This window comes from Microbispora sp. H10836 (genome assembly GCF_012999525.1).
GTDB lineage: Bacteria > Actinomycetota > Actinomycetes > Streptosporangiales > Streptosporangiaceae > Microbispora.
Genome location: NZ_JABBWU010000015.1, coordinates 169,954 through 227,029, shown reverse-complemented (window position 1 = coordinate 227,029; position 57,076 = coordinate 169,954). Strand labels below are relative to the sequence as shown.

The window sequence follows — 57,076 nt, the reverse complement described above, 5'->3', positions numbered from 1 at the left end:
GGTGCAGCCCGACCTCGGCACCACCATGGTGCTGATGGCGACGACCGGTGCGATCATCGTCTTCTCCGGGATACGCAAGCGCTGGGTCGTGGCCGGGGTGCTGCTCACGGGCCTCGGGGCGGTGGCCGTGTGGTCGCTGGGGCTGCTCAAGCCGTACCAGGTGGCCCGGTTCACCGCGCTCATCGACCCGTCCAGCGACCCGCGCGGCGTGGGGTACAACAGCACCCAGGCGCTGGTGGCGATCGGGTCGGGCGAGGTGTTCGGCAAGGGCCTGTTCCACGGCGGCCAGACCACGGGACGGTTCGTGCCCGAGCAGCACACCGACTTCATCTTCACCGTCGCGGGCGAGGAACTCGGTTTCGTCGGGTCGGTCACCGTGGTCGCCCTGCTCGGCGTGGTGCTGCTGCGCGGCGCGCGGATCGCCCGGATGTGCGGCGACCGGTTCAGCGCGCTCGTCTCGGCCGGCATCGTCGCGTGGCTGGCCTTCCAGACGCTCGTCAACGTGGGCATGACGATCGGCATCATGCCGATCACCGGTGTGCCGCTGCCGTTCGTCTCCTACGGCGGCACCGCGACGTTCGCGAACATGACGGCGATCGCCATCCTGCAGGCGATCCATCTGAGATCGCGACCGGTCTGACGTTCTCCGCGTTCTCCGCGTTCCCCGTGTTGCCCGCATGAGAGCCGTCCGCAGGGTGCCGGATCCCCGCTCTCACTGGTGCCCGCACCGCGCGGCGAACACCATGGGAACGGAACAGGTTCGGGGGCTGAACGAACCCTTACGGAGGAACGGTGACTCCGGACGACGAGGCGCGGGAACGCCAGCGCGCCCTAGACCTGCTGCGCACGGCCTTCCCCGACTACCGGATCGTGTACGGCGGCGGGAGGTGGGCCGCCGCGGCCGCGGGCGACCCGCCGACGGTGTGGTTCGCCGAGACGCCGGCGAGCCTGTGCGGCCAGCTCTTCACGGCCCAGCTGCGCAGCGGCGGCACCATCACTCCTCTCCGCTCGGTGGAGAGGGGCTCGCAGTGCGCGAGGTGACCGGTTCGTGACATGTACGGCGTTAGCGTGCGGGTGTCACCACTGGGAGAGCCGATGACGACACCCTCACGCGGCGGGGACCGGTCCGCCATCCAGATCGCCGGCGGCATCCGCGAGCGCACCCTCGCCGCTCTCGGGGAGCCGCCGACGACCGCGGTCTTCCATCAGATCGCCGACGAGATCCACCTGTGCTGCCCGCGGCTGGCCCGTTTCAAGTGCCTGCGGCTGGCGTACGGGTGGACGGTGGAGGAGGCGATCGAGCGCTTCCACGCGATGTGCGACCGCGAGCAGATCAAGCGCAGGGGACTGAGCGAGCGGTCCTGGCGGGAGTGGGAGGCCGGGGCGCGGCCCGACCGCGACTACACCGACCTGCTGTGCCGCCTGTTCGAGACGGGCCCGGTGCAGCTCGGGTTCGCCAAGGACTACACGCCGCCGGAGATGCGCGGCCCCGAGTCCTGGCGGCGGCGTACCGCGCCCGACCTGATCAGCGCCGCCGCCCGGGAGGCGAGCGAGCACGCCGAGCGGGTGGAGACGAGCGAGATCGGCGACAGCGCGCTCGAACGGCTGCGCACGCAGGTGATCTGGTTGTCCCGCCGGTACGTCTGGGAGGCGCCGCTGCCGCTGTTCGTGGAGATGCGGGCGCTGCAGGAGCAGACCCGCAGGGCGCTGGAGCGGCGCGTCCACCCGGCCCAGGCCGGCGAGCTGTTCTTCCTGGCCGGGACGTTGTGCGGGCTGATGGCCAACGCGAGCATGGACATGGGCCGCCGGGTGCCCGCCGACGACCTCGCCCGCGCGGCGTGGACGTACGGCAGGATCGCCGGGCACCGGTCCCTCATGGGCTGGGCCCGCGGCATGCAGGCGTCGGTCGCGCTGTGGGACCGGCGGTACGAGGACGCGGCGGGCTACGCCGAGGACGGCCTCACCCACCTGCACCGGGGCCAGGGCGGCGCGCGGCTGCACATGCTGCGGGCGCGGGCGGGCGCGATGCTCGGCCGGACCCGAGAGGCGGAGGACGACCTGCTCAAGGCGGCGGACGCCCGCGAGGCGGGCACCGGGGACGAGCTGCACGACGGGTTCGCCGGGGAGTTCGCCTTCCGGCCCGCCAAGCAGGCCTACTACACGGCGGTCACGCACCTGCACCTCGGACAGGCGGGCCGGGCGATCGAGCAGGCCCGCGCCGCGCTCGGCCTGTACGCCCGGGAGGACCGCCAGAACCGGTCGTACGGCTGCGAGGCGATGGCCGGGGCGCACCTGGCCGTCGCGCACCTGATGGAGGACGACCCCGGTGGGGCCGAGCAGGCCCTGACGCCGCTGCTGGCCCTGCCGCCGGAGCGCAGGATCGACAGCCTGGCCGAGACTCTGCAGTCCACGGTGCTGACCTGCACGCCGATGGTGCGGGGAGAGCTCGCCGAGCGGCTGGAGGCGTTCTGCGCGACCGGCCTGCCCCAGTCGGCCGCCCGGGCGCTGCCCGAGGCGCCGTCCGAGGCGCCGTCCGAGGCACTGGGCGGCGAGGAGGATCCGCGATGAGTGTCTCCACCGTCGCAGGCACCCCGCCCGCGCTCGCGGAGGCGTGCCGTCGGGCCGGACTCAGCGCCGACGGCGCACGGTTGCTGCGCAGCTTCGCCAACGTGGTCTACCACCTGCCGGGCGAGGGGGTCGTCGTCCGCCTGGCGGAGGCCGGCACCCCCGGCAAGTACGACCGGCTGGTCACCTCGCTCAAGGTCACGCGCTGGCTGCACGAGCAGGGTTTCCCCGTCACGCTGCCGCTCGACGTGCGCCAGCCGCTGGCCGTCGAGGGCTGCCTGGCGACCTTCTGGCACTACGAGGACGGCGCGGACGACGGCGACCCGGTTCCGCTCGGCCGGCTGCTGCGGTGGCTGCACTCCCTGCCGCCGGTCCCGTTCGCGCTGCCGACCTATGATCCCTTCGGCCGCGTACGGCGGGCCGTACGGGCGAGCCTCGTGCTGGACGGCGAGGAGCGCGAGTGGCTGCTGGACCGGTGCGCGGCGCTGGAGGAGGCCTACTACGAGCGCGTCGAGTTCGCCCTGCCGTACGGGCTGGTGCACGGCGACGCGCACCGGGGCAACCTGATCCGCACCGCGGGCCGGATCCTGCTGTGCGACTGGGACTCGGTCAGCGCCGGGCCGCGCGAGGTCGACCTGGTGCCCACCCTGCAGGGCACCAGGTTCGGCCTGTCCGACGCCCAGCGGGACGGTTTCGCCCGCGCGTACGGATGCGACGTCAGGGACTGGCCGGGCTATCCGGTGCTGCGCGACATCCGGGAGCTCCAGACGCTGACGGCCGTGCTGCGCATCGGGCACCGCGACGACCGCGCGCACGCGGAGCTGCGCCACCGGCTGGCCTCGCTGCGCGCGGGCGACGACCGGATCTGGCACCCCTTCTGAGGCCGGAAGATCCGCAGGGGACACTCCCGGGAGCCGATACCCTGGAGGCATGTCTGTCGAGTCGTTGTTTCCCCGCCTGGAGCCGCTGCTGCCCAAGGTGCAGAAGCCGATCCAGTACGTCGGGGGCGAGCTGAACTCGACGGTCAAGGACTGGGACGAGGCGGCCGTCCGGTGGGCCCTGATGTACCCGGACGCCTACGAGGTCGGCCTGCCCAACCAGGGGGTGCAGATCCTCTACGAGATCCTCAACGAGCTGCCCGAGACGCTGGCGGAGCGCACCTACGCGGTGTGGCCCGACCTCGAGGCGCTCATGCGGTCCGAGGGCGTCCCGCAGTTCACCGTGGACGGCCACCGGCCGGTTCGCGCGTTCGACGTCCTCGGGGTGTCGTTCGCCACCGAGCTCGGTTACACGAACCTCCTCACCGCGCTCGACCTCGCGGGGATCCCGCTGGAGGCGGTGGACCGCACCGACGAGGACCCGATCGTGCTGGCGGGCGGCCACGCCGCGTTCAACCCGGAGCCCATCGCCGACTTCCTCGACGCCGCCGTGCTCGGCGACGGCGAGCAGATCGCCATCGCGATCTCCGAGGTGTTGCGCGAGTGGAAGGCCGAGGGCTCGCCCGGCGGCCGTGACGAACTGCTGCTGCGCCTCGCCTCCACGGGCGGGGTGTACGTCCCGAAGTTCTATGACGTCGAGTACCACCCGGACGGCCGCATCAAGCGCGTCGTCCCCAACCGCGACGGCGTGCCGACGCGCGTGTTCAAGCACACGGTCATGGACCTCGACGAGTGGCCGTACCCGAAGAAACCGCTGGTCCCGCTCGCCGAGACCGTGCACGAGCGGTTCAGCGTCGAGATCTTCCGGGGCTGCACCCGGGGCTGCCGCTTCTGCCAGGCGGGGATGATCACCCGTCCGGTCCGGGAGCGGTCGATCACCACGATCGGCGACATGGTCGAGGCGGGGATCAGGGAGTCCGGCTTCAGCGAGGTCGGGCTGCTGTCGCTGTCCAGCGCCGACCACTCCGAGATCGCCGACGTCACCAGGGGTCTCGCCGACCGCTACGAGGGCAGCCAGGTCGGCCTGTCCCTGCCGTCCACCCGGGTCGACGCGTTCAACATCGACCTGGCGAACGAGCTGTCCCGCAACGGCCGCCGTTCCGGGCTCACGTTCGCGCCGGAGGGCGGGTCCGAGCGGATGCGCAAGGTGATCAACAAGATGGTCACCGAGGAGGACCTGATCCGCACGGTCACCACCGCCTACTCCAACGGGTGGCGGCAGGTGAAGCTCTACTTCATGTGCGGGCTCCCGACGGAGGAGGACGAGGACGTCCTCGGCATCGCCGACCTGGCCAAGAAGGTCATCAAGGCGGGCCGTGACGCGACGGGTTCGCGTGATATCCGCTGCACGGTCTCCATCGGCGGGTTCGTGCCCAAGCCGCACACGCCGTTCCAGTGGGCCGCCCAGTGCGACCACGAGACGGTGGACCGCCGGCTGCGCGCGCTGCGCGACGCCCTGCGCTCCGACAAGGAGTACGGCAGGGCCATCGGCTACCGCTACCACGACGGCAAGCCGTCGATCGTGGAGGGGCTGCTGTCGCGGGGCGACCGCCGGGTGGGCAGGGTCATCCGCGCCGTCTGGGAGGACGGCGGCCGGTTCGACGGCTGGAGCGAGCACTTCTCGTTCGAGCGGTGGATGGCGGCGGCGGACCGTGCCCTCGCCGACGAGCCTGTCGACGTGGACTGGTACACGACCCGCGAGCGGGACGAGCACGAGGTGCTGCCCTGGGACCACCTCGACGCCGGTCTCGACCGCGAGTGGCTCTGGCAGGACTGGCAGGACGCGCTGGGCGACGTGGAGGTCGAGGACTGCCGCTGGACGCCCTGCTACGACTGCGGCGTCTGCCCCACGATGGGGACGGAGATCCAGATCGGCCCCACGGGCAGAAAACTGCTGCCACTCACCGTGATCTGACGCTCACGGCCTATCCTGAAAGACGATCGACCGACACCGGAAGGACGACGGAACTCTGAAACCCGTTCCCGACGGGCCCGCGCCCGAACCCACGGTGCAGCGACTGCGTGTGCGCTACGCCAAGCGGGGCCGCCTGCGCTTCACCAGCCACCGCGACATCTCCCGCGCCGTCGAAAGGGCGGTGCGGCGAGCCGGCATCCCGGTGGCCTACAGCGCGGGCTTCAGCCCCCACCCGAAGATCTCCTACGCCGGCGCCGCCCCCACCGGAGTGGCGAGCGAGGCCGAGTACCTCGAGATCGGGGTGAACCGGCCGTGTGACCCGCGGCGGGTTCACGACGACCTCGACGCCTCGCTACCGCCGGGACTGGACGTGCTCGACGTGGTGGAGGCGCGGGACGGGAACCTGGCCGACCGGCTGGAGGGCTCGATGTGGGAGCTGCGGCTCCCCGGGGCCGATCCGGGCGAGGCCGAGCGGGCGGTGAAGGAGTTCCTGGCGGCCGGCCGGGTGGAGGTCGAGCGCCTGACCAAGAAGGGAATGCGGCGATTCGACGCCCGCCAGGCGGTGCGTTCGCTCGCCGTAGTGGAGGGGCCGGGAATTACGGCAGGTCAGGAGACCGTTCAACCGTGTGTCATACTTCGTATGGTTGTTCGGCACGAAACACCTGCCGTCCGGCCCGATGACGTGCTCATGGGTCTGCGTCTCGTGGCAGGCTTCGCGCCGCCGTCACCCGCAGCGGTGACCAGGCTGGCGCAGGGGCCGCTCGACGCGACCGGTGAGCCCGCCGACCCGTTCGCCTTCGACCGGGCAGGCGGAGACCGATAAGACTTGCCGCCGAGGCGCCGACAGGAAGCCCGGCGGACCGCGAGAGACGAGAGCCTTCGCGCGGCGCGGCAACGTGCCCGGAGGCTGACGGGAGAGCGCCCGCATGCTCGACAACGAGCCCACTGACGGGGCTGTGAGCCTTGACGGTGATACGACAACAGAAGAACGCGGCCAGGCCGGGGGAGACGCGGTTTCCTCCGGTCCGTCCGGCGTGTCCGCGACGCCGCGCCGCCGGTCGGCGAGCCGGCCGGCCGGGCCCCCGCCCGAGCCGGACGACCTGCCGCCGCCGGTGACCACGGTGGTCGCCGCCGACGTCCCGGTGACCGCCGAGCCCGCCGACGAGACCTCCGCGCCGCCCGCGCAGGAGGAGCCGGTCGCGCAGGAGGAGCCGGTCGCGAAGGAGCGGCCCAAGCGGGTCACCCGCCGCCGCACCAAGACCGCCGAGGCACAGGTCACGGAGACACAGGTCACGGAGACACAGGTCACCGAGACGGCCGCCGAGACACCGGCCGCCGAGACGGCCGTTCCGGAGGCGGCGACCGGGGACGACGAGCCGGCCGCGCCGGCCCGGCGTCGCCGCAGCCGCAAGAGGACCGAGGAGACCGAGCCGTCCCCGCAGCCGGAGCAGGCGGAGAAGACGGCGCAGGCCGAGGACACGCCACAGGCCGAGGAACCCGCCGCCCCCCGGCGGCGCCGCCGCGCCCGCGCGGAAGAGCCGGCGCCGGAACGATCCAGGGCGATGCACGCCGCCGAGGCCGAGGTCGCCGCCGCGCTCGGGCTCAACCTCCCCGACGAGGAACCGCTGGACGACGAGCCGCTCGACATCGAGGACATCGACATCGAGGAGGACGGCGGGCGGCCGGACGTGGTGGCCGACCCCTTCGGGCTGTCGGCGCCGCAGCCGTCCGTGCCCTCGGTGACCTTCCAGGCGCCGTCGGCGCTGTTCCAGCCGATTTTCCAGGCCCCCGACCCGTTCGCGGTGCCCGCGCAGAGGCCCGCGTCGCCCGCCGCAGAGCCGGTGCCGGCGGAGGACGAGGAAGCCGAGGAGGCGGAGGAGGCGACCGAGTCCGGCGACGACGAGTCCGAGGCCGACGGCGGCACCCGCAGGCGGCGCCGTCGTCGCGGCGGACGCGGCCGGGGCGCCCGCACCAGGGACACCGAGGACGGCGAGGAGTCCGAGGACGAGGGCGAGGAGCCGCAGGCCGCGTCGGGCGACGAGGAGGACCGCGAGCAGGCGGAGGACGACTCCGAGGGCCAGACCGGCACCCGGCGCCGTCGCCGTCGTCGCCGCCGCGGCACCGAGGAGGCCGAACTGGCCCCCGACGACCCGCCGAACACCGTCGTCCGCATCCGGGCGCCCCGCGCCACCAGGTCCACCTCGGTCGACGAGGTCCAGGGCGTACGGGGATCGACCCGGCTGGAGGCGAAGAAGCAGCGCCGCCGCGAGGGCCGCGAGCTGGGCCGCCGCCGTCCGCCGATCATCACCGAGTCGGAGTTCCTGGCCCGGCGCGAGTCGGTCGAGCGGATCATGGTCGTGCGCCGCCAGGGCGGCCGCACCCAGATCGCGGTGCTCGAGGACGGCGTCCTCGTCGAGCACTACGTCGACCGTGAGTCGAGCCAGTCGTACGTCGGCAACGTCTACCTCGGCAAGGTCCAGAACGTGCTGCCCTCCATGGAGGCGGCGTTCGTGGACATCGGCAAGGGCCGCAACGCCGTGCTGTACGCCGGCGAGGTGAACTTCGACACCGCGGGGCTGGAGGGCCAGCCCAAGCGGATCGAGGCGGCGCTGAAGTCCGGGCAGTCGGTGCTCGTCCAGGTCACCAAGGACCCGATCGGCCACAAGGGCGCCAGGCTGACCTCCCAGGTCAGCCTCCCCGGCCGCTACCTGGTCTACGTGCCGGACGGCTCGATGACCGGCATCAGCCGCAAGCTCCCCGACAAGGAGCGGGCCCGGCTCAAGCAGATCCTGCGCAAGGTCATGCCGGAGAACGCGGGCGTCATCGTGCGCACCGCGGCGGAGGGCGCCTCGGAGGAGGAGCTCAGCCGCGACGTGGCCCGGCTGTCGGCCCAGTGGGAGAACATCCAGCGCAAGGCCAAGTCGGCCAGCCCGCCGGAACTGCTGTCCGGGGAGCCCGACCTGACCGTCCGGGTGGTCCGCGACGTCTTCAACGAGGACTTCAGCTCCCTGGTCGTCGAGGGCGACGAGGCGTGGACGACGGTGGACGAGTACGTCCGCTACGTCGCCCCGCACCTGGCCGAGCGCCTGACGAAGTGGGATGAGGAGACCGACGCCTTCTCCGCCTACCGGATCGACGAGCAGATCGCCAAGGCGATGGAGCGCAAGGTGTGGCTGCCGTCCGGCGGCTCGCTGGTGATCGACCGGACCGAGGCGATGACGGTCGTCGACGTCAACACCGGTAAGTTCACCGGGCAGGGCGGCAATCTCGAGGAGACCGTCACCCGGAACAACCTGGAGGCGGCCGAGGAGATCGTCCGTCAGCTCAGGCTGCGGGACATCGGCGGCATCATCGTGATCGACTTCATCGACATGGTGCTGGAGAGCAACCGCGACCTGGTGCTCCGGCGACTGCTGGAGTGCCTGGCGCGGGACCGGACCAAGCACCAGGTGGCCGAGGTCACCTCGCTGGGTCTGGTGCAGATGACGCGTAAGCGGGTCGGCCAAGGCCTGCTGGAGGCGTTCTCCACGCCGTGCGACTGCTGCCACGGGCGCGGGATCATCGTGTCGACCGAGCCGGTCGAGGCGAAGCCCGAGCCGCGTGGCACGCAGGGCAAGATGGCCGTCGAGAAGGCGGTGGCCGAGAAGCTGGCGGCCAACGAGGGATCGGTGGCCGCGGCGTCGGGCTCGGCACGCGAGAGCGTCACCGACGCCATCGACGCCGATCCCACCAACTCCGACGAGGGCGACGGCTCCGCGCCGGCTTCCCGGGGACGGCGACGTTCCCGCAGGAAGACGGCGGAGTAACGACTTCGTCACCCGGCGATCCGCTCGGTTCGACCTGGGTACCGGATATCCGGTACCCTAGGCAACCGGTGCGCCCGGTGTCGGCGTGCCTGGCTTCGCGCGCCTGCCCGGATCGCCGGTCGTGTAATCGACAGCAGCTGGATGCGGGGCGCGGCATCTCAGCATTTAGCCAGTAGAAGGGTTCCGCGGTGTACGCGATCGTTCGTTGCGGCGGCAGGCAGCAGAAGGTCTCCGTCGGGGACGTCCTCGAGGTGGACAAGGTCGCCGGCGAGGTTGGCTCCTCGGTGTCGCTGCCGGCGGTGCTCGTCGTCAACGACGGCGATGTCACCACCGACGCAGCCACGCTTTCCCGGTTCCAGGTGACCGCCGAGATTCTCGGCGAGACCAAGGGGCCGAAGATCCGGATTCTGAAGTACAAGAACAAGACCGGATACAAGAAGCGCCAGGGTCACCGTCAGCGGTACACCCAGGTCAAGGTCACCGGCATCAACCCCGGACAGTAGTTTCCCGGGGGACGACCCCCGCTTACCCCCGAAAGGGAGTGAATCATGGCACACAAGAAGGGCGCTTCGTCCACCCGGAACGGCCGTGACTCGAACGCTCAGCGCCTCGGTGTCAAGCGTTTCGGCGGTCAGCTGGTGAACGCGGGCGAGATCATCGTCCGTCAGCGCGGCACGCACTTCCACCCCGGCGACAATGTCGGCCGTGGTGGCGACGACACGCTGTTCGCCCTGGCCACCGGCCGGGTGCAGTTCGGCACCAAGCGCGGTCGCCGCGCGGTGAGCATCGTCCCGGCCGCGGAGTAGATCCGCCCCGGACACCAGCAAGCAGCGCGATGAGGCGGATCGAGCATTCGGTCCGCCTCATTCGTTTTTTCATACGGCAGTTAGGGGGAGCGGCTGATGGCCGACTTCGTGGACCACGTCGTCCTGCACATCAAGGCGGGTGACGGGGGCAACGGCTGCGCCTCCATCCACCGGGAGAAGTTCAAGCCGCTGGGCGGGCCCGACGGCGGCAACGGCGGACGCGGTGGCGACGTCCTCCTGGAGGTGGATCCCAACACGTCCACCCTGCTGGAGTACCACCACCGGCCGCACCGCCGAGGGGGCAACGGCAAGCAGGGCATGGGCTCCAACCGGGACGGCGCCAACGGGGAGGACATCGTCCTTCCGGTGCCCAACGGCACGGTCGTGAAGGACGCCAGGACCGGCGAGGTGCTGGTCGACCTGATCGGAGCCGGCACCCGGTACGTCGCCGCGCAGGGCGGCTTCGGCGGTCTCGGCAACGCGGCGCTCGCCAACGCCAAGCGCAAGGCCCCGGGTTTCGCGCTGCTCGGCGAGCCGGGCGACGAGGCCGAGATCGTGCTCGAACTCAAGACGGTCGCCGACGTGGCGCTGGTCGGGTTCCCCAACGCGGGCAAGTCGTCCCTGATCGCGGCGCTCTCCGCGGCCCGGCCCAAGATCGCCGACTATCCGTTCACGACGCTCATCCCCAACCTCGGCGTGGTGACGGCGGGCGAGACCGTCTTCACGGTCGCCGACGTGCCGGGGCTCATCCCGGGGGCGTCCGAGGGCCGGGGTCTCGGCCACGAGTTCCTGCGGCACGTCGAGCGCTGCTCGACGATCGTGCACGTGCTGGACTGCGCGACGATCGAGCCCGGGCGCGACCCGGTCACCGACTACGAGGTGATCGAGGCCGAGCTCGCGGCGTACGGGACGTTGCAGGACCGGCCGCGGCTGGTCGCGCTGAACAAGGTGGACGTGCCCGACGGCCGGGACCTGGCCGACATCGTCACGCCCATGCTGGAGGAGCGCGGCCTGCGCGTCTTCGAGATCTCCGCGGCCAGCCACGAGGGCCTGCGGCCCCTGGCGTTCGCGATGGCGGAGATGGTGGCGGCGGCCCGGGCGCAGGCCCCGGTCGAGGAGCCCACGCGGCTGGTCATCCGGCCCAGGCAGCTCGGCGAGACCGGCTTCTCGGTGCGGCGCGTCGACGAGAACCGCTTCCAGGTGACCGGCGAGAAGCCCGAGCGGTGGATCCGGCAGACCGACTTCTCGAACGACGAGGCCGTCGGCTACCTGGCCGACCGCCTTGAGCGGCTCGGGGTCGAGGAGGAGCTGATCAAGGCCGGTGCGGCGGCCGGCGCCGAGGTGATCATCGGCCCGATGGAGGGCGGCTACGTCTTCGACTGGCAGCCGTCGCAGGGCACGGAGGCGACCATGGGCCCGCGCGGCACCGACGCGAGGCTCGGCTGATCGGGGAGACGGCGTGACAGGCAGGGAACGGATCCGCGAGGCCGCGCGGCTGGTGGTCAAGGTGGGGTCGTCGTCGCTGACGACGTCCCGCGGCACGATCGACGTCGACCGGGTGGACGCGCTGGTCGACGTGCTGGCGGCCCGGCGCAAGACCGGCACGCAGATCGTGCTCGTGTCGTCCGGCGCGATCGCCGCCGGGCTCGGGCCGTTGGGGCTGCGCGACCGGCCCAAGGACCTGGCGACCCAGCAGGCGGCCGCCTCGGTCGGGCAGGGCGTGCTGGTCGCCCGCTACACCTCCTCCTTCGCCAGGTACGGCCTGCGGGTGGGGCAGGTGCTGCTGACGGCCGACGACATGATGCGCCGCATCCACCACCGCAACGCCCAGCGGGCGCTGGCCCGGCTGCTGGAGCTCGGCATCGTGCCCGTCGTGAACGAGAACGACACGGTGGCCACCGATGAGATCCGGTTCGGGGACAACGACCGGCTCGCGGCGCTGGTGGCCCACCTCACCCACGCCGACGGGCTGGTGCTGCTGTCGGACGTCGACGCGTTGTACGACGGCGACCCGCGCAAGGACGGCGCCACCCGCATCGCCGAGGTCCGCGGGCCCGAGGACCTGGAAGGCGTCGAGCTGGGCACCTCCGGCCGGGTCGGCACCGGCGGCATGATCACCAAGGTGGAGGCGGCCCGCATCGCGACCGGGGCGGGCGTCCCGGTCGTGCTCACCGCGGCGGCGCACGCGGCGCAGGCGCTCGCGGGGACCGACATCGGCACCTGCTTCCACCCGGGGGGCCGGCACCCCGGCACCCGGCTGCTGTGGCTCGCCCACGCCACGACCGGCCGGGGCCGCCTGCACCTGGACGCCGGCGCGGTCGAGGCCGTGGTCGGGCGGCGCAAGTCGCTGCTGCCCGCGGGCGTCGTGAAGGTCGAGGGCGACTTCGCCGCGGGCGACCCGGTCGACCTGTGCGCGCCGTCGGGGGCCGTCGTCGCCCGGGGTCTGGTCAACTATGACGCGGGGGAGATCCCCGACCTGCTCGGCCGCTCCACCCGGGAGCTCGCCAGCACACTCGGCCCGGAGTACGAGCGCGAGCTGATCCACCGGGACGACATCGTGATATTGGAGCCTGTTCACCACCACAAGTGACGGAGCGCGAGGCAATGTCTGAGGCAGAGGAATTTCTGAAGGTCGCGCGGGCGGCGCGGGACGCCGCGACGGTGCTCGCGCCGATGCCGCGCGCGCCGAAGGACGCGGCGCTGCGGGCCGTGGCCGACGCCCTTGAGGCCGCCACGGACGAGATCGTCGCGGCCAACGCCGCGGACGTGGACCGGGCCAGGGAGAACGGCACCTCGGAGGCGATGATCGACCGGCTGCGGCTCGACGCCGACCGGATCGCCACGATCGCCGCCGCCGTCCGTCAGGTGGCGGACCTGCCCGACCCGGTCGGCGAGGTCGTGCGCGGCGGCACGCTGCCCAACGGCCTGGAGCTGCGTCAGGTGCGGGTGCCCCTCGGCGTCATCGGCATCATCTACGAGGGCCGGCCCAACGTGACCGTGGACGCGGCCGCGCTGTGCCTCAAGAGCGGCAACGGCGTGCTGCTGCGCGGGTCGTCCAGCGCGTACTCCTCCAACACGGCGCTGGTGCGCGTCATGCAGCAGGCGCTGGCGGCGACCGAGGTGCCGGCGGACGCCGTGCAGCTCGTGCCGGGCCAGACCCGCGAGTCGGTCAAGCACCTGATGCGCGCCCGCGGCCTGGTCGACGTGCTGATCCCGCGCGGCGGCGCCTCGCTGATCAACAGCGTGGTCGAGGAGTCGACCGTGCCGGTCATCGAGACCGGAGTGGGCAACTGCCACGTGTACGTGGACGCCGACGCCGACATCGACACCGCTCTCAAGATCCTCGTGAACGCCAAGGCGCAGCGGCCCTCGGTGTGCAACGCGGCCGAGACGCTCCTCGTGCACTCCGCCATCGCCGACGAGTTCGTCCCGAAGGCGCTGACGGCGCTGAAGGACGCGGGCGTCACCGTCCACGGGGACGAGCGGGTGCGGGCCTACGGCGCCGACGTCGTGGCCGCCACCGAGGAGGACTTCACCACCGAGTACCTCTCCCTCGACATCGCCGCCGCCGTGGTCGACTCGCTGGACGACGCCGTCGCGCACATCCGCAGGTACGGCTCGGCCCACACCGACGCCATCGTGACCCGTTCCCAGCAGGCCGCCCGCAGGTTCGTGGCGACCGTGGACTCGGCGGCGGTCGCGGTGAACGCCTCGACCCGCTTCACCGACGGCGGGGAGTTCGGCTTCGGGGCGGAGATCGGCATCTCCACCCAGAAGCTGCACGCCCGCGGCCCGATGGGGCTGCCGGAGCTCACCTCCACGAAGTGGATCTACACCGGCGAGGGTCACATCCGCGGGTGACGCTCAGACGCGCGTGAGCATGGGACGCGAGCCGAGGCCCGCGTCCCTGGCCCGCAGTGCGGCGTCCACCCGGCTCGGCGCCTCCAGCTTCGTCAGCAGGTTGCTCACGTGGTTGCGCACGGTCTTGGTGGCCAGGCACAGCTCGCGGGCGATCTCGGCGTTGGACCTGCCGTCGGCCAGCCGCTCCAGGATCTCGTGCTCCCTTTGGGTGAGGCCGGGAAACGGGCTGCGGGACGGCGGCGTGGTGAGACGGTCCAGGAGCCGGGGCGCCAGCCCGCCGCCGAAGACCATCTGCCCGAGGGCCACGGACCGGACCGCCGCCGCGATCTCCGCGGGCTTCGAGTCCTTCAGCAGGTAGCCGTACGCGCCGGCGCGCAGCGCGCTCAGGAAGCCCGACTCCCCGTCGTCGTCGCCCAGCGCGAGCACCCGTACGGCGGGGCAGCGGCGGCGCAGGGAGTCGAGCCCGTCCAGCATGGCCAGGTCGACCAGCAGCACCCGCGGCGACAGCCGTACGCACAGGCGGAGGGCGTCGAGGTCGTCGCAGGCGGTGCCGGCGACGGAGAGGCCGTCCGCCTGCGCGGCTTCCTGCTGCAGGGCGAACCGGATCCCCTCGACGAACAGGGGGTGGTCGTCGGCGATCACGACGGTGATCGCGCCGGAGGAGTCAGTCATCGTTCATCTGTCTTCGTCTCGCCGATGGGGAGCGCGGCCCTGCGGTCCGGCCGTGGTCGTCGTGGACAGACTGCCGGGGCGGGCTTGTGAGCCGGTTGGCAACGGCTTGTATGCGGCATCGACGGCGCGCCTCCGCCGATTCGGGCGGCCGGACCGCTATGGTTGGCGCTCCTATGGCTGGACGTCTCGGGCGGGTCGGCCCCTACACGCTGCAGGAGCGGCTGGGCCGGGGTGGCATGGGTGAGGTGTACCTCGCCGTCGGCCGCCGGGGCGACCGCGTCGCGGTGAAAATGCTCCGCGACCCCATAGAGAACGATCCGGACGCCCGGTTACGCCTCGAACGCGAGGTCCGGGCGCTGCGCCGGGTGGAGAGTCCGTACGTCGCCCAGGTGCTCGACGCCGACCTGTCCGGCGACCGGCCGTACCTCGTGATGGAGTACATCGAGGGGGAGAACCTCCTCGACGCCGTACGGCGGCGCGGGCCGCTGCAGGAGTCCAGGCTCATCGCGCTGGCGCATGGCCTCGCGGCCGCGCTGGCGATCATCCACGCAGCCGGGGTCGTGCATCGCGACGTCAAGCCGGCCAACGTCCTGCTGGGCGAGGACGGGCCGGTGCTGATCGATTTCGGCATCGCCCAGGTGCTCGACGCGACGCGGGTCACGATGACCGGCACGTTCCTCGGCACGCCCGGCTACTGCGCGCCCGAGGTGTTCTCGGACGAGACGGTGGGGGAGCCTGCGGACGTCCACGGCTGGGCCGCCACCGTGGCGTTCGCCGCCACCGGACGGCCGACCTTCGGGCGGGGCACGGCGGAGTCGCAGATGTACGCCGTGCTGAACGGCAAGGCCGATCTCGTGGGGGTCCCCGCGGCCCTGCTGCCGCTGGTGCGCGCGGCGCTGCACCGCGACCCGGCGCGCCGTCCCACCGCCGCCCTGCTGGCCGACCGCCTGTCCCGGCTCGCCCGGGTCAGCGAGACGTCCACCGCCGAGCGCGTCGCGGACCGCGTCGCCGACAGGGTCGGGGCGGAGGCGGTCGCGCGGGTCCGCGCGGAGGCGCCCGCGCGTACGGCGGCGGGAAGGACCGCGGAGCCGGCGGCCAAGGGCCAGGCCGCGGAACGTCCACGTGGGCGCGGCGGGACGGGTACGCAGGCCCGGCCCACCGGCGGCCGTGCGGACACGCACGCGCCCGAGGGGGCGCTCGGCATCCCCACGGGGAACGCGGCCCTGGTCCTGGTCGCCCTGCTGGCCGTCCCGTGCGTGGTGGCGTCGGTGGTCTACCCGCTCGCGACCTTCGCGATCACGGCGGCCTTCGCCGTGGTGACCAGGGCCGTGTGGACCAGCCACTGGCTGGTGCGCAGCCGCAGACCCGGCCGCGCCCGCGCACTCCTGCGCGCGCTGGCGTTCCCGCTCACGCTGGCGGGTTCGCTGCTGTCGGCCGTCGCGTGGCCGGGGCTGCCCGCCGCCGCGGCGGCGTTCGCGGCGCTGTGGGCGGGCTCTGGGGCGCGGCTGGAGCCGGAGTGGTGGACGCGGCCGGTGCCCGTCACGATCGCCGGCGTCGCGTTCGGCGTCGTCAGCGGCGCGATCATCGGCCGGGAGATCGAGCGCGCGGGAGCGGCCATTCCCGGCCTGCGGCGGGAGGGCCTGCGCGCGCTCGCCGTCCTGGGCGGTTTCGTCGCGCTCTGCGCGGCGGCCGTGCGCGTCGTGGCCTTCTTCTTCTGACGGTCGCGGGCAGCCCGCGGGCGCGTCCCGGGGTCAGTTCTCGCGGCGGGCGAAGCGGTTGAAGATGCGCTCGCCGGCGTTGACCGCGCCCTCGGCGACGTCGCGCAGCACGCCGATGAACGGGTCCTGCGACTGGGCCCAGGACTCGCGGTAGGAGTTGGCCGCAGCCTTGATCTCTTCGGTGATCCTGGCGTTGGCGTCGTCCTCCCGCCGGGGGTAGTCGCCCGCGATGATGCGCTCGTACTCGCCGCTGCGACGCCACCGGTCGAGCTCGGCGACCCGGGTCACCGCGAACGGGTGGGTCGTGCCGAGCATGTTGAGGACCTTCAGCAGGCCGTCCCGCACGTCGCCGGCGGTGTCGTACTCCCTGGCCTGGTCGAGGAACGCCTCGATGTTCATCTCGTGCAGGCGCGAGCCGCCGGCGAGCTTCATGAGCGCCCGCAGCGCGGCGTCGGGGTCCTGCCCGGCGAGCAGGCCGCCGCGGTCGGCGGACATCTCCGCCTTGCGCTGCCATTCCTCCAGGGCGGCGACGATGACCCGCAGGCCGATGTAGCCGAGCGGGATCCAGGCGACCCGCGTGGCCAGGCGGGTCAGGATCGCGAGCATCGTGCCGTAGACGGCGTGGCCCGACAGGATGTGCGAGGTCTCGTGGCCGATGACGAAGCGCAGCTCCTCGTCGTCCATCAGGTCGAGCAGACCCGTCGAGACGATGATGAACGGCTCGTCGAAACCGATCGCCATCGCGTACGCCTTCGGGTCCTGCTGCACGTAGATCTCGGGGATCTTGTGCAGGTCGAGGATGTAGGCGCTGTCGCGGCCCATGTCGTGCAGGGCGCGGAACTGGGTGTCGGTGGTGCGCACCGCGGAGGCCAGGAACATCAGACGGAGCCGGCGCTCGCTGAACAGGCCGGACGTGCGCTTGAGCACCGCGTCGAATCCGGACAGCGAACGCATCGCGACCAGGGCGGAACGGTCGGCGGGATGCTCGTAGGCTCGTGAGCTGATGCCGGTCAGCTGCACGCGGTTGCGATCGGGAGTGGTCATGTCCCGCATGCTATGTCTCACGGGCCGGACGCGCGCGGGACGCCGTGAGGAGCCCGGGCCGTCAGGCCAGGGGCCGGTTTCGGATATGGTCCGGTAGGCGCGTTATCGTCCGTGCATGCGAAACGGGACGGCGATCCGGCGACTGGGCGTGATGGGCGGGACCTTCGACCCGATCCACCACGGCCACCTGGTGGCGGCCAGCGAGGTGGCCCACCACTTCGATCTCGACGAGGTGGTGTTCGTCCCGACAGGCCGGCCCTGGCAGAAGGCCGAGCAGACCGTGTCCTCGACCGAGGACCGCTACCTGATGACGGTGATCGCCACCGCCTCGAATCCCCGCTTCTCGGTCAGCAGGGTGGACATCGACCGGCCCGGCCCGACGTACACGATCGACACGTTGCGGGACATCGCCGCGGTGTACGGCCCGGAGGTGGAGCTGTACTTCATCACCGGCGCCGACGCGCTCGCGCAGATCCTCAGCTGGCGCGACGTCGACGAGCTGTTCACCATCGCGCACTTCGTCGGCTGCACGCGGCCCGGCCACACGCTGAAGGACCCCGGCCTGCCGGCGGGCAAGGTCAGCCTGGTCGAGATCCCGGCCCTGGCGATCTCCTCCTCGGAGTGCCGCGACCGGGTGGCCGCCGGGGAGCCCATCTGGTATCTGGTCCCCGACGGCATCGTGCAGTACATCAACAAGCGCCATCTGTACCGCGATCCGGAGTCCTGACGGCTCGCCGCCGTTCCCGCAGGCCGTACGTCGCGGCGAGCGCGCCGGCGAGCGCCGCCGCGTACAAGACCGGACGGTAGGAGGTCAGGACCAGGAGCCCGGCGCCGAGCGCCATCCCCACAGCGGTCGGGACGAACAGCACGGTGTTGGCGGTGGCGGACACCGTGGCCAGCAGGTCGCGGGGTGTGATCCGCTGCACGGCGGTGAAGGCGGCGACCAGCACCCAGGGCAGGCCCAGCCCGGACAGCAGGCTCGCCGCCGCCACGACGGGCTCCCAGGGGGCGGCGCGCAGTGCCACCGAGACGGCGAAGAGAAGCCCTCCGGCGGCGGACAGCCGCGCCTCCCCGGCCCGGCGCAGCACCGGGCCCGCGATCAGGCCGCCGAGGACCGTGCCGCCGCCCTGGATCGCGGACAGCACGCCGGTGAAGCCCGGCTCCCGGTGCAGGCCGTGGTCGACCACGGCGAAGACGGCCGCGCCGTTGACGCCGGAGGCCAGCATCAGCACCGCGCCGGACAGCACGAGGCGGCGCAGGAGCGGGTCGCCGAACAGGAAGCGCGCCCCGTCCGCCGTCCGGGCCGCCCAGCCGCGCGTCGCAGGGGCGCGCGACCCAGCTGTGCCCGGCAGGCGCAGTGAGCCGAGCAGCCAGGCGCCGGCCGCGAAGGTGGCCGCGTCGAGCGCGACCACCGCGTCGCCGCCCGCGACGGTGAACAACCCGGCGCCGAGCAGGGGCGCGGCGAGGCGGGTGCCCTCCGACGCGCTCATGCGCAGCCCGTTGACCGCGGGCAGCAGCGCCTCCGGCACGGCCGCGGGCAGGACGGCCGCCTCCGCCGCGTCGAGCAGGACGAAGCTCACGCCGTACAGCACCAGCACCGCGAACAGCAGCCAGACCTGCGCGGGGGAGCGGACGAGGAAGAGCAGGCAGAGTGTCGCGCCCATCACGACGTTCGTCCAGATCAGCACGGGCCGGGCGCCGAGGAGATCGACCAGCGCGCCGAGGGCCGGCCCGGCGGCCGTCGGCGCCCAGAAGCAGAAGGCGGCGAGACCGGCGAGGCTGTCCGACCCGGTCAGCGACTTCACCCAGATGCCCGCGACCAGGGACATGGCCATGGTGCCGAAACCGGAGACCACGACGGCGCTCAGGTAGCGGCGGGCGTTGCGGTCGGCGAGAGCGGCTTTCACGACGACCGATGATCGCCGCAAGCAACCCCCAAGTCAATGCTTGGGGGTTGTGGTGGTGTTTACTTTCCGCCATGACGGAGGCGGATCCCAGGCTCAGGGCGCTCGCGCATCCGGTGCGGCTGCGCATGCTCTCTCTGATGTGGGGCGCGCCCATGTCGGCGGCCGAACTGTCCCGTGAGCTGGGCATCTCGCACGCCCTCGCCAGCCACCACCTGCGCTGCCTGGACGACGCCGGGCTGACCGAACTCGCCGACGTACGGGTTCGGCGCGGCGGCCGGGAGCGCCGCTACCGGGCGGCGGGAGGCACGCCGCTGACCGAGCAGCGGGACGATTTCCCACTGCTCGCCGAGGCACTGGCGCGATCGCTGTGCGAACGTGCCGGGCGGCGGCGCGCGGACGAGGAGGGGGTGACGGCCGACGCCGAGCTGTGGGTCGAGCCCGAGCTGTGGCACGACGTCCGCGGCAGGATTCTCGCCGCGATCGTCGATCTGCACGAGGGCGCGGCGGCCCCCCGCACGCCGGGCACCATCCGGGTCGGCGCCACTGTCGCGGTCTTCCCTCTGGTGGAATCCACGGGCTCCGGAGGACGTTGAAATCCTGATCCCGGGCATAACACCGGAATCGACAGGGTGTGCCGGTAGGGTCTTGGCCGGGAAAGCCGGTTGTGGGGGACACGTCGACTGTGCACCCTGGAAAGAGCCCGTCAACGGAGGACAGAACCGAATCGTGACAGCATCCGAGAGATCGATCCAGCTCGTGCGGGTGGCGGCCGAGGCCGCCGCCGAGAAGCTGGCCGACGACATCATCGCCTACGACGTGAGCGAACAGCTCGTCATCACCGACGCCTTCCTCCTCTGCTCCGCCTCCAACGACCGCCAGGTCCGCGCGGTCGTCGACGAGATCGAGGAGCGCCTGCGCGTCGAGGCCGACGCCAAGCCCGTACGCCGTGAGGGCGAGCGGGAGGGCCGCTGGGTCCTGCTCGACTACCTCGACATCGTGGTGCACGTGCAGCACGAGGAAGACCGCAACTTCTACGCGCTGGAGCGCCTGTGGAAGGACTGCCCGTCCATCGAACTGCCGGAGAGCGTCAAGCGCGTGGCCGAGCAGCGCGGGCACGGAGCGGCCCGGTGACGAACGCCATCATCGGGGCGGCGCGGTGAGCCGTCGCGTCGTCTGCCTGCGGCACGGGCAGACGCTGTGGAACGTCGAGAAGCGCTTCCAGGGGCACACCGACATCGCGTTGGACGAGACCGGCATCGCGCAGGCGGCCCGGGCGGCCTCCCTGCTCGCGGCGCTGCGGCCCACCATGCTGGTCTCCTCCGACCTGCGGCGTGCCTACGACACCGCGTCGGCCCTCGGCCGGCTCACCGGACTCGACGTCGCCGTGGACAAGGACCTGCGCGAGCGCGGCGGCGGCGAGTGGGAGGGCCTGACCCGCGACGAGATCAGGGCGGGCTGGCCGGTCGAGTACGAGGCGTGGGAGGCCCCGGGCGGCGAGGACGTGGCGCACGTCGCCGACCGCGTCGCCGACGCGGTCGGGCGCTGGGCGTCCCGCCTCGACGAGAACGGTCTGCTGGTCGTCGCCTCGCACGGCGCCGCGCTGCGGCTCGGCATCTGCCGGCTGCTCGGGCTGCCGCAGGAGCTGTGGTCCGCGCTCGGCAGCCTGGGCAACTGCTCGTGGTCGGTCCTGGAGGAGGGCCGCCGCGGCTGGCGCCTGCTGGAGCACAACGCCGGCACGCTGCCGGAGCCGATCAGCAGCGACGACAGCCCGGCCGCCACCGCCGACGCCTGATACGGGTGTGACCGGTGACAATTAGGTAAACGGAAGGGCATACCTATATGCTCTCCGAGCGCCGCGCCGGGAGCACCCGGAGCGGTGGCAAGGGGCTATAGCGCAGCTGGTAGCGCACCTCCATGGCATGGAGGGGGTCTGGGGTTCGAGTCCCCATAGCTCCACACACCATGGCTGGAACTTTCACGCCCGTCTCTCGCATGACCTGCGCTCCCGCCCAGCGCCTCACCGTGGACGTTGACTCACCTCCGGCCGCCGTCCGACTCTTCCGGCGTGAGACGTCACAGTGCCCTCCTCCTCGCGGCCGCCGTGGTGGGCTCGACCGTCACGGCCCTCGCCCCGGCGCACGCGGCGGCGTGGGAGACGGTCGTCGACACCGGCTCGTTCGCCGGCTACTCCGCCCTGGAGTCGGAGTGGAAGTACCTGTATCCGTGGGGGTCCGACCACAACGGCTCCGCCCGGATGTACGGCTCGTCCAGCGACCACAACCACATCTCCCTGTCCGGCGGGGTGCTGACGCTGACGGCCACCAGGATTACCTGGGACGAGGGCACGAGCACCGCCAACCCGCATCCGGCGATCCACTACCACTCCGGCGCGATCCACGCCCGGGACCAGGTCGTGGTGAACGACCAGTTCCCCAACTGGGAGGTCAAGGGAGACTTCCAGGCGCCGTCGTCCCGGGGGACCTGGCCGGCGTTCTGGCTCACCGGGGCGAACAGCTGGCCGCCCGAGAGCGACATCCTGGAGTTCAAGGGCGACAGCCGCAACTGGTTCAACACGTTCCGGACCTCGTCCGACGTGGACAGCACGGTCGTGGGCGTGTCGTCGCCCGGTTCCTGGCACACCTACCGGGCGTGGATCACCAAGGTGAGCGCCACGGACGTGGACATCCACTACTACGTCGACGGCCAGTGGAAGGCCGTCCACCACGCCCGTGGCTTCGTCGGCAAGCCGATGTGGCTGATCGTCAACCTTCAGATGGAGGGCTCGTCCGGCTCCCCGGGCCCGAGCGCCGCCACGTACTACCGCGCCCGCAACGTCTACGTCGGCCGCTCCCGCGCCTGACGGAGGGTCACAGGCTCTTGAGATAGGCGAGCGACGGCATGAAGAAGTACTCGCCGCCCTTCATCGTCACGGTCTGGGGGACCTGCCGCTGGGGCGCGCTGAGTTTCGTGCCGCCCCACGCCTTCGGATAGCGCACTTTGACGTCCCGCTTGCCCTGGCCGATCACCGGGTCGTGGCCGGTGCCGCCGGCGGGGAAATCGGGATTGTCGGCCCAGGTCTGCTGGGTGAACTCGAACTGAGCCTGCAGGCTGGAGTTGAACGCCATGAACAGCAGGCCCACCCCGCCCGTCGGCCTGGTCTGCGGGGCCGCGTCGTCCCACGGCCTGTCGGTGCGCCTGCCGTACGTCTGGCCGCGCCGGGCCATCATGACGCCGAGCGCGCGCTCCAGCCCGCCGTCCCGTGAGTCGCGCGGGTTGGCCTTGCGGATGTGCGCGCTCACCGGGCACTTCGACCCGGGGTCGTCGCGGTAGCTGAAGTCGTTCTGCACCGGGTGGCCCTCGGAGCTCGGCTTGCCGTGCAGCCGCAGCGGGGTGCCGTTGCGGAACCGGCCCACCAGCATCGCGCCCGCGAGCGGCCGGTCGTCGCCCTTCAGCCCCAGCGCGTCGGCGAGGGCCTCCTCGGCCTCGCGGAACGCGCGGACGTTCTGCTCCAGCTTGCGCAGGACGAGATAACTGCCGAAGTGCCGGCTCGGGTGCGGGGCGAGCGGGTCGGCGACGAGCACGTGGCTGAGCGGGAAGAACGGGTTCCAGTTGGTGCCGGGCTCGGCGGCCACCTGGTCGGCGAGGAACAGCGGCTGGCTGCGGCCGTCCAGCGTAGCCGAAGTGCTCGATGCCCCGGCCCTGGGCGTCGCGCAGGCCCTCGCCCTTCTCCTCCCCGACGATCTTCGCGGTCTTCGGCAGCAGCGCGAGGATCCGCGTGCGGGTGGCGGCGACCGGCTCGGGCGTGGCGTCGCCGATCAGCACGATCGCGTGGATCTCCTCCTGGTAGTGCTTCTCCCAGGCGCCTACGGCGGGGTCGCTCAGCGTGTCCTTACGCCGCTTCATGCCCGATTTGAACGCGTTGTCGGTGAATTTCGTGGTGGATTCGCCGAGTTTGAGATAGCCGAGCTTGCTGATTCCCACGCCCACGTACGGCGTGCCGGGCTTCTTCGAGCGGTTGAAGTCGCGGACCTCCTCCAGATGCTTCCTGGCCGATTTCATGAGCGGCACGAGGGAGCGCAGGAAGCGCCTGCCGTCCGGGCCGTCGCCGAAGCGCACGAGCAGCAGGGACATGCTTTCCCGTACGTGCCCCTGCAGGATGTTCGGCTGCAGGTTGTCGAGCATCGCCTTGGTGTCGGCGTCGAGTTTCGCCGAATCCCACGCGAGCGGTTTCCCATTGGACAGGTCGACCGGCATGTCGATTCCTTCCCCGTAGTGGAAATGTCGGGCCCCCACCCATAAGAGTCATCATCCACGGAAAAGGTTCCGTGCGCCCCGACTTTCCCTGCGCGAGACGCGCCAGGTCAGGCCTATTCCGCACCACGGGGGTAGTGATCGGTCATGACGAAGAGACGGCCTGTCGGCGTTGAAGAGGAGTTCCTTGTCGTCGATCTCGAGACCCGGCGGCTGACGCCGCTGGCGGAGTCGATGCTGGAGCGGCTGCCGGACGAGGGGTTCGCGGCCGAGCTGCAGCGGTCGGTGGTGGAGACCAACAGCACCCCGATGGAGGACCTGGCCGACGGACGGGCCGAGATCGTGCGGCTGCGCCAGGCGCTCGTGTCGGCCGGCGAGCCGCTGGGCGTGGGCGTCATCGCCTCCGGCACGACCCCGATCACCGGCATCGAGGGTTACACGTTCACTCCCGGGGAGCGCTACCGCTACCTGTGGGAGTCCTACCGGTTCCTCGCCGAGGAGCAGCTCATCTGCGGGGCGCAGGTGCACGTGGAGATCGACGACAGGGACGTGGCGGTGCTCGCCGCCCAGCGCGTGGAGGCGTGGCTTCCCCCGCTGCTCGCGCTCAGCGCCAGCTCGCCGTACTGGATGGACGAGGACAGCGGGTACGCCAGCAGCCGGGCGCTGACCTGGCAGCGCTGGCCGACGGCCGGGCCGCTGGGCCCGTTCGCGGACGCGGCCGATTACGACAGGACGGCCGAGGACCTGGTTGCCTCCGGCGTCATCGAGGACCGCGGCATGGTCTACTTCGACCTGCGGCTCAGCGCCCACGTGCCGACCGTGGAGATGCGCATCTGCGACTCCTGCCCGCTCGCCGACGACGTGGTGCTGCTCGCCGGGCTCTTCCGCGCCCTCATGACGAGGGAGATGGAGGCCGTGGAGCGGGGCGAGCCGCCGGCCGGCGAGCAGCGCCTGGCGCTGCTGCGGGCGGCCAACTGGCGGGCGGCGCGGGACGGGCTGGAGGGCGACCTGCTGTCACCGGTGACGAGCCGGCCCGAGCCGGCCCCGCGGGTCATCGCCTGGATGCTGGAGGAGCTGCGGCCGACCCTGGAGGACCTCGGCGACTGGGAGACCGTCTCGGAGCTCGCCGACGCCGCGCTGCGCCGGGGCAGCTCCGCCTCCCGCCAGCGGGGGGCGTACGCCGTCGACGGGAAGCCGGAGGACGCGGTCGACCTGCTGCTCGCCGAGACCCGGCAGCGCTAGGAGGCCGTGCGGCAGGGCGGGCATGCGGGCCGATACCCTACTGGCCATGTCACTGGCCATGTCTGCGACCCCCGCCCCGAGCGCGGCATGAACGGCGCGTATTCCGGCTGGCTGATCGGCACCGCCCTGCTGCTGGCATTGGCCGGCGCCGTCACCGCCGTACGGGACCGGCCGATGGGGCCGGTGCTGCTGGCCGGGCTGGGACTGCTGGAGCTGGCCGTGCTCGCGCAGGCGGGTTTCGCGCTCGCCGGGCTCGGCCACGTCGCCGAGAAGGCGACCTTCATCGGCTACCTGGCGGGCACCGTGGTGATCCCGCCCGCCGCCATGTGGTGGGGCCGTGCGGAGCGTACGCGCTGGGGCCCGGTGGTCATCGCCGTGGCCGCCTTCACCGTGGCCGTCATGACCGGGCGGCTGCTGCAGATCTGGAACGCGGGCGCATGAGCGCTCCTTCCGGCACCGGGCCTGGGCGCGTGCTCGTGGCCGTGTACGGGATCTTCGCGCTGGCCGCGACGTCCCGCGCCGCCGTGCAGATCGCCACGCGGTTCGCCGAGGCGCCGCTGGCGTACGCGCTGTCGGCGTTCGCCGGAGTGGTCTACATCGTGCTCACGGTGGCGCTGGCCCGGAACGCCCGGCGCCTGGCGGTGGCCGCCTGCCTGGTCGAGCTGGCCGGGGTGCTGGTCGTCGGCACGCTGAGCCTGGCCGACCCCGCCGCGTTCCCGCACGCGACCGTGTGGTCCGGGTACGGCAGCGGGTACCTCTTCGTGCCGCTCGTGCTGCCCGTCGTCGGCCTTCTCTGGCTGCTGCGCGGCGTCCGCCGCTCGTGACGGCTTTCTCGGGAAGCAGCGGGAAGCAGGGAACAAATGAGAGCGATGAGGGCTTTGGTATGGTGCCAATCGTAGGATGACTGGATGAGGGGAAGTGTTGCGGCGATGAGTGCCGTCGAGACGCGGAGGGGCGTCCTGCGAGCACCATGGAGAGCGCCATGGGGAGCACGGCGCGGATCGATGGCGTGGCTGATCGCCGGGGGTATCGCCCTCGCCGCGTTGAACCTGCGCACAGCGGTGACCAGCGTGGGGACCGTTCTCGACGAGGTGAGCACGGGCCTCGGCATGTCGGGGGCGATGACGGGGCTCCTCACCACGCTGCCGGTGATGAGCTTCGCCCTGTTCGGCGCCCTGACGCCGGCCATGTCCCGCAGGATGGGGCAGCACAGGCTGCTGCTGGCCGCGATCGTCCTGCTCGCGGCCGGGCAGGCCGTGCGCTCCCTCGTCGACTCGGCCGTGCCGTTCATGGCGGCCAGCACGGTCGCGCTGGCGGGCGGCGCGGTCGGCAACGTCGTCATCCCCGCACTGATCAAGAGGCACTTCCCGCGGCGGGCGGGTGCGATGACCACCGTCTACTCGACGGCCCTCGCGGCCGGGACGATGGTCGCCGCCGCCGCGACCGTTCCCGTGCAGCAGGCCGCGGGAGGCAACTGGCACGTGGCACTCGGGGTGTGGGCGGTCCTGGCCGCCGTGGCCGTGATTCCGTGGCTCGCGCTCAGGCGCGGTGAGCCGGAGCGGCGCGACACCTCCGTGAGGGCCGGAGCCGACGGCCTCCTGCGCAGCAGGCTCGCCTGGGCCGTGGCCGGTTATTTCGGCTCGCAGTCGCTCATCGCGTACGTGATGTTCGGCTGGCTGCCGCTGCTGCTGCGGGACAACGGCTACACCGCCGGGCAGGCCGGTCTGGTCCTCGCCGTGTTCACCGGGCTCGGCATCCCCGTCTCCATGGCGGTGCCCGCGCTGGCGACCCGGCTGTCCGGTCAGCGCCCGCTGGTGATCGCCTTCGCCGTCCTGTACGCGGTGGGCTTCGCGGGCCTACTCACCGGGCAGGCGCTGTGGGCGTGGTCGATCCTCGTGGCCGTCGGCGGGGGCACGTTCCCGCTCGCGCTGGCGATGCTTGCCATGCGGACCCGCACCGCGGCGGGCACCGCCGCGCTGTCGGCCTTCGGGCAGAGCGCCGGATACCTCATCGCGGGTGCGGGGCCGATCACGTTCGGTCTGCTGCACCAGATGAGCGGTGGGTGGGTGCTGCCGTTCGGCCTGCTGTTCGCCGCGCTCGCCGTGCAGGTGGTCACCGGCTGGTACGCCGCGGCCGACCGCGTGCTGGAAGACGAGACTCCGTCCGCGCCCGGCGGGCGGCGCGACGACCACGTCTCGCGGGGCGTGCGCGACCTCGTGGTGGGGCGGATGCGACGGTCGGCCGACAAGGCGCGGCGTGCGCGGTCGGGCGACGGCGTCACGGCGGCCCGGCCGCGCCTGACCCGTCCGGCCGGACGGCGCGGTGCGGGCCGAGGAGATGATCGCCGCAGGTCGGCCTCCCGCTGAGGCCGCGCACCCGGGTTTACCTCTCCATCTCGGGGCAGGCGTAGGTGCAGAAACCCACGAGAGAAGGAGAAGGCATGAGCTCGATCGAGCAGTCCGTCGACGTGAATGTCCCGATCCGCACCGCGTACAACCAGTGGACGCAGTTCGAGAGCTTCCCGGAGTTCATGGAGGGCGTGGAGTCGGTCAAGCAGATCGGCGACACGCGCACCGACTGGGTCGTCGAGATCGCGGGTGTCCGCCGGGAGTTCGAGGCGGAGATCACCGAGCAGCACCCCGACGAGCGGGTGGCCTGGCGCTCGGTGGACACGCCGCGCCAGGCCGGCGTCGTCACCTTCCACCGGATCGACGACAACACCACCCGCGTCACCCTGCAGATGGAGTACGACCCCGAGGGCTTCCTGGAGAAGGCCGCGGACGCCCTGCAGATCGTCCGCATGCGGGTCAAGGGCGACCTGGAGCGTTTCAAGACCTTCATCGAGTCGCGCGGCGGCGAGACCGGCGCCTGGCGCGGCGAGGTTCCCGGCCCGCATCAGCAGGGCGGCATGGGCACCGGCGGGTCCGGCACGGGGTATGACATCGGCGAGCCGATGCCGCCCCGGACCGTGAACCCCGAGTATCCGCGCGAGACGCCCCTGCCGCCGCCCGGCACCGGCCCGATCCCGCCCGCTCCCGGCACGGGGCCCGTCCCCGGCACCGGCCCGCTGCCGCCGCGCGACACGCCCGGTCCGGTGATCTGATCCAGACATCGTCAAAGCCCATCTCCCGTGATTCGGGAGATGGGCTTGTTATTTGCAGGAGATCGGAAATTTATTTCGCCATGATATGATCGGAAAATACTCTTATAGCCTCACGGGTGTACCCATTGATTTGCTTGAAAAGGGATGCCGCCCGTGTGCTACGAACCCGATGCCGCGCCGCCCGTCTACGGCTCTCCGCGGACGACCGTGACGTCCGGGCGTGTCGTCCTCACGTCGGCCGACGGGGCGAGGTTCGCGGCCTTCCTGTCCCGCCCCGGCCGCCGGTCCGGTCCGGCGGTGCTCGTCCTTCCGGACAACCGGGGGCTGTCGGGATTCTACGAGCGCCTCACCGAGCGGCTCGCGGAGCAGGGCCACACCGCTCTGGCGATCGACTATTTCGGGCGTACGGCTGGTACCGGCCCCCGACCCGACGACTTCCCCTTCATGGAGCACCTGGGCAGGGCGCACAAGGACGGGCTCTTCGCCGACATCGCCGCGGGCGCCGCACACCTGCGCGCCGAGGGATGCGAGGAGGTCGTCTCGCTCGGTTTCTGCTTCGGCGGCAGGCTCGCGTTCATGGCGGCCCGGCCCGGCTTCGGGCTCGCCGGCACGATCGGCCTGTACGGCTATCCGGACGTGCTGTTCGGCAACCCCGGCCCCACGCAGATGGCCGGAGAACTGCGCGGGCCGATCCTGGGGCTGTTCGGCGGCGCCGACGAGGGCATCTCTTCCGAAGTGGTGAGCGCGTTCGGCGAGGCGCTCGACGGGGCCCGGGTGGCACACGAGTTCGTCACCTATGCGGGAGCGCCCCACAGCTTCTTCGAGCTGGGCCGCCCCGAGCTGGCCGAGGCCTGCGCCGACGCCTGGGCGCGCATCCTGGGCTTCCTCGCCGCCGTGGAGCGTCCGGGAAAGCGGACAGCCCGAGGCGACCTGACCTCGCCTCGGGCTGCCACGATGCAAGACTAAGCCTTCCTGCTCCGGCCGCGCGCACCGGCACCCCCGAAAGTGCCTAAACGGTGATGCGGTGAGCCGCTTGGGCGCGCTACCGTGCCCGCATGACATTGATCGTCTCTCCGCCGCCCGCCCGCTAGCGGGCGGCGTCCTCCGGTGAGCCGGGCCCGGGCGGCCCGGCCGGTGGCCCCTGCCCGCGTACGGGAATCGGGCCCACCTCACTGGAGAGACGTCAATGAACCACGCTCCAGCCCTGTCCGTACGGCAGGGCCTCGTCTACGTGTCCACCGCCGCGGTCGCCTGGGGAACCGGGGGACCGGCGGGGGCGATGCTGCACGGCGCGGGACAGCTGAGTCCCGTCGCCGTGTCCTTCTGGCGCTTCGCCTGCGGCGCGGTGCTCCTGCTCGCCATCGCCCGCAGCCGCCCCTCCTGGCGGGCGGTGCTGCTCGTCGGCCCCGCGATGGCGGTCTGCCAGGCCGCCTACTTCGCGGCGATCGCCCAGGCCGGGGTCGCGGTCGCCACGATGATCACGATGGGCGCCACCCCGCTCCTGGTGGCGGCCGGTGGCCGCGTCTTCCTGGGCGAGCCGCTGGGCCGCACCGGCCTGGGGTGCGCCGCGCTCGCCGTCTGCGGCCTCGCCATGCTCGTGGGAGGGGCGGACGCGGTCACCCCGGCCGGCGCCGGCTACTCACTGCTGTCGGCGGCGGCCTACTCGCTCGTCACCCTCACGACCCGCCGGATGCCCGCCGACGGCGTGGCCGTGTGGGGGTTCGCCGGGGGCGCGGCCTGCCTGCTCCCGCTCGCCGCCGCCGGAGGGCTGCTGCCCGCCGGGCACGCCGTGACCAACGTGCTGTTGCTCGGCTACCTGGCGGCCGTGCCGACGGCGCTCGCGTACGGGCTGTTCTTCGCGGGGCTGCGGGTCGTCGGCGGAACCACGGCGTCGGTCCTGTCCCTGATCGAGCCGCTCGTCGCCGCCGTCATCGGCGTCGTGCTGCTGGGGGAGCGCGTGTCCGCCGTACAGGCGGGCGGCGCGGTCGTGCTCCTGTGCGCCCTCGCCTGGCTCGCCCGTGGTGAGCTCCGCGGTGAACCGGCGGGGGCGTCACGGCAGGGTGATGCTACCTGTTAGCGATACCATCTCGTGAGTGGTCCGCATACGCGGTCACCAGGCGGAACGTGCTTCACAAGGCTCGGGACGCAACACAGTGATCATGTCAGTATTGACAGGGTTGCTGTTATCGCAAACACTCAGGAAACCTGACGAACGAGCGGGGACGCGGCGGATGACGAAAGTCCGGCCTGGAGAGAACCCGGCCGAACGCCCCAGGGCGGCGGTCATGGAGGACGTCGCGGAGCTGGCGGGAGTGTCGGCGATGACGGTGTCGAGAGTGCTGAACGCCCCGGAGAAGGTACGCCCGGAGACCCGCGCGCGTGTCCTCGCGGCGGTCCGCGAGCTGGACTACCGGCCCAATTCGGCGGCGCGGGTCCTGGTGACCGGCCGCTCGGGCGTGCTGGGGGTCGTCTGTTTCGACACCACGTTGTACGGCCCGGCCTCCACGTTGTTCGGCATCGAGCAGGCGGCCAGGGACAGCGACTACCTCGTCAGCATCGCCAGCCTGCCCGCGCTCAACCGCAGGTGGATCACCAGGGGGATCGACCGCCTGCGGTCCCAGTCGGTGGACGGCGTCATCGTCGTCGCGCCGCACGAGTCGGCCGCCGAGGGGCTGCGGAACCTTCCCCCGGGGCTCCCGGTGGTCGACGTCGGCGGCGGATCGGATCTGCCGGTGCCGGTGGCGGCGGTGGACCAGTACGCCGGCGCCGCCCGCGCCACCCGCCACCTGCTCAGTCTGGGCCACCGCACGGTGTGGCACCTGTCGGGTCCGCCCAACTGGATCGACGCGAACGGCCGGGTGGCGGGCTGGCGGTCGGCGTTGGAGGCGGAGGGCCGGGAGGTCCCCGAACCGCTGGTCGGCGACTGGACCGCCCACTCCGGCTACGAGATCGGCAAGCGGCTGGCCCGCGAGCCCGACGTGACCGCGATCTTCGTGGCCAACGACCACATGGCGATGGGCGTGCTGCGGGCCCTGCGGGAAGCGGGCCGGCGGGTCCCCGAGGACGTGAGCGTCGTCGGGTTCGACGACGTCCCCGAGGCGGCCTACTTCTGGCCGCCCCTCACGACCGTACGGCAGAACTTCGGCGAGGTCGGACGGCAGGCGTTCCAGCTCCTGCTGGACCGCATCGCGGGCGCGGAAGGCGAGGCGAGACGCATGGTGGAACCCGAACTCGTGGTGAGGGAGAGCACCGGCGTGAGCCCTTGAGAGAGCTTCCGCCCGGCTCGCTCGCGAGCCGGGCGGAAAACCGCGTCCCGCCGGTCTAGGCCCCCGGCGGGACGCGTGTAACACGCCTTCCCCTGCGGATCGTCCCATACGCGGGCTGTCGGTTGCGCCGCCCGCTGCGGTGATCGGACACAGGGAGGAACGGCGGCAGGCGTGTCCACGCCTGCCGCCGCTCACGGGTGGAGGCCGCCCCAGGCGGCGGGTCTTACGGCTTCACCTCCAGAGTGAGGGTGGTGGTCGACGGCCGGAAGCGGGCGTCGCCGGAGTAGGAGACGGTGAGCTCGTGCGTGCCGGCCGGCAGGTCGAGGCCGAGTTCGGTCTTGCCCTGGCCGCCGGGGTTGAGCGTGCCCTCACCGAGGATCGTGGCGCCCTCGGACACGGTCACCTCGCCGGTCGCGCCCGCCGGGTCCACGCTGTAGTGAACCTGGACCTTCTTGCCCTGCTTCACCTGCTTGGGCGAGGCGTGAGCGGTGACGGTGGTGTCGGCCCGGGTGTCCTTGCCGAGGCGGATGAACGTCACCGAGTGGGCGGGGAAGTCGTAGGTGAACGACTCGGAGAAGCCGCTCACCTCCCGCTCGAGGGGGGCGACTCTCGTGGGCTCGGTGAGCGAGTTCACCGCTGCGGGGTCACCGGTGAGCGAGGTGACGACGGCCTTCGGTGCGATCTTGGCGTTGCCGAGGTCGACCGTGCTGCGCACGGCGGTGTCCTGGACGTTGACGGCCTTGATCACGACGTCGCCGGTGTCGCTGTCCTTCGAGACCACCTGGTAGAGCGGCTCGACGGAGGCGTTGTCGATGAAATCGTTGATCTTCTGGCCGTCCAGCCAGGTGGTGATGCGCCGCCCGGCGACCTGAATCTTGATCTTGTAGTCGCGGCCGGTCTGGACGGTCGTGCCGGAGGTCGCGATCGACGACTTGGCGCCGTTGGTGGCCTTCTCGATGGCCGACTGGGTGTTGTTCCAGCCGCCGATGTTCCACCAGTAGTAGTTGCCGGTGTCCTTCGCGCCGAACATCACCAGGAAGCCCTCGGCGCCGCCGGTCTTGCGGGCGGTGAGCTCCAGCGTGTAGTTGGACCAGTCCGTCGAGCCGGCCGTGGACCGGGCGTCGGTCACGTTGGCCGACTGGACGTACGCGCCGTCCTGCACGCCCCATGTCCCCTGACCAGGGGTCCACTTGCCCGCGCCGTTCGAGAAGTCGTCGCTGAACAGGACCGTGCCGTCGGCTCCGGTCACCTTGACGTCGTCGTAGCGGACCTGGGTGCTCCAGGAGCCGAGGCCGATGGCGCCCTTGATGTCGTCCACCGGCAGGGGGCTCGCCTTGTACGTGCTCGGCAGCACGGTGTCGCCCACGTTGCGGGAGAACATGCGCTGCACGTAGTAGCTGGGCGAGCCGTAGACCTGGTCGTTGTCGAACCAGATGAGGTCCGGTGTCCAGTTGACGTAGTCGACGTTGGACAGCAGCGGCGCGTACGACGCGAGCTCGACGACGTCGGAGTTGCGCTCGATGCCGGTCAGGTACGACGCCTCGGTCAGTGCGTTCCAGTACGTGTTGCCCTTCGAGGCGTACTCCCCGACGAACACGTGCGGGCCGTTGCGGTCGTAGGTGTCGTAGCGGTGGTTGTTGGCCAGGAACCAGCTCGGGTCGTTGTAGTAGTGCTCGTCGACCAGGTCGGCCTTCTGGTCACGCGCGAACTGCCACATGCGGTCGAACCAGGTGCCCTGGGAGGTCTGTCCCGAGTTCGAGAGGATCTTGATTTCCGGGTACCTGGCCCGGACCGCGTTCGCGAACTTGGGGTAGTTCGTGAAGAACTCGTTGTAGATCTCCTCGTTGCCGAGGCCGATGTACTTCAGGTCGAACGGCTTGGGGTGCCCCATGGCGGCCCGCTTGGAGCCCCAGGTGGAGTCGGCCGGGCCGTTGGCGAACTCGATGAGGTCGAGCGTGTCCTGGACCCAGCGCTGCAGCTTGGCCTCGTCGGTCAGCGGCCGGTTCTCGTTGCAGCCGTTGACACCCACCGACAGGACCGGCAGCGCCTCGGCGCCCAGGTCCTCGGCGAACTGGAAGTACTCGTAGTAGCCGATGCCGTACGTCTGGTTGTAGCCCCAGAAGTTGAAGTTGGTCGGCCGCTCCTCGACCGGGCCGAGCGTCTCCTTCCACTGGTAGATGCGGCGCCGGTCCTGGTTGAGCGAGTACGGGTCGTAGGTGCCGACGTTGGTCACGCAGCCGCCGGGGAAGCGCAGGAAGCGCGGCTTGAGCGCCGCGATCGTCTCGGCGAGGTCCTTGCGCATGCCGTTCGGGCGGCCCTTGAAGGTGTCCTTCGGGAACAGCGAGATCATGTCGAGGTCGACCCGGCCGGAACCGCCGGCCAGCACGACCAGGCGTGCCGCGTCGCTGGTCTCGCTCGCGGTGATCGTCGCGGTGTACTTCTTCCACTCGGCCGGCTGCGCGTCGATCGTGGCGGTGCCGTACACCTTCGAGCCGTCGGCGTTCTCGATCGCCGCGGTGATCGGGCCGCCGCTGGTACGCCGGGCGAACAGCGACAGGTCGTACTCCTTGCCGGCCTGCACGGCGATGCCGCTGTTGAAGCCGGCGTTGCGCACGCCGACCCCGGTGCCGGAAGTGGCGATGTCGAGCCGCAGGAAGTTGCGGTTGTCGCTGTTCAACGGCTGGTCGCCGGAGACCGCGGCCGTGCCGGCCGCGCCCCCGCGCTCGACCTTGGTCCACGCGGTCAGGCCGTTGTAGCTCCGGTTGTCGACCGAGTTGAACTCGAAGGACCGGTTCTGCACGAGCTCGGCGTACAGGCCGCCGTCGGCCGCGTGGTTGATGTCTTCGTAGAAGATGCCGTACAGGTTGGGGCCGACCTTGGTGCCGGCCGCGGCGGTGTCCACCTTGAGCTCGCCGACGTCCTTGGCATAACCCTCGACCTGGAACTTCGTTCCCTTCGCGGTGGCGACGAGCTTGCCGTCGCTGACCGCGACCTGCTTGTCCCCGGCGGACAGGTACACCTTGCCGCCACCCGCGTCACGCAGCTGGAACGCTCCAGCCGTGGCGCCGAGGCGCAGCGTGGAGTCGTCGGCGACGCGCAGGTATCCCTCGCCGTTCAGGTCCTTGAGTGCCACCGTTCCGGCGCCCTTGTCCTCGGCGGTGAGCGCGAGGCTCGTCATGCCCTGGGCGTCGGAGGCGGTCACCTGCCCGTCCTCGGCGGCCGACAGGTACGGCGTGGCGCCGGCCGCGCGCAGCGTGAACGGCCCGGACGGCACGACCGTCCTGCCCTCGGCCGTCTTGACGGCGAAGTAGTCGAAGTCGGCCGCGATCGGCGTGCCGTTCTGCGCGGACAGCGCGAACAGGCCGACCTGTTTGACGTCGAGCGCGGCGGCCACCTTGGACGCCTGCACCCAGGTGGAGCCGTCCCAGTAGGCGCTGGTGAACTCGTCGCCCGACCTGGTCAGCTTCAAAATCTCGCCGGTGGAGCCGGGGCGGCTCGCGAACGCCGCGGTGAAGGCGGCCTTGACCTCGGTGTCGGTCTCGATCACGTTGCCGCCGGAGAATCCGACGTGGGCGAGGCCGGCGCGGACGTAGTTGTCCCAGTCCTGCCAGGCGAAGATGCCGGCGCTCTGGTAGTCGAGCGCCACCGGGGCGCTGAACTTCGCGACGACCTCGAAGTCCCCGGCGGGGACGTCCATGAGAAAGATGTTCTTGGCCGAGTTGTCGGTCTGGTAGGTGTCGCCTTTCAGCGAGTGGAGGCGCAGGCTGCCGGGCCGCTCACTCAGCGACCACTGTGTGTTGTCGGGGTTGAGGACCTGCCAGTCGGGACCGAGCGCGGCGGCGTCGAACTGGTCGACGGTCGCGCCCGCGGGGATCGGGTCGGCGGTTTCGGCCTGAGCGGGCGTCGTGGAGAGCACGCCGCCCACCGCGCCGCTGAGAACGGCCGCCGATAAGGCCAGTGACCAGGCCTTTCTGCTCATACGGGGGGCTCCTCCGAGTTCTGTTAGCGCTAACATCGGCGGATGGCCGCAGGGTGAGCGCTAACAAGCTGGATTCGGCCACCAGTTAAGAGCCCTATGGCATGTCCGTCAATAGGACGTTAACGCGATGTTTCGGTGTGACCGGACCGTAATCGGCCGCCTCCTTGACGAGGGGTCGTGTTAACGCTCACAGTCTTCCCAAGCACTTGAGAGGAGCGCCAGTGGGACCCAATGTCGACCGCCGTCCGCCAGTCATGGCCGATGTGGCCAGGCTGGCCGGGGTGTCGCACCAGACGGTCTCGCGGGTGCTCAACGACCATCCGAACGTCCGCGCCGAGACCCGCACCCGGGTCATGCGGGCCATCGACCAGCTCGGTTACCGCCGCAACCTCGTCGCCCGGGCACTGGTCACCAAGCACTCGCGCACGCTGGGCGTGGTCAGCTTCGACACGACGCTGTACGGCCCGGCGAGCACGGTATACGGAATCGAGCAGGCCGCGAGAGACGCGGGCTACTTCGTCAGCATCGTGAGCCTGCGAACCATCGACAGGGCCGGCGTGAACGACGCGATCGGCTACCTCGCCGAGCAGGGGGTGGACGGCATCGTCGTCGTCGCTCCGCAGCGTTCGGCGGCCCGGGCGCTCGACGACCTGCCGGCGGGCATGCCCGCCGTGGCCGTCGAGGGCTGGCATCAGGGCGACGTCTCCGTGGTCAGCGTCGACCAGGTGGAGGGCGCCAGACTGGCGACCTCGCACCTGCTCGAGCTCGGGCACGAGACCGTCTGGCATGTCAGCGGCCCGGCGGACTGGCTGGAGGCCGAGGGCCGGATCGAGGGCTGGCGCGCGGTACTGACCGCCGCGGGGCGGCCCATCCCCGGCACGCTGACCGGTGACTGGAGCCCGCGATCGGGTTACCAGGCCGGCAAGCAGCTCGCCGCCATGGCCGGCGACGTCACCGCGGTGTTCGTCGCCAACGACCAGATGGCGCTCGGCCTCCTGCGCGCGTTCACGGAGGAGGGGGTGAAAGTCCCCGAACAGATAAGCATCGTGGGCTTCGACGACATCCCTGAGTCGGAGTTCTTCTCCCCGCCGCTCACCACCATCAGACAGGACTTCGGGGCCGTCGGCAGGCGCAGCATCGACGTGCTGCTCAGGCAGATCGAGTCGGGCGAGCCGCTCCCCCATGAGCGTCTCGTCGTGCCTCCCCAGTTCGTGTTCAGGGGAAGCACGGCCGCGCGCTAGCCGTACGGAGACAACGAATAATCAGCGCTGCGCCACTTAGGTGTTAGCGCTATCAGAAATGAAAGGATCCCAGAGTGTTGAAGAGGATCTCGGCACTGATCCTGGCCGGCGCCACGGCCCTGACGATGGCCGGTTGCAGCAGCGGCGACGACGGCTCGACGTCGGCGGGCGGCTCGTCCGGAGGCGACGACAAGCTCGTCATGGGCTTCGCCCAGGTCGGCGCGGAGAGTGGCTGGCGTACCGCCAACACCAAGGACATCCAGGAGTCGGCCAAGACCGCCGGCGTCGAGCTGAAGTTCTCCGACGCTCAGCAGAAGCAGGAGAACCAGATCAAGGCCATCCGCTCCTACATCCAGCAGAAGGTCGACGTGATCGCCTTCTCGCCGGTGGTGGAGTCGGGCTGGGACACCGTCCTCAAGGAGGCGCAGAACGCGAAGATCCCGGTCATCCTCACCGACCGGGCCGTGGACTCCAAGGACACCAGCCTGTACAAGACCTTCCTCGGCTCGGACTTCGTCGAGGAGGGGAAGAAGGCCGGCCAGTGGCTGGTGGACCAGTACAAGGACAGCAAGGACGACGTGAACATCGTCCAGCTGGAGGGCACCACCGGCTCCGCGCCCGCCAACGACCGCAAGTCCGGTTTCCAGGAGATCATCTCCGCCGATCCGAAGTTCAAGATCATCGCTTCGCAGAGCGGCGACTTCACCCGCGCCAAGGGCAAGGAGGTCATGGAGGCCTTCCTCAAGTCCAACCCCGACATCGACGTGCTGTACGCGCACAACGACGACATGGGCCTCGGCGCCATCGAGGCGATCGAGGGTGCGGGCAAGGTGCCTGGCAAGGACATCAAGATCATCACGGTCGACGCGGTCCACGACGGCATGCAGGCCCTCGCCGACGGCAAGATCAACTACATCGTCGAGTGCTCCCCGCTGCTCGGCACCCAGCTCATGGACCTCGCCAAGAAGGTCGTCAAGGGTGAGCAGGTGCCCCAGCGGGTGGTGACCGAGGAGACCACCTTCACCCAGGAGCAGGCCAAGGAGGCCCTGCCCAACCGCAAGTACTGATCGGGTTCCGGGCCGTCCCCACGCGGGGGCGGCCCTTCCCACGAGGACGAGTCACGAGAACGAGCGATCCGGAGGGGCGCGCCGTCGATCTGGACTGAGGGGTGCGCGGGTGCGAGGCGACCAAGCGCGACGAGGAGGCGTTTCATCGCGCGCCTCCGGCACGACCCAGGCGGATGTGAGCGCCCCGATGGTGAGCGGGAAATACAGAGGAGAGAGGGGCGCCGCATGGCCGCACCCGCGCCGATCCTGCGGATGAGCGGGATCGGCAAGCAGTTCCCCGGCGTGAAGGCACTGGACGGCGTCGACTTCCGGCTGCTGCCGGGCGAGGTCCACGCCCTGATGGGGGAGAACGGCGCCGGTAAGTCGACCCTGATCAAGGTGCTGACCGGCGTGTACGACATCGACGCCGGCGAGATCGAGTTGGAGGGCAGGCGCGTCGTCTTCCACAGCCCGCTCGCCGCCCAGCAGGCGGGCATCAGCACCGTCTACCAGGAGGTCAACCTCTGCACCAACCTGTCGGTGGCGGAGAACATCTTCATCGGCCGCGAGCCGCGCCGTTTCGGCCGGATCCAGTGGCAGAAGATGCGCCGCCGGGCGGCGGAGATCCTCGCCCGCCTCGAACTCGACCTCGACGTGTCGGCCCCTCTGTCGTCGTACTCGCTGGCGATCCAGCAGATGGTGGCGATCGCACGCGCGGTGGACATCGACGCGAAGGTGCTCATCCTCGACGAGCCGACCTCCAGCCTCGACGCCGGGGAGGTCGCCCAGCTCTTCCGGGTGATGCGCCGCCTCAAGGAGGAGGGCATCGCGATCCTGTTCGTCTCGCACTTCCTCGACCAGGTCTACGAGATCTCCGACCGGATGACGGTCCTGCGCAACGGCAAGCTCGTGGGGGAGTACCTCACGAGCGAGCTGAGCCAGGTCGAGCTGGTCGGCAAAATGATCGGCCGTGAGCTGGCCGACCTGGAGAAGCTGGAGGGCCGCCCGCCGGCCCGCGAGGCCGCGCCGTTGGTGGAGGCCGTCGAGCTGGGCCGCTCCGGGGCGATCGAGCCGTTCACGCTCACCATCCACGAGGGCGAGGTCGTCGGCCTGGCCGGGCTGCTCGGCTCGGGCCGTACGGAGGTCGCCCGGCTGCTGTTCGGGGCCGACCACGCGGGCACGGGCACGTTGCAGATCGGCGGTGAGCAGGTCAGCTTGCGCACGCCCCGAGCCGCGGTCTCCCGGAAGCTGGCCTTCTGCTCGGAGAACCGGCGGGCCGAGGGGCTCGTCCCCGACCTCACCGTCCGCGAGAACCTCATCCTCGCCCTGCAGGCCGCGCGCGGCTGGACCCGGCCGATCCCGCGGCGCAAGCAGGACGAGTTGGTCGACAAGTACATCGCCGCGCTGAACATCCGCCCGGCCAACCCCGACCAGCTCATCAGGAATCTCAGCGGCGGCAACCAGCAGAAGGTGCTGCTGGCCCGCTGGCTCATCCTGGAGCCCCGCCTGCTCATCCTCGACGAGCCGACCCGCGGCATCGACGTCGGCGCCAAGGCCGAGATCCAGCGCCTGGTCGCCGAGCTCTCCGACGGCGGGATGGCCGTGCTGTTCATCTCCGCCGAACTGGAGGAGGTGCTGCGGCTCAGCCACAAGGTCGGCGTGCTGCGCGACCGCAAGCTGGTCGCCCAGATCGACAACGACGAACGCCTGACCACCGACAGCCTGACGGAGACGATCGCGAGCGGAGCTCGGTCATGAGAGGGTTCCTCAAACATCGCCTGTTCTGGCCCCTGGTGATCCTGGTCGCGCTGCTGGCGCTGAACCTGTTCTTCACCGACAACTTCTTCAAGGTCCAGATGAAGGAGGGGCACCTCTACGGCAGCCTGATCGACATCGTCCGGTTCGGCGCTCCTCTGATCCTGGTGTCGCTCGGCATGACGCTCGTCATCGCCACCAGCGGCATCGACCTGTCGGTCGGTTCCGTCGTGGCGATCGCCGGCGCCCTGGCCTGCCTGCGCATCAGCGACCTGTCGGACCAGAACTCGGTGTCCGGCGTGCTCGGGGCCGTGGGCCTCGCGCTCGTGCTGTCGGTGGTCCTCGGCGCGTGGAACGGCTTCCTCGTCGCGGGCATCGGGATCCAGCCGATCATCGCGACGCTGATCCTGATGGTCGCCGGGCGCGGTCTGGCGCAGCTCATCACCGACGGCCAGATCACTACGGTGAACAGCTCGCCGTACAAGCTGATCGGCGGTGGTTACTGGCTGACGCTGCCGTTCGGCATCATCATCGTGGCGGTGGTCCTCGCCCTCACCGCGTTCCTCACCCGGCGGCTGGCGCTGGGCCTGCTGATCGAGTCCGTCGGCGGCAACGCCGAGGCGAGCCGGCTGGCCGGCATCAGCGCCCGCGGCGTGCTGATCACGGTCTACGCTTTCTGCGGGCTGTGCGCCGGCATCGCGGGCCTGATGATCAGCTCGAACGTCTCCAGCGCCGACGGCAACAACGCCGGCCTGTGGATCGAGCTGGACGCCATCCTCGCCGTCGTCATCGGAGGCACCTCGCTGGCCGGCGGCCGGTTCTCCCTGAGCGGCACCGTGCTGGGCGCCCTCATCATTCAGACGCTGACCACCACGATCTACTCGATCGGCGTTCCGCCGGAGACCACGTTGCTGTTCAAGGCGCTCGTGGTGACCGTGGTCTGCCTGATCCAGTCCCCGGCCTTCCGCGCGAAGGTCTTCCAACGCCGCATGCGCCCGGTCGAGGCGCGCCCGGCGACCGAAGAGAAGGTGAGGGTCTCGGCGTGACGAGCATCACCGGCCTGCCGGGCCTGCATCGCACGGTCCCGCAGAAGTACATCCCGGTCCTGGTGACCGCGGGCCTGTTCGTGGCGATGTTCGTGGCGGGAGGCATCCGCTACGAGAACTTCGCCACCGGGCAGATCATCCTCAACGTCTTCATCGACAACGCCTTCCTGCTGGTGGTCGCGGTCGGGATGACGTTCGTCATTCTCACCGGCGGCATCGACCTGTCGGTCGGGTCCGTCGTCGCGCTCTCCACCATGATCGCGGCGAGTCTGCTGAAGGACGGCTGGCCGGCGTTGGGGGTCATCGTCCTGGTGCTGGTGATCGGCGCGGTGCTGGGCCTGGGCATGGGCGCGATCATTCACTACTTCGAGATCCAGCCGTTCATCGTCACGCTGGCCGGGATGTTCCTCGCGCGCGGCCTGTGCTACACGATCAGCACCGACTCGATCCCGATCGAGAACGAGACGTTCACCGCGATCGCCCAGACGCGGATCGGCCTCGGCGGCGACCTGTCGGTCTCCCCGAGCGCGCTGATCGCCGTCGTGGTCGTGCTGATCGCGGCGTTCGTGCTGCACTACACCCGGCTCGGCCGCAACGTCTACGCGACCGGCGGCAGCGAGCAGTCAGCGCTCCTGATGGGCCTTTCGGTGGCCCGCACGAAGATCTCCGTCTACACGATCAGCGGCTTCTGCTCCGCCCTCGGCGGCCTGCTGTTCGCCTTCTACTCCCTGTCGGGCTACGGGCTCGGCGCCGTCGGCATGGAACTGGACGCGATCGCGGCGGTCGTCATCGGTGGCACGCTCCTCACCGGCGGCAGCGGCTATCTGCTCGGCACCGTGCTCGGCGTGCTCGTGCTCGGCCTGATCCAGACGATCATCAGTTTCGAGGGCACGCTGAGCTCGTGGTGGACCAAGATCTTCATCGGGGTGCTGCTGTTCGCCTTCATCCTGCTGCAACGGCTGTTCTTGGGTGGCTCACGCCGTTGAGCACCGCGACACACCGACGATGCATCTATAGATTTGGCAAAGATGCAGGTCACATCAGTGCACTTTGGGCCGATTTGGTAGGTTCTGTGAACCCACTCCCTCCAATGGCAGCAGCCGCACCCAGCTCTGCCGCGCCCTCACTAACAAGGAGAAGCACATGAGATTGGCACGTATCGGGGGCGTGGTGTCCGCCATCGCGGTCGCCCTGACCATGACGGCCTGCGGCTCCAGCCAGAAGACGGTGGACGCCGAGGCCTCGGCGTCCACGGCCGCCGGCAACGCCGGCGCCCTGATCGGCGTCACCATGCCGACGAAGTCGTCCGAGCGCTGGATTCACGACGGCGACAACGTCAAGCAGCAGCTCGAGAAGCTGGGCTACCAGGTCGACCTCCAGTACGCGGAGAACGACATCCCGACCCAGGCGAACCAGATCGAGAACCAGATCACCAAGGGCGCCAAGCTCCTGATCATCGCCTCGATCGACGGCACCGCGATCACCTCGCAGCTGCAGCAGGCCGCGGACAACAAGATCCCGGTGATCGCCTACGACCGGCTCATCCGCAACAGCCCGAACGTCGACTACTACGCCACCTTCGACAACTTCAAGGTCGGCGTGCAGCAGGCGACGTCGCTGCTGAAGGGCCTCGGCGTCGAGGACGGCAAGAAGGGGCCGTTCAACGTCGAGCTGTTCGGCGGCTCGCCGGACGACAACAACGCGACCTTCTTCTGGAACGGCGCCATGTCGGTGCTGCAGCCGAAGATCGACGACGGCACGCTGGTGATCAAGAGCGGCCAGACGGACTTCAAGCAGGCCGCCATCCTCCGGTGGGACCCCGCCACCGCGCAGAAGCGCATGGAGGACATCGTCACCAAGACCTACACCGGCGACACCAAGATCGACGGCGTGCTCTCCCCGTACGACGGGCTGTCCATCGGCATCCTGTCGGCGCTGAAGAGCTCCGGCTACGGCAAGCCGTACCCGATCGTCACCGGCCAGGACGCCGAGCTTCAGTCGGTCAAGTCGATCATCGCCGACGAGCAGTACTCCACCATCTTCAAGGACACCCGCAACCTCGCTGAGCAGACCGTGAAGATGGCCGACGCGGTGCTGAAGGGCGAGAAGCCCGAGGTGAACAACGAGAAGGACTACAACAACGGCGTCAAGGTCGTCCCGTCGTACCTGCTGGACCCGGTGATCGTCGACAAGGGCAACTACAAGGACGTCCTCGTCGGCAGCAACTACTACACCGAGGACCAGCTCAAGTAGGGGATCCGGGCCCGGGGAGGCGTCTCCCCGGGCCCTCCCTGAGCGAGGGGCATATGACCGAGCACATCTTGCGGATGAGCGGGATCACCAAGACGTTCCCGGGAGTGAAGGCGCTGCAGGACGTCAACCTGTCCGTGCGGCGGGGCGAGATCCACGCGATCTGCGGCGAGAACGGCGCGGGCAAGTCGACGCTGATGAAGGTGCTGTCCGGGGTCTACCCGCACGGCGAGTACGAAGGTGAGATCACCTTCGAGGGCAGGCGCTGCGAGTTCGGCGGCATCCGCGACAGCGAGCACGCGGGCATCGTCATCATCCACCAGGAGCTGGCGCTCAGCCCGCAGCTGTCGATCGCCGAGAACATCTTCCTGGGCAACGAGCGCGCCAAACGCGGCGTGATCGACTGGAACCGCACCAACTACGAGGCCGGCGAGCTGACGAAGCGGGTCGGCCTGCGCGAGAATCCGACGACGCTCATCTCCGACATCGGCGTGGGCAAGCAGCAGCTCGTGGAGATCGCCAAGGCGCTGTCGAAGGAGGTCAAGCTCCTCATCCTCGACGAGCCGACCGCGGCGCTCAACGACGACGATTCGGCGCACCTGCTCGACCTGCTGCGCGGGCTCAGGGACGAGGGCATCACCTGCGTGATCATCTCGCACAAGCTCAACGAGGTGATCGCCATCGCCGACGCCGTCACGATCATCCGTGACGGCCGCACGATCGAGACGCTCGACATGGCCGGCGACGACGTGACCGAGGACCGCATCATCTCCGGCATGGTCGGCCGCGCTCTCGACAACCGCTTCCCGGCACGGGAGCCGGCGATCGGCGAGGAGGCGTTCCGGATCGAGGACTGGACGGTCTACAGCCCCAGCCAGCCCGGCAGGAAGGTGGTCGACGGGGCCTCTCTCAGGCTGCGCCGCGGGGAGATCGTGGGGCTCGCGGGGCTGATGGGCGCCGGACGCACCGAACTGGCGATGAGCGTGTTCGGGCGGACGTATGGGACGCACATCTCCGGCCGGATCTTCAAGGACGGCAAGCCGATCGAGATCCGCACCGTCCAGGACGCGATCAAGCACGGCATCGCCTACGCCACCGAGGACCGCAAGAGGTACGGCCTCAACCTCATCGAGGACATCAAGCGGAACGTCAGCGCCGCCGGGCTCAGGGGCCTGTCCCGGCGCGGGTGGGTCAACGAGAACGAGGAATTCCGCGTCGCCGAGCAGTTCCGCAAAAGCATGAACATCAAGGCGCCCGGCGTGAACAGCGTCGTCGGCAAGCTGAGCGGCGGCAACCAGCAGAAGGTCGTGCTCTCCAAGTGGATCCTGACCGAGCCGGACGTGCTCATCCTCGACGAGCCCACGAGGGGCATCGACGTCGGTGCGAAGTACGAGATCTACACGATCATCAACCGCCTGGCCGACCAGGGCAAGGCCGTACTGGTGATCTCTTCTGAGCTGCCTGAGCTGCTTGGCTTGTGCGACCGCATCTACACCCTCTCCGAGGGGCGCGTCACCGGGGAAGTGCCGCGCGGGGAAGCCACGCAGGAACGCCTCATGTATCTCATGACCAAGGGACAGGAGTAGCTCGAATGAGCAGCATCACGCCCGCCGACGTACAGGTCGGCGCCATGGGCGACGGGGGATCGCCACGGCAGCCGGGACGGGTGTCGCTCGGCGGACTGTCGATCAACCTGCGCTCGAGCGGTATCTACATCGCCTTCGCGCTGATCATTGTGCTGTTTTCGGTGCTGACCGACGGCGCGTTGCTCCAGCCGCAGAACATCTCCAACATCATCGTCCAGAACTCCTACGTCCTGATCCTCGCGATCGGGATGATCCTGGTCATCATCGCCGGGCACATCGACCTGTCGGTCGGCTCGGTGGTCGCGGTCACCGGAGCGCTGGCCGCCGTGCTCATGGTGAACATGGGCATGCCCTGGCCGCTGGCCCTGCTGGTCACGATCATCGCCGGTGGGGTGATCGGGGCCTGGCAGGGATACTGGATCGCGTACTTCGGCATCCCCGCGTTCATCGTGACTCTGGCTGGCATGCTGCTGTTCCGGGCGCTGACCCTGACCGTGCTGGGCAACCAGGGCATCGGCCCGTTCCCCGACCAGGTCCGCACGCTGGCGAACGGCTTCACCGACGGCTACCTCGGCAACGTCGGCCTCGGTCCGCTCGGCGGCGCGGACCTGTTCAGCCTGTTGATCGGCCTGATCGCGATCGCCGGCATGGTCGTGGCGCAGTGGCGTACGCGCAATGCCCGGAAGGGCTACGGCCAGACGGTCGAGCCCGTTGCGCTGTTCACGCTGAAGATGGCCGCCGGAGCCGCGCTGATCCTCTTCGTCGTGGTGCAGCTCGCCCGCTTCAAGAACCTGCCATGGGTGCTGGTGCTGCTGGCCGTGCTCGTGCTGGCGTATTCGCTGATGGCCAACCGCACGGTGTTCGGCCGGCAGATCTACGCGATCGGCGGCAACCTGCAGGCGGCCGTGATGTCCGGTGTGAAGGTCAAGTCCGTCGTCTTCTGGATCTTCGTCAACATGGGCGTGCTCTCGGCCATCGCCGGCGTCATCTTCGCCGGCCGGCTCAACCAGGCGGGTCCCACGGCGGGCAACAGCTTCGAGCTGGACGCGATCGCGGCGGCCTTCATCGGCGGCGCGGCCGTGCAGGGCGGCGTGGGCAAGGTCGTGGGCGCCATCACCGGTGGTCTGATCATGGCGGTCATCAACAACGGCATGTCCCTGATCGGCTCGCCCAGTGAGCGGGTCATGCTCGTCAAGGGCGCCGTCCTGCTCGCCGCCGTGGCGTTCGACGTGTGGACCAAGCGCAGGGCAGGTGCCTCACGCTGATCGAATAAGTCGCCGACAGGAAACCTATCGAGGGCAGGATCGACGCCGGGAGCACCGCTCCGCAGCACGCAGGTCGTCATCGAATCGAGGTGCTGGTGAGATCAGCGCGGGACCCACCGCGACGAGCGCCTGCTCCTGAGAGCCGGCTTGGTGGTGAGGCCGAGGCCCCTGGACATGATCCGGATGCCCCACAGTCCCTGGAGTTCAATGTGAACGCTAACAACAACCGCTATGTCATCGGCGTCGACTACGGCACGCTGTCCGGGCGTGCGGTCGTGGTGCGGGTGAGCGACGGCGAGGAGGTGGGCGGCGCCGTCCACGAGTACGCCCACCGTGTGATCGAGGACGCGCTGCCGGGCTCCGGCGTCCGGCTCGGCCCCGACTGGGCCCTGCAGTCGCCGGCCGACTGGATCGACGTGCTTCGGCACGCCGTGCCGAAGGCGCTGGCCGCCGCCCAGGTCCCGGCCGAGCAGGTGATCGGCATCGGCACGGACTTCACGGCCTGCACGATCCTGCCCGCCACCGCCGACGGCCACCCGTTGTGCGAGGAGCTCCCCGAACGGCCGCACGCCTGGCCGAAGCTCTGGAAGCACCACGCGGCGCAGCCCCACGCCGACCGCATCAACGCGCTGGCCGCCGAGCGCGGCGAGCCGTGGCTGCCGCGGTACGGCGGCAAGATCTCCTCCGAGTGGGCCTTCGCCAAGGGCCTGCAGCTGCTGGAGGAGGACCCGGAGCTGTACGACCGGGCCGACCGCTGGATCGAGGCGGCCGACTGGATCATCTGGCAGCTCACCGGGGTGGAGACCCGCAACGTCTGCACCGCCGGGTACAAGGCCATCCACCAGGACGGCGGCTATCCGTCCGAGGACTTCCTGGCCGCGCTCAATCCCGCCTTCTCCGGTTTCACCCGCAAGCTCGGCCAGGGTCTCGCTCCGCTCGGCGGCCTCGCCGGTCAGCTGACCGCGCGGGCCGCCGAGTGGACGGGGCTGCCCGAGGGCATCGCGGTCGCGGTCGGCAACGTCGACGCACACGTCACCGCCGCGGCGGCCGACGCCGTGCGGCCGGGCCAGATGGTCGCCATCATGGGCACCTCGACCTGCCACGTCATGTGCTCCGACCAGCTCGCCGAGGTCCCCGGCATGTGCGGCGTCGTGCGCGACGGCATCGTCCCCGGGCTGTGGGGCTACGAGGCGGGCCAGTCCGCCGTCGGCGACATCTTCGCCTGGTACGTGGACAACTGCGTGCCCGCGTCGTACGCCGAGAGGGCGGCGGAGGCGGGAGTCGGCCTGCACGAGTACCTGACCTCCCTCGCCGCCGAGCAGAAGGTCGGCCGGCATGGGCTGGTCGCGCTCGACTGGCACGGCGGCAACCGCTCGGTCCTGGTCGACCACACCCTGTCCGGCGTCATCGTCGGGCAGACGCTCGCCACCCGCCCGGAGGACGTCTACCGCGCGCTCATCGAGGCCACCGCGTTCGGCGCCCGGACGATCGTGGAGACGTTCGAGGCGTCGGGGGTGCCGGTCGAGGAGTTCGTGGTCGCCGGCGGCCTGCTCAAGAACCACTTCCTCATGCAGACGTACGCCGACGTGCTGCGCCGCCCGCTGTCGGTGATCGGCTCCGACCAGGGGCCGGCCCTCGGCTCGGCGATCCACGCCGCCGTCGCGGCGGGCGCCTACCCCGACATCACGGCCGCCGCGGCGGCGATGGGCAAGCGCGACGCCGCCGCCTACGTGCCCGACGCCGGGCGGGCCGACGCCTACGACCGGCTGTACGCCGAATATCGCAGGCTGCACGACCACTTCGCGGACGGCGGCATGCTCCACCGGCTCCGCGCGATCAGGAACGAGGCCAGTGCATGATCGATGAACTTCGCGAAACCGTTTGCAGACTCCACGCCGAGCTGGTCCGGTACGGCCTGGTGGCGTGGACGGCGGGCAACGTCTCTGGCCGGGTGCCCGGCGAGGACCTGTTCGTCATCAAGCCCAGCGGCGTGTCGTACGACGACCTGACCCCCGAGTCGATCGTGGTCTGCGACCTCGACGGCAACCTCGTCGAGGGCGACCTGGCCCCCTCCAGCGACACGGCCGCGCACGCCTACGTCTACCGGCACATGCCGGAGGTGAACGGCGTGGTGCACACCCATTCCACGTACGCCTCGGCGTGGGCGGCCCGCGGTGAGGCGATCCCGTGCGTGCTCACCGCGATGGCCGACGAGTTCGGCGGCGAGATCCCCGTCGGGCCGTTCGCGCTCATCGGGGGCGACGACATCGGCAAGGGGATCGTGGCGACCCTGACCGGGCACCGCTCCCCGGCCGTGCTCATGCAGAACCACGGCGTGTTCACGATCGGGGACTCGCCGAAGGCGGCGGTGAAGGCCGCCGTGATGTGCGAGGACGTGGCCCGCACCGTGCACATCTCCCGCCAGCTCGGCCGGCCGCTGCCCATCGCGCAGGCCGACGTCGACAGCTTGTACGACCGCTACCAGAACGTCTATGGACAGAGGAGTCACCTGTGAGGCTATGGTTTCTGACCGGCAGCCAGGGCCTGTACGGCGAGGAGACGCTGCGGCAGGTGGCCGAGCAGTCCCAGCGCATCGCCGAGCAGCTGGGCGAGGCGCTGCCGTTCGAGCTCGAGTGGCGGCCCGTGCTCACCGACGCGGCGGCCATCCGCCGCGTGTGCCTGGAGGCCAACGGTGACGACGACTGCATCGGCCTGATCGCGTGGATGCACACGTTCTCCCCGGCCAAGATGTGGATCGCCGGGCTTGACGCGCTGCGCAAGCCGCTGGTGCACCTGCACACGCAGGCCAACGTGGAGCTGCCGTGGAGCTCCATCGACATGGACTTCATGAACCTCAACCAGGCCGCCCACGGCGACCGCGAGTTCGGCTACATCCAGACGCGCCTCGGCGTGCCGCGCAAGACCGTCGCCGGGCACGTGAGCGACCCGTCGGTGGCGGGGCGCATCGCCACCTGGGCGCGGGCGGCGGCGGGCCGGGCGGAGGTCGGCTCGCTGCGCCTGGCCAGGTTCGGCGACAACATGCGGGACGTCGCCGTGACCGAGGGCGACAAGGTCGAGGCGCAGCTGCGGTTCGGGGTGTCGGTGAACACCTACGGGGTCAACGAGCTGGTCGAGGCCGTGGACGCCGCCGCTGACGCGGACGTGTCCGCCCTCGTGAAGGAGTACGAGGACCTCTACCGGATGGCGCCCGAGCTGCGCGCGGGCGGAGAGCGGCACGAGTCGCTGCGTTACGCGGCCCGCATCGAGCTGGGCCTGCGGCACTTCCTGGAGGGCGGGGGCTTCAAGGCGTTCACCACGAACTTCGAGGACCTGGGCGGGCTGCGCCAGCTCCCCGGCCTGGCCGTGCAGCGGCTGATGGCCGACGGCTACGGCTTCGGCGGCGAGGGCGACTGGAAGACCTCGGTGCTGCTGCGCACGCTCAAGGTCATGTCGGCGGGCCTGCCCGGCGGCACCTCCTTCATGGAGGACTACACCTACCACCTCACGCCGGGCGAGGAGCTCATCCTCGGCGCGCACATGCTGGAGGTCTGCCCGACGATCGCGGCCGACACCCCCGCGTGCGAGATCCACCCGCTGAGCATCGGCGGGCGGGAGGACCCGGTGCGGCTGGTGTTCGACGCCGCCCCCGGCCCCGCCGTGGTGGTCGGCCTGTCCGACATGGGCGAGCGGTTCCGCCTGGTGGCCAACGCGATCGACGTGGTCGCGCCGCCCGAGCCGCTGCCCGCCCTGCCGGTCGCCCGGGCCGTGTGGCGCCCCCGGCCCGACCTGCGCACCTCCGCCGAGTCGTGGATCACGGCCGGCGCCCCGCACCACACCGTGCTCTCCTCGGCGATCGGGTCCGAGGAGCTGACCGACTTCGCCGACATGCTCGGCGTCGAGTTGCTCGTCATCGACGAGGCGACCACCTCCCGCCAGTTCGTCAAGGAACTGCGGTGGAACCAGGCCTACTATCGGCTCGCGCAAGGATTTTGATGCTCAGCAGGTTCGTGATGGGCGGCCTGGCCGCCCTCACGCTCGGAGCCGGGGCGCTCGTCCCGTCCGCCGCCTCGGCGGCCGACGAGGGCCTCGCGCTCTGGTACAAGCTCGACGAGACCTCCGGCACGGTGGCGGCCGACTCCTCCGGCAACGGCAGGAACGGCACGCTGAACGGTGACGCGAGCTGGGGCGACGGCCTCCGGCTCGGCGGCACGAACGGCTACGTCAAGATGCCCGACAACCTCATGCGCGGCATGACCTCGATCACGGTCGCGCTCGACGTCTGGATCGACCCCACGCAGGCCACGCCGTACTTCGTCTACGGCTTCGGCAACTCGAGCGGGTCCAGCGGCAACGGCTACCTGTTCACCACCGGCGACACCTTCCGTACGTCGATCGCGTCGGGCAACTGGTCGACCGAGCAGAACGCCAACGCCGGCGTCAACCTGCCGCGCGGCGGCTGGCAGCACATCGCGTACACGCTCGGCGGCGGCGTCGGCGTGCTGTACCAGAACGGCGACGAGGTGGCGCGCAACACCGCCGTCACGCTCACCCCCGGTTCGATCGGCGGCGGCACGACCACCGCCGACTACATCGGCCGATCGCTCTACTCCGGCGACAAGTACCTCAAGGGCAGGGTCAAGGACTTCCGCGTCTACGGCCGGGCCCTCGGCGCGTCCGAGATCGCCCAGCTCGCGGCACCGGTCAACGCCGAGATCGTCAAGCAGGACGCCGCGGCGCTCGACCTCGGCGACACCGGCGCGGTCCGGTCCGACCTGACGCTGCCGGCGAAGGGCGCGTCCGGCTCCACGATCACCTGGGCCTCCGGCGATCCGGCGGTCGTCAGCGCGACCGGCGCCGTCACCCGGCCGCCGGCGGGCGCGCAGGACGCCCACGTCACGCTCACCGCCACGCTCACCAAGGGCACGGCGACGGAGACGAAGACGTTCGACGTCACCGTCGAGGCGATCTACACCGACAAGCGGGCCGTCGATACCGACGCCGGCAAACTCGTCGTGCACAACATCGACGACGTCCGCGGCAACCTGACGCTGCCGACCGAGGGCGAGAACGGCACCACCATCACCTGGCGGTCCACCAAGCCGGACACGCTCGACGAGACCGGCGAGGTGAACCGTCCCGCGCCGGGCGCCAAGGCCGTGAAGGTGAACCTCAAGGCGACGATCTCGCGCGGCAGGCACCAGGCCGTGCGGATCTTCAAGCCCGAGGTGCCCGCGCTGCCCGCCAAGGAGCCGTACAAGGGCTACCTGTTCGCCTACTTCACCGGTGAGGGCTACTCGGACGGCGAACAGATCTACAACGCGCTGAGCAAGGGCGACGACCCGCTGCACTGGCAGGAGCTCAACGGCGGCCGGCCGGTCGTCACCTCCGACGTCGGTGAGAAGGGCCTGCGCGACCCGTTCGTCATCCGCTCGCCCGAGGGCGACCGGTTCTACCTGATCGCCACCGACCTCAAGATCTACGGCAACGGCGACTGGGACCGCGCGCAACGCCGCGGCAGCCGCTCGATCATGGTGGCCGAGTCGACCGACCTGGTGCACTGGACGAACCAGCGGCTCGTCCAGGTCTCCCCGCCCGAGGCCGGCAACACCTGGGCGCCGGAGGCGTACTACGACAAGACCCTCGGGGCGTACGTCGTGTTCTGGGCGTCCAAGCTGTACGGCAACCCGCAGCACACGGGGGACACCTACAACAAGATGGTGTACGCGACGACCCGCGACTTCCACACCTTCTCCGAACCGAAGATCTGGAAGGACCCGGGCTACTCGGTCATCGACTCGACGGTGATCGAGCACAACGGGACCTACTACCGCTTCACCAAGGACGAGCGGAACAACAGCTCCTCCAGCCCGTGCAGCAAGTACATCATCGAGGAGAAGTCCACCTCGCTGACCAGCACGAACTGGGACTTCCTGAAGGAGTGCATCGGCTCCGGCGCGCTGTCGCGCGGCGAGGGGCCGACGATCTTCAAGTCCAACAGCGAGGACAGGTGGTACCTGTTCATCGACGAGTACGGCGGCCGCGGCTACGTGCCGTTCGAGTCGACCGACCTCGAGAAGGGCGACTGGACCGTCCCGGCCGACTACCAGCTGCCGAGCCGTCCGCGTCACGGCACGGTGCTGGGCGTCACGCAGGCCGAGTACGACCGGCTGCTCAGCGCCCTCGGCTGATCTGGGCTCTCGGCTGATCTGGGCTCTCGGCTGATCCGGGCCCTCGGCTGATCCGGTCCCGCTGATCACACGGGCCCTTCCCCGCGGGGGAAGGGCCCGTTTTCCGCGCGTCAGGCCGCCGGCCGGGACAGCGATCGGGAGGCGAGGGCGGCCCGGGCCGCCGCGAGCGCGCTGTTGACCGAGACCTCGGCCAGCAGGCCCGGTGCGGCCACCTGGTCGCCGGCCAGCCAGACGCCGTCGCCGCGCTCGACCGCCGGGCGGTCGCGCCACGAGGCGCCGGGCAGGTCGAGGGCGCCGGTGCGGCCGGCGGCGACCGACTCGCGGCGCCAGGTGACCCGGTCGCGCCAGCCCGGCAGGGCGAGGTCGGCGATCCGTTCCAGCCGTGCGAGCGCCGCCTCCTTCGCCTCACCGGGGCGCATCGGCAGCTCGAGTTGCACCAGGCTCTGCCCGTGGGGGGCGAGCGACCGGTCGGGCAGCGAGTAACGCTCCAGGAACCCGCCCTCGTCCAGATCGCTGACGAGGAACAGGTCCCGGGGGTGCGCGCGCAACCCGAGGTCGAGGAGGACTCCCCGGCCGCTCTCCCAGCGCAGCGAGTCGTCGCCCAGCAGGCCGCGGGCGGCGTCGAGCGAGGTGGCGACGATCACCTGTCCGTCCGGCAGCCGGTCCACCCTCGACCCGGTCTCGACGCGCACTCCCAGATCGCGGGCGTACGCCGCCATCCGGTCGATCATCCGTCCCCAGCCGCCGACCAGATACCGCACGGCCGGATACCGCGGGGCCGCGACGCGCAGGAGGCGCTCCCAGACGAACGCGGCCGACAGCCTGCCGGGATCGGCCTCATAGGTGACCACTCCTGTCGCCCCGGCGGCCACCCGGGCGGCCTCCTCGCCGAAGTGGCGCGTGGCCCAGGACCCGAAGTCCTCCTCCACCGGCGCCCGAAGGCCGCGCCGGGCGGCCATCCGCAGCAGTGTGGCCGGGGGCCGTCCGGTGAGCCTCCCGTCGCGGCGGAACCGTGCCCGGAGCAGGTGCCCCGGCCGGGGCAGCGCGTACGGCCGGACCAGCCTCCGTTCGTCCAGCCACCGCCACGGCAGACCGTCCGCGTAGAGGGCGTGGACGCCCTCGTTCGCGACGTACGGCGCGGCGGTGGACCGGGCGCGTCCGCCGAGGGCGTTGTGCGCCTCGTGCAGGACGACGGACGCGCCGCCCTCGGCGCAGGCGATGGCGGCGGTCAGCCCGGCGAGCCCGCCGCCCACGATCGTGATGTTTTCTCTCATGCACTCCCGGACGCGTCCGAGACCCCGAGCCGTGACATCTTCTCGGGGTTGGCGATGAGATAAACGGTGTCGACCAGTCTGTCGGTGATCACCAGCGAGACGACCGTGACGGGCCGGCCGTCCAGCCGGGCGACGATCGCGGGCCCGCCGTTGACTTCGGCGATCTCCAGGCCCATCTCCACGCCCGGGGGAGCGCCGATGGAGGCCAGGAAGCGCCGGCGGCCCTCCGGGCTCGCGATGGCGAGAAGGAACCGGGCGACCGGCACGGCCCCGGCCAGCTCCCGCAGCGGCGCCCGCGCCTTGCCGCCGCCGTCGCCGACCAGACGGACGTCCGCGGTGAGCAGCGCCGTCAGGGCCTCGACGTCCCCTTCCTCGCAGGCCGCGACGAAGCGCTCGGTGATCGTGCGCCGCTCGCGCCGGTCCACGTCGAAACGCGGCCTGCGTTCGCGCACGTGATCGCGGGCGCGCCGGGCGAGTTGCCGTACGGCGGGCTCACCCCGGCCGAGGAACCCGGCGATCTCGGCGTGAGAGAAGCCGAACGCCTCCCGCAGGACGAACACGGCCCGTTCCAGCGGGGACAGCGTCTCCAGCACGACGAGGAGGGCCAGTTCGAGGCTGTCGGCGCGTTCGGCGGGCTCCGCGGCGTCCGGCGCGGTGACGACGGGCTCGGGCAGCCAGGGCCCGACGTACGCCTCCCGCCTGGCCCGCACCCGGCGCAGCCGGTCGATGGCGAGGTTGGTGGTGACGCGCACGAGGTAGGCCTTCGGGTCGGCCACCGACGTTGCGTCCACGTCGGCCCAGCGCAGCCATGCCTCCTGGACCACGTCCTCCGCGTCCGCGGCGCTGCCGAGGATGCGGTACGCCACGCCGACGAGCAGGCTCCGGTGCGCGGTGAAGACTTCGATGGTCATGTCATGCCAGACGTATCATGCCCACCGTTGTGTGACGTCGGCTCGTCCGGTTACCACCCTCGCGCGGACTCCTATACACTGACTGCGTTGCAAGGGGCTATAGCGCAGCTGGTAGCGCACTTCCATGGCATGGAAGGGGTCTGGGGTTCGAATCCCCATAGCTCCACCACACTCGAAGGGCGGTCGATCGACCGCCCTTCTCGCGTCTCAGGGGTACGTGTCTCAGGGTACGCCGAGGAGGCGGAGGACCGCCGTGGTGGCGGCGGCGAGGACGACGACCAGGGGGAACGGCGCCTTCCGCAGCGTGAGGATCCCGGCGACGAGCACCCCGGCGAGCCGGGCCCATCCGGCGAAGCCGTGCCCCTCGGTGAGGGCCGAGGTGGCCACCAGGGCGACGAGCAGCACGGTCGCGGTGACGGACAGCAGGTGACGCAGGCGTCCCGGCAGCCGGAGCCTGTGGTGCAGCGCCGGGCCGGCCAGCCGGAACGCGTAGGTGCCGGCGGCCAGCGCGAGGATGGCGATCAGGGGCATGAGACCTCCGAACCGGTGGGGGTCCGTACGGTGAACACGAGACCGGTCAGGGCGAGCAGCACCGGCAGGCCGGCGGGCAGGAACGGCGTGGCCGCCACCGCGACGGCCGCCCCGAGTAGGGCGGCGTTCCGCACGTTCCGCTCGGCTCGCTCGGCTCGCTCGGCTCGCTCGGCTCGCTCGGCTCGCTCGGCTCGCTCGGCTCGCTCGGACCGCCCGGTGAGCGAGGGCAGGACGAGGGCCAGCAGCACCGCGGGGAAGGCCGCGTCGAGGCCCAGAGCGGCAGTGTCGCCGATGCCGCGCCCGGCCAGCGCGCCGAGCACGACGGCCGCGTTCCAGCTGACGAACAGACCGAGCCCGCAGGCCCAGAACGCCGCGTGACGCCGGCGGGGATCGCCGTCGCGCACCACGAAGGCCACCGCCTCGTCCGTCATGAGGTGGGCGCCGGCGAGACGCGTCCACCACCTGCCGCCGAGGACGTTGCCGACCGCGAAGCCGAACGGCAGCAGGCGTGCGTTCAGCACCAGACCGGCCGCGACGGCGGCGATCGGGGCGCCGCCCGAGAGCACCACGCCGACCGCGGCGAACTGGGCGCCTCCGGCGAACACCAGCAGGGACATGACGACCGGCACCCACGGAGGCAGGCCGCCGGACACGGCGATCGCGCCGAACGCGGCGCCCACCATGGCGTCGGCGAGGCAGACCAGGGCGATGTCGCGGAGGGTGCCGCGATCGAGTGTTCGCCATATCGAATGCATGTCCAGTAGAGTGAACAGAGATGATGGGGTTCGTCAAGTCGAACATTTGGAAGCGTGGAGCGAACACGTGGTTGAGAAGGCGTCCTTCGACCTGATCGCGCTGATCGCGGCGTCGATCCGCCGGGAGCGTGAACGCGCCGGTCTGTCGCTGACCGAGCTGGCGAAGCGGGCGGGCATCGCCAAGTCCACGCTCTCGCAGCTGGAGTCGGGCGCGGGCAACCCGAGCGTGGAGACCCTGTGGGCGCTCGGGGCCGCGCTCGGCGTGCCGTTCAGCCGCCTGGTGGACCCGCCGCGCACGGTCGTCCAGGTCATCAGGGCGGGGGAGGGCCCTGCCACCTACTCCGAGCAGGCCAGCTACGGGGTCACGCTGCTCGCCTCCTGCCCGCCGCACGCCCGGCGTGACCTCTACCGCATCGCGGCCGAGCCGGGCCCGCCCCACAGGTCGGACCCGCACCGGCCCGGTACGACGGAGCATCTGGTGATCGGGACCGGCCGGGCGTCGGCCGGGCCGGCGGAGGAACCGGTGGAGCTCGGGCCGGGGGACTACGTCGTCTATCCCGGAGACGCGCCGCACGTCTTCGAGGCGCTCGAACCCCGCACCACCGCGGTCATCGTCATCGAGCACATCTAGTTGACAACGATCTTTGACACATTCGCTGGCCGAAAAGCCCATTTGGCCGGGGAATGCCTTGACTTGTTGGGGTTCAGCCCCCTATCTAGAAGGAGGCAAAGACGGCTGATCATTAACGGCGGCGACGATGACAATCGAATCAGGACCGGACAATCCGCGTCAGGAGTACCGCGCCATCCAGGCTGAGGCGTTCAATCGCATCGGCGGCCGGTACGACGAGGCGTTCCCGCACAAGGAAGGCCAGGTGGCCGCCGGTGAATGGCTGATCAAGCAACTGAAGCCGGGGTCGCGGGTCCTCGACGTGGGCTGCGGCACGGGCGCGCCCACGGCCCAGCAGTTCGCCGACGCGGGCTGCGAGGTGACCGGCATCGACATCTCCCCGGTCATGCTGGACCTGGCGCGGAAGAACGTGCCGATCGGGACCTTCCTCGAACGTGACGTGCTCGACCTCGACGACTCGCTCGGCGTGTTCGACGCCGCGACGGCCTTCTTCAGCCTGCTGATGCTGCCGCGCGCCGAGATCGAGCAGGCGCTTCACAAAATCCACGCCGTGCTCGCGCCCGGCGGCCTGTTCACGCTGAGCATGGTGGAAATCGACCTCGACGACGTGCCTTTCCAGTTTCTCGGCGCGCCGGTGCGGGTGACCGGATATCTGCGCGACGAGTTGCGCGAGGTCATCGAAGCCGCCGGTTTCAGCGTGCTGTCGGAGAATCACCTTTCGTATGCTCCGGCGACCACCCAGGCGCCGCCGGAAATCCAGCTGTTCGTCAACTGCCGGCGCGACGACAAATTCTGAGCGGCCACACCCGTGTCGGGAGACGGGGAACCGCTCGCCGTGCTGAGTGATGTCAGTGGGATCGTCCGTGCCATCGGCGAAAGCCCGGGGCCGGAGGAGGCGACGAGGGTCCTCTGCGAGGCGGTCGTGCCCGGCCTGGCCGACGCCGCCGCGGTCTACGTGGACGGCGCCGTCTGTCAGCGGGTCGATCCCGACGGACGGCTGCCGCCGCGCTGGACCGGCGACGGCATCCGTGAGGCGGCCCTGCTCGACGGGCACCTGCTCGCCGTGCCCCTCCGCGCGTACGGCGCGCCGGTCGGCTGCGCGCTGCTGGCGCGCGACGCCCGGCGGCCGCCCTTCGGCGAGGCCCACGTGCTGGCCGCCGGGCAGTTCGCCGTGCCCGCCGCGCTCACGATCTTCCATGGGCGGCGGGACCGGCAGCAGGACGAGACCCTGGAGATCCTCCAGCGCGGGATGCGCCCGGGCGACCCGCCCGAGCTGCCCGGGCTGGAGATCGCCTACCGCTACGAGCCCGCCGCCGAGCGGGTGGGCGGCGACTGGTACGACGTCATCCCTCTCCCGGGCAGCAGGGTGGCGCTGGTCGTCGGCGACGTGATGGGACACGGGCTGGCCGCGGCGGCGGTGATGGGCCAGCTCCGCACGGCCGTGCAGACCCTGGCCTCGCTCGACCTGCCGGCCGAGCAGGTGTTGCACTCGCTCGACGAGATGGCCCAGCGGCTGGCCGCGCA

Annotated in this window: 51 protein-coding genes, 2 tRNA genes and 1 pseudogene (2 of these 54 running past the window's edge); 44 read left to right on the top strand and 10 right to left on the bottom strand. The window is 70.8% G+C overall.

The annotated features are described in order from the left end of the window. The 12 genes from rodA to HHX30_RS26685 all read left to right on the top strand — a co-directional run. Window positions 1–640, top strand: the 3' portion of a protein-coding gene (gene rodA / locus HHX30_RS26740; RefSeq protein WP_169984795.1) for a rod shape-determining protein RodA. Its footprint begins 533 nt before the window's first position; 640 of the gene's 1,173 nt are visible here — the last part of the coding sequence; its start codon lies off the left edge, out of view; its stop codon occupies window positions 638–640. Between the two features lie 152 nt (window positions 641–792). After that, window positions 793–1,041 (top strand): hypothetical protein, encoded by a 249-nt coding sequence (locus tag HHX30_RS26735; RefSeq protein ID WP_169984793.1) that lies wholly within the window; start codon window positions 793–795, stop codon window positions 1,039–1,041. A 54-nt stretch (window positions 1,042–1,095) separates the two neighbouring features. Beyond that, entirely contained in the window at window positions 1,096–2,568 is a 1,473-nt protein-coding gene (locus tag HHX30_RS26730; RefSeq protein WP_169984791.1) for a hypothetical protein, read from the top strand. Next, window positions 2,565–3,446: a phosphotransferase enzyme family protein gene (locus tag HHX30_RS26725; protein WP_169984789.1), complete on the top strand. Its 882-nt coding sequence runs from the start codon at window positions 2,565–2,567 to the stop codon at window positions 3,444–3,446. Before HHX30_RS26730 ends, HHX30_RS26725 begins: the two co-directional genes overlap by 4 nt. A 49-nt stretch (window positions 3,447–3,495) precedes the next feature. Further along, window positions 3,496–5,418 (top strand): TIGR03960 family B12-binding radical SAM protein, encoded by a 1,923-nt coding sequence (locus HHX30_RS26720; RefSeq protein WP_169984787.1) that lies wholly within the window; start codon window positions 3,496–3,498, stop codon window positions 5,416–5,418. Window positions 5,419–5,512: 94 nt separating this feature from the next. After that, window positions 5,513–6,241 (top strand): TIGR03936 family radical SAM-associated protein, encoded by a 729-nt coding sequence (locus HHX30_RS26715; RefSeq protein ID WP_169984786.1) that lies wholly within the window; start codon window positions 5,513–5,515, stop codon window positions 6,239–6,241. A gap of 103 nt (window positions 6,242–6,344) precedes the next feature. Next, window positions 6,345–9,224 (top strand): Rne/Rng family ribonuclease, encoded by a 2,880-nt coding sequence (locus tag HHX30_RS26710; protein WP_169984784.1) that lies wholly within the window; start codon window positions 6,345–6,347, stop codon window positions 9,222–9,224. Window positions 9,225–9,412: 188 nt separating this feature from the next. After that, window positions 9,413–9,727 carry a 50S ribosomal protein L21 gene (rplU, locus tag HHX30_RS26705; RefSeq protein ID WP_030505848.1) on the top strand — a complete coding sequence of 105 codons (315 nt, stop codon included), beginning with the start codon at window positions 9,413–9,415 and terminating at the stop codon, window positions 9,725–9,727. Window positions 9,728–9,772: 45 nt separating this feature from the next. Further along, window positions 9,773–10,030 carry a 50S ribosomal protein L27 gene (gene rpmA / locus HHX30_RS26700; RefSeq protein WP_030505847.1) on the top strand — a complete coding sequence of 86 codons (258 nt, stop codon included), beginning with the start codon at window positions 9,773–9,775 and terminating at the stop codon, window positions 10,028–10,030. Between the two features lie 96 nt (window positions 10,031–10,126). After that, window positions 10,127–11,476 (top strand): GTPase ObgE, encoded by a 1,350-nt coding sequence (obgE, locus tag HHX30_RS26695; RefSeq protein ID WP_169984781.1) that lies wholly within the window; start codon window positions 10,127–10,129, stop codon window positions 11,474–11,476. Between the two features lie 13 nt (window positions 11,477–11,489). Next, a complete protein-coding gene (gene proB / locus HHX30_RS26690) occupies window positions 11,490–12,620 on the top strand; it encodes a glutamate 5-kinase (RefSeq protein ID WP_310742154.1) in 1,131 nt (376 codons plus the stop codon). Window positions 12,621–12,634: 14 nt separating this feature from the next. Beyond that, window positions 12,635–13,891: a glutamate-5-semialdehyde dehydrogenase gene (locus tag HHX30_RS26685; RefSeq protein ID WP_169984779.1), complete on the top strand. Its 1,257-nt coding sequence runs from the start codon at window positions 12,635–12,637 to the stop codon at window positions 13,889–13,891. 3 nt (window positions 13,892–13,894) lie between these two features. Here the strand turns inward: HHX30_RS26685 and HHX30_RS26680 are convergent, their stop codons facing one another. Beyond that, window positions 13,895–14,563, bottom strand: a complete 669-nt coding sequence (locus tag HHX30_RS26680; protein ID WP_169984777.1) for a response regulator transcription factor — start codon at window positions 14,561–14,563, stop codon at window positions 13,895–13,897. Window positions 14,564–14,736: 173 nt separating this feature from the next. Here HHX30_RS26680 and HHX30_RS26675 point away from each other — a divergent pair, with 173 nt between their 5' ends. After that, on the top strand, window positions 14,737–16,281 hold the full coding sequence (locus HHX30_RS26675; protein WP_169984775.1) for a serine/threonine-protein kinase: 1,545 nt from the start codon (window positions 14,737–14,739) through the stop codon (window positions 16,279–16,281). Window positions 16,282–16,314: 33 nt separating this feature from the next. On the opposite strand, the gene HHX30_RS26670 is transcribed toward HHX30_RS26675, so the two are convergent. Continuing rightward, window positions 16,315–17,334, bottom strand: coding sequence for a M48 family metallopeptidase (locus tag HHX30_RS26670; protein WP_169984773.1), 1,020 nt, complete (start codon window positions 17,332–17,334; stop codon window positions 16,315–16,317). Between the two features lie 106 nt (window positions 17,335–17,440). Here HHX30_RS26670 and nadD point away from each other — a divergent pair, with 106 nt between their 5' ends. Next, complete coding sequence (gene nadD / locus HHX30_RS26665) at window positions 17,441–18,052, top strand: nicotinate-nucleotide adenylyltransferase (protein WP_169984771.1); 612 nt, start codon at window positions 17,441–17,443, stop codon at window positions 18,050–18,052. On the opposite strand, the gene HHX30_RS26660 is transcribed toward nadD, so the two are convergent. Beyond that, on the bottom strand, window positions 18,015–19,232 hold the full coding sequence (locus tag HHX30_RS26660) for an MFS transporter (protein ID WP_169984769.1): 1,218 nt from the start codon (window positions 19,230–19,232) through the stop codon (window positions 18,015–18,017). The two genes, nadD and HHX30_RS26660, sit on opposite strands and share 38 nt — an antisense overlap. A gap of 71 nt (window positions 19,233–19,303) precedes the next feature. Here HHX30_RS26660 and HHX30_RS26655 point away from each other — a divergent pair, with 71 nt between their 5' ends. From HHX30_RS26655 to HHX30_RS26635, 5 genes are all read left to right on the top strand, one after another. Beyond that, a complete protein-coding gene (locus HHX30_RS26655; RefSeq protein ID WP_169984767.1) occupies window positions 19,304–19,825 on the top strand; it encodes a winged helix-turn-helix domain-containing protein in 522 nt (173 codons plus the stop codon). Window positions 19,826–19,958: 133 nt separating this feature from the next. Further along, window positions 19,959–20,363, top strand: coding sequence for a ribosome silencing factor (gene rsfS / locus HHX30_RS26650; protein WP_169984765.1), 405 nt, complete (start codon window positions 19,959–19,961; stop codon window positions 20,361–20,363). A gap of 25 nt (window positions 20,364–20,388) precedes the next feature. Continuing rightward, on the top strand, window positions 20,389–21,024 hold the full coding sequence (locus HHX30_RS26645; RefSeq protein WP_169984763.1) for a histidine phosphatase family protein: 636 nt from the start codon (window positions 20,389–20,391) through the stop codon (window positions 21,022–21,024). 91 nt (window positions 21,025–21,115) lie between these two features. Next, window positions 21,116–21,188: transfer RNA gene (locus HHX30_RS26640), tRNA-Ala, on the top strand. A 109-nt stretch (window positions 21,189–21,297) separates the two neighbouring features. Further along, window positions 21,298–22,092, top strand: a complete 795-nt coding sequence (locus tag HHX30_RS26635; protein WP_169984761.1) for a family 16 glycosylhydrolase — start codon at window positions 21,298–21,300, stop codon at window positions 22,090–22,092. A 7-nt stretch (window positions 22,093–22,099) separates the two neighbouring features. Here the strand turns inward: HHX30_RS26635 and HHX30_RS40865 are convergent, their stop codons facing one another. Next, window positions 22,100–22,864 (bottom strand): hypothetical protein, encoded by a 765-nt coding sequence (locus tag HHX30_RS40865; protein WP_211592542.1) that lies wholly within the window; start codon window positions 22,862–22,864, stop codon window positions 22,100–22,102. A 56-nt stretch (window positions 22,865–22,920) separates the two neighbouring features. Between HHX30_RS40865 and HHX30_RS40860 the strand changes: the two genes are divergently transcribed. Then, window positions 22,921–23,079, top strand: a complete 159-nt coding sequence (locus HHX30_RS40860) for a hypothetical protein (protein ID WP_211592541.1) — start codon at window positions 22,921–22,923, stop codon at window positions 23,077–23,079. Here HHX30_RS40860 and HHX30_RS43810 read toward each other — a convergent pair. Continuing rightward, window positions 23,013–23,363: pseudogene (locus tag HHX30_RS43810) on the bottom strand (hypothetical protein); the annotation flags it as partial. The gene HHX30_RS40860 and the pseudogene HHX30_RS43810 overlap by 67 nt on opposite strands. A 267-nt stretch (window positions 23,364–23,630) precedes the next feature. On the opposite strand from HHX30_RS43810, the gene HHX30_RS26625 reads away from it, so the two are divergent. From HHX30_RS26625 to HHX30_RS26590, 8 genes are all read left to right on the top strand, one after another. Then, a complete protein-coding gene (locus HHX30_RS26625) occupies window positions 23,631–24,725 on the top strand; it encodes a glutamate--cysteine ligase (RefSeq protein WP_169984759.1) in 1,095 nt (364 codons plus the stop codon). 87 nt (window positions 24,726–24,812) lie between these two features. Then, window positions 24,813–25,166, top strand: coding sequence for a hypothetical protein (locus HHX30_RS26620; RefSeq protein ID WP_169984757.1), 354 nt, complete (start codon window positions 24,813–24,815; stop codon window positions 25,164–25,166). Continuing rightward, window positions 25,163–25,549, top strand: coding sequence for a hypothetical protein (locus HHX30_RS26615; RefSeq protein WP_169984755.1), 387 nt, complete (start codon window positions 25,163–25,165; stop codon window positions 25,547–25,549). The genes HHX30_RS26620 and HHX30_RS26615 overlap by 4 nt, the downstream gene beginning before the upstream one ends. A gap of 180 nt (window positions 25,550–25,729) precedes the next feature. Next, entirely contained in the window at window positions 25,730–27,091 is a 1,362-nt protein-coding gene (locus HHX30_RS26610) for an MFS transporter (RefSeq protein ID WP_169984753.1), read from the top strand. A 74-nt stretch (window positions 27,092–27,165) separates the two neighbouring features. Further along, window positions 27,166–27,828: an SRPBCC family protein gene (locus HHX30_RS26605; protein WP_169984751.1), complete on the top strand. Its 663-nt coding sequence runs from the start codon at window positions 27,166–27,168 to the stop codon at window positions 27,826–27,828. 153 nt (window positions 27,829–27,981) lie between these two features. Continuing rightward, the gene (locus HHX30_RS26600) at window positions 27,982–28,794 is read left to right on the top strand and encodes a dienelactone hydrolase family protein (protein WP_311922872.1); all 813 of its coding nucleotides are present in this window, start codon (window positions 27,982–27,984) and stop codon (window positions 28,792–28,794) included. Between the two features lie 220 nt (window positions 28,795–29,014). Continuing rightward, entirely contained in the window at window positions 29,015–29,905 is an 891-nt protein-coding gene (locus HHX30_RS26595) for a DMT family transporter (protein ID WP_169984748.1), read from the top strand. Between the two features lie 154 nt (window positions 29,906–30,059). After that, window positions 30,060–31,094 (top strand): LacI family DNA-binding transcriptional regulator, encoded by a 1,035-nt coding sequence (locus HHX30_RS26590; protein WP_169984746.1) that lies wholly within the window; start codon window positions 30,060–30,062, stop codon window positions 31,092–31,094. Window positions 31,095–31,317: 223 nt separating this feature from the next. Here the strand turns inward: HHX30_RS26590 and HHX30_RS26585 are convergent, their stop codons facing one another. Then, on the bottom strand, window positions 31,318–35,073 hold the full coding sequence (locus tag HHX30_RS26585; protein ID WP_169984744.1) for an alpha-L-arabinofuranosidase C-terminal domain-containing protein: 3,756 nt from the start codon (window positions 35,071–35,073) through the stop codon (window positions 31,318–31,320). Between the two features lie 254 nt (window positions 35,074–35,327). On the opposite strand from HHX30_RS26585, the gene HHX30_RS26580 reads away from it, so the two are divergent. From HHX30_RS26580 to HHX30_RS26525, 12 genes are all read left to right on the top strand, one after another. Further along, window positions 35,328–36,314, top strand: coding sequence for a LacI family DNA-binding transcriptional regulator (locus HHX30_RS26580; protein WP_169984841.1), 987 nt, complete (start codon window positions 35,328–35,330; stop codon window positions 36,312–36,314). Window positions 36,315–36,388: 74 nt separating this feature from the next. Continuing rightward, complete coding sequence (locus HHX30_RS26575; protein WP_311922871.1) at window positions 36,389–37,381, top strand: ABC transporter substrate-binding protein; 993 nt, start codon at window positions 36,389–36,391, stop codon at window positions 37,379–37,381. 225 nt (window positions 37,382–37,606) lie between these two features. Continuing rightward, a complete protein-coding gene (locus HHX30_RS26570; RefSeq protein WP_169984742.1) occupies window positions 37,607–39,118 on the top strand; it encodes a sugar ABC transporter ATP-binding protein in 1,512 nt (503 codons plus the stop codon). After that, window positions 39,115–40,161: an ABC transporter permease gene (locus HHX30_RS26565; protein WP_169984740.1), complete on the top strand. Its 1,047-nt coding sequence runs from the start codon at window positions 39,115–39,117 to the stop codon at window positions 40,159–40,161. Before HHX30_RS26570 ends, HHX30_RS26565 begins: the two co-directional genes overlap by 4 nt. A gap of 5 nt (window positions 40,162–40,166) precedes the next feature. After that, a complete protein-coding gene (gene yjfF / locus HHX30_RS26560) occupies window positions 40,167–41,147 on the top strand; it encodes a galactofuranose ABC transporter, permease protein YjfF (protein WP_396705401.1) in 981 nt (326 codons plus the stop codon). A gap of 157 nt (window positions 41,148–41,304) precedes the next feature. Continuing rightward, window positions 41,305–42,414, top strand: a complete 1,110-nt coding sequence (chvE, locus tag HHX30_RS26555) for a multiple monosaccharide ABC transporter substrate-binding protein (RefSeq protein ID WP_169984738.1) — start codon at window positions 41,305–41,307, stop codon at window positions 42,412–42,414. Between the two features lie 53 nt (window positions 42,415–42,467). After that, window positions 42,468–43,997, top strand: coding sequence for a multiple monosaccharide ABC transporter ATP-binding protein (gene mmsA / locus HHX30_RS26550; RefSeq protein ID WP_169984736.1), 1,530 nt, complete (start codon window positions 42,468–42,470; stop codon window positions 43,995–43,997). Window positions 43,998–44,002: 5 nt separating this feature from the next. Further along, complete coding sequence (mmsB, locus tag HHX30_RS26545) at window positions 44,003–45,262, top strand: multiple monosaccharide ABC transporter permease (protein ID WP_211592539.1); 1,260 nt, start codon at window positions 44,003–44,005, stop codon at window positions 45,260–45,262. Between the two features lie 209 nt (window positions 45,263–45,471). Further along, a complete protein-coding gene (gene araB / locus HHX30_RS26540; protein WP_169984734.1) occupies window positions 45,472–47,121 on the top strand; it encodes a ribulokinase in 1,650 nt (549 codons plus the stop codon). Then, window positions 47,118–47,777 (top strand): L-ribulose-5-phosphate 4-epimerase, encoded by a 660-nt coding sequence (locus tag HHX30_RS26535; protein ID WP_169984732.1) that lies wholly within the window; start codon window positions 47,118–47,120, stop codon window positions 47,775–47,777. The genes araB and HHX30_RS26535 overlap by 4 nt, the downstream gene beginning before the upstream one ends. Further along, on the top strand, window positions 47,774–49,255 hold the full coding sequence (gene araA / locus HHX30_RS26530) for an L-arabinose isomerase (protein ID WP_169984730.1): 1,482 nt from the start codon (window positions 47,774–47,776) through the stop codon (window positions 49,253–49,255). Before HHX30_RS26535 ends, araA begins: the two co-directional genes overlap by 4 nt. Continuing rightward, on the top strand, window positions 49,255–51,450 hold the full coding sequence (locus tag HHX30_RS26525) for an immunoglobulin-like domain-containing protein (protein ID WP_169984728.1): 2,196 nt from the start codon (window positions 49,255–49,257) through the stop codon (window positions 51,448–51,450). The genes araA and HHX30_RS26525 overlap by 1 nt, the downstream gene beginning before the upstream one ends. Before the next feature lie 110 nt (window positions 51,451–51,560). On the opposite strand, the gene HHX30_RS26520 is transcribed toward HHX30_RS26525, so the two are convergent. After that, window positions 51,561–52,724 (bottom strand): NAD(P)/FAD-dependent oxidoreductase, encoded by a 1,164-nt coding sequence (locus HHX30_RS26520; RefSeq protein WP_169984726.1) that lies wholly within the window; start codon window positions 52,722–52,724, stop codon window positions 51,561–51,563. Then, on the bottom strand, window positions 52,721–53,635 hold the full coding sequence (locus HHX30_RS26515) for an RNA polymerase sigma-70 factor (RefSeq protein WP_169984724.1): 915 nt from the start codon (window positions 53,633–53,635) through the stop codon (window positions 52,721–52,723). Before HHX30_RS26515 ends, HHX30_RS26520 begins: the two co-directional genes overlap by 4 nt. A gap of 93 nt (window positions 53,636–53,728) precedes the next feature. On the opposite strand from HHX30_RS26515, the gene HHX30_RS26510 reads away from it, so the two are divergent. Continuing rightward, a tRNA-Ala gene (locus HHX30_RS26510) sits at window positions 53,729–53,804 on the top strand. Between the two features lie 53 nt (window positions 53,805–53,857). Here the strand turns inward: HHX30_RS26510 and HHX30_RS26505 are convergent. Next, the gene (locus tag HHX30_RS26505; RefSeq protein WP_169984722.1) at window positions 53,858–54,166 is read right to left on the bottom strand and encodes an AzlD domain-containing protein; all 309 of its coding nucleotides are present in this window, start codon (window positions 54,164–54,166) and stop codon (window positions 53,858–53,860) included. Continuing rightward, the gene (locus HHX30_RS26500; RefSeq protein WP_169984720.1) at window positions 54,157–54,921 is read right to left on the bottom strand and encodes an AzlC family ABC transporter permease; all 765 of its coding nucleotides are present in this window, start codon (window positions 54,919–54,921) and stop codon (window positions 54,157–54,159) included. Before HHX30_RS26500 ends, HHX30_RS26505 begins: the two co-directional genes overlap by 10 nt. A 67-nt stretch (window positions 54,922–54,988) precedes the next feature. On the opposite strand from HHX30_RS26500, the gene HHX30_RS26495 reads away from it, so the two are divergent. The 3 genes from HHX30_RS26495 to HHX30_RS26485 form a co-directional block, all read left to right on the top strand. Next, on the top strand, window positions 54,989–55,552 hold the full coding sequence (locus HHX30_RS26495) for a helix-turn-helix domain-containing protein (RefSeq protein ID WP_311922870.1): 564 nt from the start codon (window positions 54,989–54,991) through the stop codon (window positions 55,550–55,552). A 244-nt stretch (window positions 55,553–55,796) separates the two neighbouring features. Beyond that, entirely contained in the window at window positions 55,797–56,348 is a 552-nt protein-coding gene (locus tag HHX30_RS26490; protein WP_211592537.1) for a class I SAM-dependent methyltransferase, read from the top strand. Between the two features lie 39 nt (window positions 56,349–56,387). Continuing rightward, window positions 56,388–57,076 carry the 5' end (the start) of an ATP-binding SpoIIE family protein phosphatase gene (locus HHX30_RS26485; protein ID WP_169984714.1) on the top strand. The gene runs 751 nt beyond the window's last position, so the window shows 689 of its 1,440 coding nt (coding positions 1–689); the start codon lies at window positions 56,388–56,390; its stop codon lies off the right edge, out of view.

What these genes read in the sequence shown, in the direction of transcription:
- HHX30_RS26730 (WP_169984791.1), top strand. Translation starts at nt 1,096, where the DNA reads ATGACGACACCCTCACGCGGCGGGGACCGGTCCGCCATCCAGATCGCC.
- HHX30_RS26725 (WP_169984789.1), top strand. Translation starts at nt 2,565, where the DNA reads ATGAGTGTCTCCACCGTCGCAGGCACCCCGCCCGCGCTCGCGGAGGCG.
- HHX30_RS26720 (WP_169984787.1), top strand. Translation starts at nt 3,496, where the DNA reads ATGTCTGTCGAGTCGTTGTTTCCCCGCCTGGAGCCGCTGCTGCCCAAG.
- HHX30_RS26710 (WP_169984784.1), top strand. Translation starts at nt 6,345, where the DNA reads ATGCTCGACAACGAGCCCACTGACGGGGCTGTGAGCCTTGACGGTGAT.
- rpmA (WP_030505847.1), top strand. Translation starts at nt 9,773, where the DNA reads ATGGCACACAAGAAGGGCGCTTCGTCCACCCGGAACGGCCGTGACTCG.
- obgE (WP_169984781.1), top strand. Translation starts at nt 10,127, where the DNA reads ATGGCCGACTTCGTGGACCACGTCGTCCTGCACATCAAGGCGGGTGAC.
- HHX30_RS26685 (WP_169984779.1), top strand. Translation starts at nt 12,635, where the DNA reads ATGTCTGAGGCAGAGGAATTTCTGAAGGTCGCGCGGGCGGCGCGGGAC.
- HHX30_RS26680 (WP_169984777.1), bottom strand. Translation starts at nt 14,563, where the DNA reads ATGACTGACTCCTCCGGCGCGATCACCGTCGTGATCGCCGACGACCAC.
- HHX30_RS26675 (WP_169984775.1), top strand. Translation starts at nt 14,737, where the DNA reads ATGGCTGGACGTCTCGGGCGGGTCGGCCCCTACACGCTGCAGGAGCGG.
- HHX30_RS26670 (WP_169984773.1), bottom strand. Translation starts at nt 17,334, where the DNA reads ATGCGGGACATGACCACTCCCGATCGCAACCGCGTGCAGCTGACCGGC.
- nadD (WP_169984771.1), top strand. Translation starts at nt 17,441, where the DNA reads ATGCGAAACGGGACGGCGATCCGGCGACTGGGCGTGATGGGCGGGACC.
- HHX30_RS26655 (WP_169984767.1), top strand. Translation starts at nt 19,304, where the DNA reads ATGACGGAGGCGGATCCCAGGCTCAGGGCGCTCGCGCATCCGGTGCGG.
- HHX30_RS40860 (WP_211592541.1), top strand. Translation starts at nt 22,921, where the DNA reads ATGCCCCGGCCCTGGGCGTCGCGCAGGCCCTCGCCCTTCTCCTCCCCG.
- HHX30_RS26625 (WP_169984759.1), top strand. Translation starts at nt 23,631, where the DNA reads ATGACGAAGAGACGGCCTGTCGGCGTTGAAGAGGAGTTCCTTGTCGTC.
- HHX30_RS26620 (WP_169984757.1), top strand. Translation starts at nt 24,813, where the DNA reads ATGAACGGCGCGTATTCCGGCTGGCTGATCGGCACCGCCCTGCTGCTG.
- HHX30_RS26615 (WP_169984755.1), top strand. Translation starts at nt 25,163, where the DNA reads ATGAGCGCTCCTTCCGGCACCGGGCCTGGGCGCGTGCTCGTGGCCGTG.
- HHX30_RS26610 (WP_169984753.1), top strand. Translation starts at nt 25,730, where the DNA reads ATGGCGTGGCTGATCGCCGGGGGTATCGCCCTCGCCGCGTTGAACCTG.
- HHX30_RS26605 (WP_169984751.1), top strand. Translation starts at nt 27,166, where the DNA reads ATGAGCTCGATCGAGCAGTCCGTCGACGTGAATGTCCCGATCCGCACC.
- HHX30_RS26595 (WP_169984748.1), top strand. Translation starts at nt 29,015, where the DNA reads ATGAACCACGCTCCAGCCCTGTCCGTACGGCAGGGCCTCGTCTACGTG.
- HHX30_RS26590 (WP_169984746.1), top strand. Translation starts at nt 30,060, where the DNA reads ATGACGAAAGTCCGGCCTGGAGAGAACCCGGCCGAACGCCCCAGGGCG.
- HHX30_RS26585 (WP_169984744.1), bottom strand. Translation starts at nt 35,073, where the DNA reads ATGAGCAGAAAGGCCTGGTCACTGGCCTTATCGGCGGCCGTTCTCAGC.
- HHX30_RS26580 (WP_169984841.1), top strand. Translation starts at nt 35,328, where the DNA reads ATGGCCGATGTGGCCAGGCTGGCCGGGGTGTCGCACCAGACGGTCTCG.
- HHX30_RS26570 (WP_169984742.1), top strand. Translation starts at nt 37,607, where the DNA reads ATGGCCGCACCCGCGCCGATCCTGCGGATGAGCGGGATCGGCAAGCAG.
- HHX30_RS26565 (WP_169984740.1), top strand. Translation starts at nt 39,115, where the DNA reads ATGAGAGGGTTCCTCAAACATCGCCTGTTCTGGCCCCTGGTGATCCTG.
- chvE (WP_169984738.1), top strand. Translation starts at nt 41,305, where the DNA reads ATGAGATTGGCACGTATCGGGGGCGTGGTGTCCGCCATCGCGGTCGCC.
- mmsA (WP_169984736.1), top strand. Translation starts at nt 42,468, where the DNA reads ATGACCGAGCACATCTTGCGGATGAGCGGGATCACCAAGACGTTCCCG.
- mmsB (WP_211592539.1), top strand. Translation starts at nt 44,003, where the DNA reads ATGAGCAGCATCACGCCCGCCGACGTACAGGTCGGCGCCATGGGCGAC.
- HHX30_RS26535 (WP_169984732.1), top strand. Translation starts at nt 47,118, where the DNA reads ATGATCGATGAACTTCGCGAAACCGTTTGCAGACTCCACGCCGAGCTG.
- HHX30_RS26525 (WP_169984728.1), top strand. Translation starts at nt 49,255, where the DNA reads ATGCTCAGCAGGTTCGTGATGGGCGGCCTGGCCGCCCTCACGCTCGGA.
- HHX30_RS26520 (WP_169984726.1), bottom strand. Translation starts at nt 52,724, where the DNA reads ATGAGAGAAAACATCACGATCGTGGGCGGCGGGCTCGCCGGGCTGACC.
- HHX30_RS26515 (WP_169984724.1), bottom strand. Translation starts at nt 53,635, where the DNA reads ATGACCATCGAAGTCTTCACCGCGCACCGGAGCCTGCTCGTCGGCGTG.
- HHX30_RS26505 (WP_169984722.1), bottom strand. Translation starts at nt 54,166, where the DNA reads ATGCCCCTGATCGCCATCCTCGCGCTGGCCGCCGGCACCTACGCGTTC.
- HHX30_RS26500 (WP_169984720.1), bottom strand. Translation starts at nt 54,921, where the DNA reads ATGCATTCGATATGGCGAACACTCGATCGCGGCACCCTCCGCGACATC.